Source organism: Paenibacillus sp. (assembly GCF_031177825.1).
Taxonomy (GTDB): Bacteria; Bacillota; Bacilli; order Paenibacillales; family YIM-B00363; genus Paenibacillus_AE.
Genome location: NZ_JAPSKE010000029.1, coordinates 1 through 54096 on the forward strand (window position 1 = coordinate 1; position 54096 = coordinate 54096).

The 54096-nt window shown below is 61.3% G+C and carries 40 protein-coding genes and 1 pseudogene; 31 read left to right on the forward strand and 10 right to left on the reverse strand.

Annotation, left to right across the window (positions count from 1 at the left end; genetic code table 11):
* The 4 genes from RIN49_RS23660 to RIN49_RS23675 form a co-directional block, all read left to right on the forward strand.
* On the forward strand, positions 1–2785 hold a 2785-nt coding region (locus RIN49_RS23660; protein ID WP_309122618.1), incomplete at its 5' end, for a YyaL domain-containing protein.
* An 85-nt stretch (positions 2786–2870) separates the two neighbouring features.
* Complete coding sequence (locus RIN49_RS23665) at positions 2871–4709, forward strand: glycoside hydrolase family 97 protein (protein ID WP_309122619.1); 1839 nt, start codon at positions 2871–2873, stop codon at positions 4707–4709.
* 43 nt (positions 4710–4752) lie between these two features.
* The gene (locus RIN49_RS23670; RefSeq protein ID WP_309122620.1) at positions 4753–5598 is read left to right on the forward strand and encodes a hypothetical protein; all 846 of its coding nucleotides are present in this window, start codon (positions 4753–4755) and stop codon (positions 5596–5598) included.
* Entirely contained in the window at positions 5582–7390 is a 1809-nt protein-coding gene (locus tag RIN49_RS23675) for an FAD-dependent oxidoreductase (protein WP_309122621.1), read from the forward strand. Before RIN49_RS23670 ends, RIN49_RS23675 begins: the two co-directional genes overlap by 17 nt.
* Positions 7391–7446: 56 nt before the next feature.
* Here the strand turns inward: RIN49_RS23675 and RIN49_RS23680 are convergent, their stop codons facing one another.
* Complete coding sequence (locus tag RIN49_RS23680; RefSeq protein WP_309122622.1) at positions 7447–8940, reverse strand: DHA2 family efflux MFS transporter permease subunit; 1494 nt, start codon at positions 8938–8940, stop codon at positions 7447–7449.
* Positions 8941–9223: 283 nt separating this feature from the next.
* On the opposite strand from RIN49_RS23680, the gene RIN49_RS23685 reads away from it, so the two are divergent.
* From RIN49_RS23685 to RIN49_RS23705, 5 genes are all read left to right on the forward strand, one after another.
* Positions 9224–9901, forward strand: a complete 678-nt coding sequence (locus tag RIN49_RS23685) for a response regulator (protein WP_309122623.1) — start codon at positions 9224–9226, stop codon at positions 9899–9901.
* 289 nt (positions 9902–10190) lie between these two features.
* Positions 10191–13823: a glycoside hydrolase family 9 protein gene (locus RIN49_RS23690; RefSeq protein WP_309122624.1), complete on the forward strand. Its 3633-nt coding sequence runs from the start codon at positions 10191–10193 to the stop codon at positions 13821–13823.
* 119 nt (positions 13824–13942) lie between these two features.
* Entirely contained in the window at positions 13943–15151 is a 1209-nt protein-coding gene (locus RIN49_RS23695) for a multidrug effflux MFS transporter (protein WP_309122665.1), read from the forward strand.
* A gap of 144 nt (positions 15152–15295) precedes the next feature.
* Positions 15296–17617 (forward strand): right-handed parallel beta-helix repeat-containing protein, encoded by a 2322-nt coding sequence (locus tag RIN49_RS23700; protein ID WP_309122625.1) that lies wholly within the window; start codon positions 15296–15298, stop codon positions 17615–17617.
* A gap of 149 nt (positions 17618–17766) precedes the next feature.
* Positions 17767–19659, forward strand: coding sequence for a DUF2961 domain-containing protein (locus RIN49_RS23705; protein ID WP_309122626.1), 1893 nt, complete (start codon positions 17767–17769; stop codon positions 19657–19659).
* Positions 19660–19690: 31 nt separating this feature from the next.
* Here RIN49_RS23705 and RIN49_RS23710 read toward each other — a convergent pair whose 3' ends face one another.
* Complete coding sequence (locus tag RIN49_RS23710) at positions 19691–20887, reverse strand: threonine synthase (protein ID WP_309122627.1); 1197 nt, start codon at positions 20885–20887, stop codon at positions 19691–19693.
* 174 nt (positions 20888–21061) lie between these two features.
* Here RIN49_RS23710 and panD point away from each other — a divergent pair, with 174 nt between their 5' ends.
* From panD to RIN49_RS23730, 4 genes are all read left to right on the forward strand, one after another.
* Complete coding sequence (gene panD / locus RIN49_RS23715; RefSeq protein WP_309122628.1) at positions 21062–21472, forward strand: aspartate 1-decarboxylase; 411 nt, start codon at positions 21062–21064, stop codon at positions 21470–21472.
* Entirely contained in the window at positions 21456–22211 is a 756-nt protein-coding gene (locus RIN49_RS23720; protein WP_309122629.1) for a YheC/YheD family protein, read from the forward strand. The genes panD and RIN49_RS23720 overlap by 17 nt, the downstream gene beginning before the upstream one ends.
* An 82-nt stretch (positions 22212–22293) precedes the next feature.
* Complete coding sequence (locus RIN49_RS23725; RefSeq protein WP_309122630.1) at positions 22294–23361, forward strand: GNAT family N-acetyltransferase; 1068 nt, start codon at positions 22294–22296, stop codon at positions 23359–23361.
* On the forward strand, positions 23358–24254 hold the full coding sequence (locus RIN49_RS23730) for a Gfo/Idh/MocA family protein (protein ID WP_309122631.1): 897 nt from the start codon (positions 23358–23360) through the stop codon (positions 24252–24254). Before RIN49_RS23725 ends, RIN49_RS23730 begins: the two co-directional genes overlap by 4 nt.
* A gap of 111 nt (positions 24255–24365) precedes the next feature.
* Here RIN49_RS23730 and RIN49_RS23735 read toward each other — a convergent pair whose 3' ends face one another.
* From RIN49_RS23735 to RIN49_RS23760, 6 genes are all read right to left on the reverse strand, one after another.
* Positions 24366–25010 (reverse strand): transposase, encoded by a 645-nt coding sequence (locus RIN49_RS23735; RefSeq protein WP_309122632.1) that lies wholly within the window; start codon positions 25008–25010, stop codon positions 24366–24368.
* A gap of 214 nt (positions 25011–25224) precedes the next feature.
* Positions 25225–25680, reverse strand: coding sequence for a ferritin-like domain-containing protein (locus tag RIN49_RS23740; protein WP_309122633.1), 456 nt, complete (start codon positions 25678–25680; stop codon positions 25225–25227).
* A 66-nt stretch (positions 25681–25746) separates the two neighbouring features.
* Positions 25747–26310: an RNA polymerase sigma factor gene (locus RIN49_RS23745; protein WP_309122634.1), complete on the reverse strand. Its 564-nt coding sequence runs from the start codon at positions 26308–26310 to the stop codon at positions 25747–25749.
* Positions 26311–26339: 29 nt separating this feature from the next.
* Positions 26340–27512 carry an ABC transporter permease gene (locus RIN49_RS23750; protein WP_309122635.1) on the reverse strand — a complete coding sequence of 391 codons (1173 nt, stop codon included), beginning with the start codon at positions 27510–27512 and terminating at the stop codon, positions 26340–26342.
* The gene (locus tag RIN49_RS23755) at positions 27490–28209 is read right to left on the reverse strand and encodes an ABC transporter ATP-binding protein (RefSeq protein WP_309122636.1); all 720 of its coding nucleotides are present in this window, start codon (positions 28207–28209) and stop codon (positions 27490–27492) included. Before RIN49_RS23755 ends, RIN49_RS23750 begins: the two co-directional genes overlap by 23 nt.
* Complete coding sequence (locus RIN49_RS23760) at positions 28209–29579, reverse strand: efflux RND transporter periplasmic adaptor subunit (RefSeq protein WP_309122637.1); 1371 nt, start codon at positions 29577–29579, stop codon at positions 28209–28211. Before RIN49_RS23760 ends, RIN49_RS23755 begins: the two co-directional genes overlap by 1 nt.
* A 167-nt stretch (positions 29580–29746) precedes the next feature.
* Here RIN49_RS23760 and RIN49_RS23765 point away from each other — a divergent pair, with 167 nt between their 5' ends.
* The 12 genes from RIN49_RS23765 (at position 29747) to RIN49_RS23820 (ending at position 45390) form a co-directional block, all read left to right on the forward strand.
* A complete protein-coding gene (locus RIN49_RS23765) occupies positions 29747–30406 on the forward strand; it encodes a response regulator transcription factor (protein ID WP_309122638.1) in 660 nt (219 codons plus the stop codon).
* Positions 30399–31532, forward strand: coding sequence for a sensor histidine kinase (locus RIN49_RS23770; RefSeq protein WP_309122639.1), 1134 nt, complete (start codon positions 30399–30401; stop codon positions 31530–31532). Before RIN49_RS23765 ends, RIN49_RS23770 begins: the two co-directional genes overlap by 8 nt.
* 97 nt (positions 31533–31629) lie before the next feature.
* Positions 31630–32568, forward strand: coding sequence for an ABC transporter ATP-binding protein (locus tag RIN49_RS23775; protein ID WP_309122640.1), 939 nt, complete (start codon positions 31630–31632; stop codon positions 32566–32568).
* 22 nt (positions 32569–32590) lie between these two features.
* Positions 32591–33691 (forward strand): ABC transporter permease, encoded by a 1101-nt coding sequence (locus RIN49_RS23780; protein ID WP_309122641.1) that lies wholly within the window; start codon positions 32591–32593, stop codon positions 33689–33691.
* Entirely contained in the window at positions 33691–34848 is a 1158-nt protein-coding gene (locus tag RIN49_RS23785; RefSeq protein ID WP_309122642.1) for an ABC transporter permease, read from the forward strand. The genes RIN49_RS23780 and RIN49_RS23785 overlap by 1 nt, the downstream gene beginning before the upstream one ends.
* Positions 34849–34924: 76 nt before the next feature.
* Positions 34925–35119, forward strand: coding sequence for a hypothetical protein (locus RIN49_RS23790; protein WP_138197577.1), 195 nt, complete (start codon positions 34925–34927; stop codon positions 35117–35119).
* A gap of 230 nt (positions 35120–35349) precedes the next feature.
* The gene (locus RIN49_RS23795; RefSeq protein WP_309122643.1) at positions 35350–36930 is read left to right on the forward strand and encodes a response regulator transcription factor; all 1581 of its coding nucleotides are present in this window, start codon (positions 35350–35352) and stop codon (positions 36928–36930) included.
* A 13-nt stretch (positions 36931–36943) separates the two neighbouring features.
* Entirely contained in the window at positions 36944–38719 is a 1776-nt protein-coding gene (locus RIN49_RS23800) for a sensor histidine kinase (RefSeq protein WP_309122644.1), read from the forward strand.
* A 111-nt stretch (positions 38720–38830) separates the two neighbouring features.
* Positions 38831–40546 (forward strand): type 2 periplasmic-binding domain-containing protein, encoded by a 1716-nt coding sequence (locus tag RIN49_RS23805; protein WP_309122645.1) that lies wholly within the window; start codon positions 38831–38833, stop codon positions 40544–40546.
* A gap of 100 nt (positions 40547–40646) precedes the next feature.
* Positions 40647–41618, forward strand: a complete 972-nt coding sequence (locus tag RIN49_RS23810) for an ABC transporter permease (protein WP_309122646.1) — start codon at positions 40647–40649, stop codon at positions 41616–41618.
* Between the two features lie 15 nt (positions 41619–41633).
* Positions 41634–42557, forward strand: a complete 924-nt coding sequence (locus tag RIN49_RS23815; RefSeq protein ID WP_309122647.1) for a carbohydrate ABC transporter permease — start codon at positions 41634–41636, stop codon at positions 42555–42557.
* Between the two features lie 163 nt (positions 42558–42720).
* Positions 42721–45390, forward strand: coding sequence for a family 78 glycoside hydrolase catalytic domain (locus RIN49_RS23820; RefSeq protein WP_309122648.1), 2670 nt, complete (start codon positions 42721–42723; stop codon positions 45388–45390).
* 55 nt (positions 45391–45445) lie between these two features.
* Here RIN49_RS23820 and RIN49_RS23825 read toward each other — a convergent pair whose 3' ends face one another.
* The gene (locus tag RIN49_RS23825; protein WP_309122649.1) at positions 45446–46294 is read right to left on the reverse strand and encodes a hypothetical protein; all 849 of its coding nucleotides are present in this window, start codon (positions 46292–46294) and stop codon (positions 45446–45448) included.
* Positions 46295–46498: 204 nt separating this feature from the next.
* Here RIN49_RS23825 and RIN49_RS23830 point away from each other — a divergent pair, with 204 nt between their 5' ends.
* The 6 genes and pseudogenes from RIN49_RS23830 to RIN49_RS28940 all read left to right on the forward strand — a co-directional run bounded on the left by RIN49_RS23830 (position 46499) and on the right by RIN49_RS28940 (position 53113).
* A complete protein-coding gene (locus RIN49_RS23830; RefSeq protein WP_309122650.1) occupies positions 46499–47464 on the forward strand; it encodes an ABC transporter permease in 966 nt (321 codons plus the stop codon).
* 12 nt (positions 47465–47476) lie between these two features.
* Positions 47477–48355, forward strand: a complete 879-nt coding sequence (locus RIN49_RS23835) for a carbohydrate ABC transporter permease (RefSeq protein ID WP_309122651.1) — start codon at positions 47477–47479, stop codon at positions 48353–48355.
* Between the two features lie 137 nt (positions 48356–48492).
* Positions 48493–50100, forward strand: coding sequence for a type 2 periplasmic-binding domain-containing protein (locus RIN49_RS23840; RefSeq protein WP_309122652.1), 1608 nt, complete (start codon positions 48493–48495; stop codon positions 50098–50100).
* A 114-nt stretch (positions 50101–50214) separates the two neighbouring features.
* A complete protein-coding gene (locus tag RIN49_RS23845) occupies positions 50215–51519 on the forward strand; it encodes a response regulator (protein WP_483874282.1) in 1305 nt (434 codons plus the stop codon).
* Positions 51413–52321 (forward strand): annotated as a pseudogene (locus tag RIN49_RS28935) (cache domain-containing protein); the annotation flags it as partial. The gene RIN49_RS23845 and the pseudogene RIN49_RS28935, both read left to right, overlap by 107 nt.
* A gap of 15 nt (positions 52322–52336) precedes the next feature.
* Positions 52337–53113 carry a sensor histidine kinase gene (locus tag RIN49_RS28940; RefSeq protein ID WP_483874283.1) on the forward strand — a complete coding sequence of 259 codons (777 nt, stop codon included), beginning with the start codon at positions 52337–52339 and terminating at the stop codon, positions 53111–53113.
* A 509-nt stretch (positions 53114–53622) separates the two neighbouring features.
* Here RIN49_RS28940 and RIN49_RS23855 read toward each other — a convergent pair.
* Positions 53623–54096, reverse strand: a 474-nt coding sequence (locus RIN49_RS23855) for a copper amine oxidase N-terminal domain-containing protein (RefSeq protein ID WP_309122654.1), incomplete at its 5' end; no start/stop codon positions are given.

The window sequence follows — 54096 nt, forward strand, 5'->3', positions numbered from 1 at the left end:
CTACCACGGCAAGCGGCTGCCGGAGGAGCCGGTGCTGAATACGGAGCAGACGTCGTCGAACGCGGCGAGCTCCGTGACGTTGTCCGGCAAGCCCGACATCGCGGGCGGCCTCGAGGTGACGTACGCGATCGTCGCGGATCCTTCGTCCATTCCGAATCGATGGGCGTACGCGGAGTCGTCGGCGTTCGGTCTCGGCATTATGGGACGCGACCGAGGCGTATTGCCTTCGTTGTTCGCGCCGCTGATCGGCATGCCGGGCTCGCAGATGGAGCCGGGCGATGCGTATACGTTCACGTACCGTCCGGTGACGCGGCTCGCGGGCTGGTACGACACGTACCGGCATGTGACGCAATCCATCATGGGCCTTACGGATTATCGCAAAAACATCGAGTCGTCCTTGACGGATACGATCTTCAACGTGCAGGACTTGATGCTGAACGATAACTTCGGCGGCTGGGACGTCGAAATGAAAGCTCACTATAACATGGAAGGGCAGAACGTCGGCACGACCGCCAGTCCGCTCGCCGCGATGCAGGCGTACCTGCTGTCGGAAGACGACGAGCTGTACGAACGCCGGGTCGTCCCGACGCTCGCGTCGATGTTGACGCGGAAAAATCAGCATTTCTCTTCGAAGGGCAACACGACCGCGCATCCTGCGATCACGTTCCCGAACCCGCTGCCGATCGGCTCGCCGACGGCCGGCTACGGCACGAGCGTGTTCGGCGGATTGTTCGACATGACGCAGGGGCTGTCCCCGGCGTTCCGGGAGGTCGGCGTCGACAACGGCGTCAAGCAGACCGCGGGCAACGCGCCTTCCTGGTCCGATCATGTCTGGATGTATCGGTATACGGGCGATCCGACGTACTTGGAGCAGGCGAAGGCGGCGGCCGATCAATACCTGGAGTCAGTCGTGTACGCGGCGCCGAGTGCGCTGCCCGACTTCGGCAGCTTCATCTACATCAGCTATTATCCGAACCTGAACGCGCTGCTTGACTTGTACGAAATCAGCGGCGAACAGCGGTATTTGGACGGAGCGGCGGCGGCGGCCCGCATGCTGATGACGACGCTGCGCACGTTCCCCGTACCGGAAGGGGAGACGACCATCAGCGCGGACGCGATCCGGGAGAGAGGCTTCCTGGACGGCGCGCACTTCTGGTGGAAGGGCGAGTACTCGGACCGCCTAGGTCATCCGGAGCGATTGGCGGACTTGCAGGACATGACGGTCCCGGCGTGGATGCCTTCGCCCGTCGGCCTCGGCGTCGAGCAAGCGAGCACGTTCATGGGCACCGATTCCGGCTTCATCACGATGTCGAACTGGGCGCCCGACCTGATGCGCCTCGCGAAGCTGACCGGCGACGAGACGTTCGAGACGTACGCCCGCAACGCGGTGCTCGGCCGCGGCGCGAACTATCCGGGGTATTATCAAAACCAATACATGATGCATCAGAAGACGGCGGACTTCCCGTACGTGGGACCGGACCTCACGAGCATTTATTATCATCATATCCCGGTGTACTACGGGCTGCTGACGGACTACTTGTTCGCGCAGGCTTGGAGCTGGTCCGACGGACGGATCGACTTCCCGTTCCTGCGCCAGCAAGGGTATGCCTACTTCAATAACCGGAAGTTCGGGGGCGAACCCGGGACGTTCTTCGGCGAGACGGACATGTGGCCGTGGCTGAAGCGCGGATTGGTCGCGACGGACAGCATCCAAGTCGATTGGCTGGCGGCCCGGAAGGACGGCAAGCTCGGCCTCGCGCTGATGAACGAGGACGCGGCGCCGATCGCGACGACGGTGACGTTCGGCGAGGAGCTGGGCGGCGCGCTGCTCTCGGGCGCGGCGACGCTGTACGACGCGGCCGGCAACGCCACCGCCGCGGCGGTGTCCGGCGGTGCGGTAACGGTGACCGTTCCGGCTCGCGGCTTGGTCGCGCTCGTCATGGATCATCCGGACGTGCAGGCGCCGGCTTTCGCGGCGATCGACGATTCGACCGCGCTGTCCCGCCCGCTCGGCGAGACGGTCGCGCATGCGGCCGGCGGCGCGGACTTCGGCGCAGGCGCGGTGCTGCAGACGAATCCATCGTTCTACCACGCTTATGCGTACGTAACGGATATGCCGGAGACGACGGCTCGCGCGACACTGCATTACCGCGTCGGCGAAGGCGAATGGCAAGCGGAGGAGAAGTCGGCGTATCCGTATGAATTTACGGTGAAGGTGTCGGGCGACGCGCCGTTCGATTTCTACTTCGACGTGCACGGCAAGGACGGAACGGTGCGCACCTCGTCCCAGAAGCGGCTCAAGCCTTACGCGGCAGGGAACGATATCGCCTCGTTCCAGGCGGGCGCCGGCCAAATCGGGAACGCATTCGTCGCGCAGGAAGTCCGCACGGTCGTGTCGATCGTATACGGGACGAATACGAGCGCCTTGGCGCCGACGGTCGTCTTGTCCGAAGGGGCGACGCTGCTATCCCCGACGGGGACGGCCGACTATACCGATCCGGTCGAATACGTCGTGCGGGCGGAGAACGGCGTCACCGAAACTTGGACCGTATTCGTGGCGCCGATCGACGATGCCTCGGGGCTGCTGCGGCTGCTCGAATTTTTGCAGGATCAAGGATGGATCGACAGCCATGGCATCGCCAACTCCTTGGAGAAGCAAGCGCTGCACGAGCAGTACCGCGCGTTCAAGCAGCATGTGTCGTCTTTGGAACAGGACGGCCGACTGGCGCCGGAGGCTGCGTCGCTCCTTCTTCAGGCGGCGGATTCGTTGATGGCGGGGACGTAAGTCGTTCAGGAAGCCGGCCGGCGCAAGCCGGTCGGTTTCGTTCGGGGGAGAACGGCAGGAGAGGACACCGGAAGGAGAAGGAACTATGATCGACGGCAGCGGGTTCATCATGCGAAGCCCGAGCGGCGTCTTGACGGCAACGTTGCGTCTGACGCGCGAGAACAGACTTCGATTCCAAGTGCGGCGCGACGGCGCGAACGTCGTGGAAGAAGGCGACATCGGCATGACGGCGGACGGCGTCGATCTGGGCGACGGCATCGCCGTAGAAGACATTCGTCAAGAGACGATCTATGAAACTTACAAGGTGCTCGGCGGGCATTCGGACGCCCTGAATCGCTGCCATGCGTATCGCTTCTCGCTCCGGCACGCCGTGAGCGGGGAAGCGTACGAGCTGCAGGCGAGGGCGTACGACGACGGCTTCGCGTTTCGGTACTCGCTTTCTTCGCGGGTAGGAACGACGACGATCCGCGGGGAAGCCTCAAGCTGGACGCTTCCGGCCGGCAGCCGCGTCTGGCTGTTCGAACGGAACAACGGCTGGAAGCTGAAGAGCTATGCGGGCGAATGGATTTCCGCCGACGCGGAGGAGCTGCATACGGTGTCCGGCCAAGGTCCCGTGCAGGGCACCCCGCTCGTCGTGGAGCTTCCCGAGGGGCGCGGCTACGCGGCGATCGCGGAGGCCGCGCTGTACGACTACAGCGGCATGCGGCTCGAAGCGATCGGACGCCGCGCCGTTCGCGCGAATTTCACCGAAGGGGACGCCGGCTTCGTCGTGGAGGGCGCCGTCCTGACGCCTTGGCGCGTGTTGATGGCCGTACCGGACTTGGACGGTCTCGTGAACAGCGATTTGATTACGAATTTGAATCCGACTCCGTCCGCGACGCTGTTCCCGGATACGAGCTACATCCGGCCGGGACGCTCCGCGTGGCGTTGGTGGAGCCTCGGCACCGGGACGCCGGAGCAGGAGCGGGAGACGGTCGACCAGGCGTCGTCGCTCGGCTTCGAGTATACGACGGTCGACGAGGGCTGGGAGGCGTGGCCCGAGCCGTGGGCGGACCTGCGCCGCTTGACCGAGTACGCGAAGGGAAACCATGTCGGCGTCTTCATATGGAAACGGTCGAAGGAGATCGACGATCCGCGGGAAGGATGGCGGACGATGCGCGAGTTTTTCGACAAGGCGAAGGACGCCGGCGTCGTCGGCCTCAAGATCGACTTCATCGATAACGAGTCGAAGGCCGCGATCGATTTCGAAATCGCGGCGCTGCGGCTGGCGGCGGAACGGCGGCTGATGATCAACTTCCACGGCATCTCGAAGCCGACCGGCGAATCGCGGACGTACCCGAACGAAATTTCGCGGGAGGGCATTCGGGGGCTCGAGCTCAACAAGATGAAGGAAGGGCCGATTCCGGCCTGGCACAACGCCGCGCTGCCCTTCACCCGTTTCGTTGCGGGGCATGGGGACTACACGCCAGTCGGCTTCTCGAATCCGGGGGAGACGACGTATGCGCATCAGCTGGCGACGATGATCGCCTTCACGTCCCCCTTGCAGGTCGTCGCCGAAAACCCGGCCTTCCTGCTCGAGGAGGCGGCGGCGCAGCCGGCATTGGACGTACTGAAGTCGATCCCGGCCGTATGGGACGAGACGCGGGCGCTTCCGCCGAGCGCGATCGGCGAGCTGGCCGCGCTCGCCCGTAGGTCCGGGGAGGCGTGGTTCCTGGGCGTCCTGAACGGGAAGGCGGAGCGCGCGACGCTTCGGCTGCCGCTGTCTTTCCTGGACGACGGAGCGGCGTACGACGCGGTGGAAATCGTCGACCGCGGACCCGCTTGCATGGCACGCAAGGAAGGCATGCGCGTCGTTTCGCAGGACGCTCCGGACATCGTCTTGGAACCGAATGGGGGATATGTCGCCGTATTCCGGAAGGCGTGACTTCACGCGATAAAGGATGGAGAGCAAAAGGAGGTTCATACCCATGAAGCAGACCGAGTATGCGTTACTCGTCGCCGGCGCGACCTTCGCCGGCATCGGGGCGGCGGCGGCCGCGTCGGAAGCGAATCGGAGCGTCGTCGTCGTGGAGCGCACGGCTTTGGTCGGAAGCGAATTTATCGACGCCATGAACCCGGGACGGGGGACGGGGACGCCGGAGACGGATTTCGGTCGATCGTTCCGGGACGAAGCGGCGAATCGCAACGTCATGACCGAAGCGGGACTCCTGCACCTTCCGGCGCTGCATCCCGTCTTATGTCTTCGGATAAAGCAATATGGGGTGAATGTCCGTTTTCTTACGGAAATCGTTGAAGTCGCGAGGTGCGGCGGGCGTTACGTCGTGACGCTGTCGGACGCCGCGGGCCTGCATCGGGTGACGACGGACGAAATGTTGGATACGTCCACGCGGCGGCTTACCGAACCGGGCAACCTGTTCGTTCCGGTACATAAGCGATTGAACGCTTATTTGCATCATCCCGACATCGGCGCCGCCCCGCTGCCCGAACCGATCGACGGCGCGATGTCGATCGCTCGGGGAAGATTTCCTTCCGAGGTCATCTTGCGGGTATGCGTTCCGCCGAAGCTGGATTGGCTGCAAGCGAAGCAGTGGCTGTATCGGTATTGGGAAGCGAGACCGGAGGCTTGGGCGCCGTGGACGATCGCGGCGGTCGCCGGCGGCTTCGAATCGATCGTCCGCCGCGGGCCGCGGCGGCTGAAGGAAGGGTGGACCTGGCTGCCTTCCGAAGCGTACGATCACCCGATCGAAGCGATCGACGCCGGGTACGGCCATATGGTTTATGCGGGAGGGGTTCGCGATGAAACAGCGCTATGACGTCGTCGTCGTCGGGCTCGGCACGGCGGGCTCGATCGCGGCGATCGCCGCCGCCCGCCGAGGCCTTCGCGTGCTGGGCGTCGACCGGCACACGTGCATGGGGGGCGTCGGAACGGCCGGCGGCGTCGTCGGGTACTATCTCGGGACGCGCGGGGGGCTGTACGAAGAGATCGATCGCCGCGTCCCCGCGACGGAACGGCAGGTGTTCACGCCATCCTTCGGCGTGAACGCCGAGGGGAAGCAGTACGTGCTGGAGAGGGAGGCGGTCGAAGCCGGCGCGACGATCCGGTACGATACGACCGTAACCGCCGTGCGCCGGGAAGGAACCGCCGTTCGCGGCGTCGAGTGCTTCTCGCCGGACACCGGGCGGTACGAGGTCGCTTGTTCCGTCGTCATCGACGGCACGGGCAATGCGGACGTCTGCCGGCTGGCCGGCTGCGAGCTGCGCGGCGGCCGGGCGTTCGACGGTCAGGCGCAGCCGTTTTCCAACGTATGGTTCCGCATGAAGGACAATCGGGTCCAAGCCGCATACACCGATTCCGGTTACGTGTTCCCCGAGGATCCCGAAAGCTTGTCCCGGGCGATCGTCGATTCCGCGCTGCTGTCTACGCATCTGAAGGATCGGTTCGAGGAGGAGCCGCGGCTGATCCGCGTCGCTCCGCAGCTCGGCGTCCGGGAGAGCCGCTTCATCGCGGGCGAGGAGGACGTAACGCTGGACGATTTCCTGCATGACCGTTACACTCGACAGCCTGTGTTCATGGCCTATTCGAACCTGGATAACCACAGCAAGGACCTTGCCTTCGAGAGCGAGCTGCAGCGGGATTGGACGGTCGCCGCCAGTCTATGGGGGCTGCGGTTTTCGGTGCCGATTCCGCTCGGCGCGCTAATCCCGAGAGGGTACGACGGACTGATCGTCGCCGGGCGGTGCCTCGCCGTCGATCACGATCTGGCCGCCTGCGTCCGGATGAAGCGGGATATGCAGAAGTGCGGGGAGGCCGCCGCCTGCGCCGCGTTCCTGTCGATCGAGAAGGGCGTGCCGGTGCGGGACGTGCCGTATCCCGAGCTGGCGAAGCTGCTCCGGGAGACGGACTGCTTGCCGGAACGCCACGAAGTATACTTCGAGCAGCGGCTTGCGGAGGGCGATACGTCGAATCCGCTCATCCGTTGGATCGAGGACCCGGGCGAATTGAAGGCAGGTCTCTCCGGCGTCAAGCCCGGCGTGGCGATCTGGTCGGCGAGGCGGCTAGGAGACGCCGTCCGTCCGCGGCTGCTGGAGTGGATGCGCGACGAGGCGTCCGAGCATCTGCAGAAGCACAGCGCGATCGCGCTGGCGCTCTTGCGAGATCCGGCCGCGGCGCCGGTCCTGCGGGACATCGTGCGGGAGCGCGACCCGTTCTTCCCGTCGACGAGCGTGAAGTATAATCAATCCCGCGGATACGCCGCCGTGTACTTGCTGGGCAAGCTGGCCGACAAAGACGCGATCCCCGAACTGCGCGGCATCCTCGAGCAGCGGGAAGCGTTCGCGTGGAGCGAGCGAGACAAGGAGTTTCTGTCCGACGCCGAGGAAGTAAGATTCCAATACGTGTCCTATGCGCTGACGTCGTTGTCCCGCATCGGGGATCGGCACGCGGAGACGCGGCAGGACATTGCGGACGTGTTCCATCAAGCGAAGCCGAAGCTCGACGACTCGTTGTCGATCACCTTCAAGGGCAGCGCCGTCCTTCGCAACCCGATGGACGACAAGCTTCGCCGGCTGATCGACGAGACGCTCGAACGATGGGATAGGGCATAACGGAAAAGGCTGCCCTCAGTCATGGTTGACTTGCGGGACAGCCTCTTTTCATGCTCCTATTCCGCTTCGGCTACAAGGTTCGGCTTCCCGTCTTCGCCCGGATCTTCCGCCGGCTTGGCCCGCTTGATGAAGAATGCCATGACGAGCGCGATCGCGGAGATGACGGTGGCGACGAAGAACGCATCGTTGATGCCGCCGAGCATCGCCTGCATGCCGATCGCGAGCTTCGTCTCTTCCGTCGGCGCCTCCGCCAGACGGCTAATGGCGTCCGCGGCGTACGTTTCCTGACGGGTGGACATGATCGTTACGAGGAACGCCGTGCCGATCGCGCCGGATACCTGCTGCAGCGTGTTGTTCATGGCGGTGCCGTGAGGGTAATATCTCGCCGGCAGCTGATTCAAGCCGTTCGTGGAGACGGGCATCATCACCATCGACATGCCGAACATGCGGATGGTATGAATGATCGTCAGCTCGGTATACGTCGTCTCCATCGTCAGATCGCTTAACAGATAGGTCGTCGCCGTCATGATGATCAAGCCGATGATCGACAACGCCCGCCCGCCGAATCGGTCGAACAGCCTTCCGGTGACCGGAGACATGAGCGCCATGAGGAGCGCGCCCGGCAGCATCATCAGGCCGGCGTCGATCGGCGAGATGCCGCGGATGCTCTGCACGTAGAGCGGCAGCAGCAGCATTCCGGAAAACATGGCCATCGTCAATACCATCGAGATGGCCGCGGCCAAGGAATAAGCGGGATACCGGAAGATGCCGAAATTCAACATCGGCCGCTCCAACTTCGACTGACGCAGGATGAACCAGGTCAGCGCGGTTACCCCGGCGACGATCGTCAGGTAGACAGTCGGATGCTCCCAGCCCTTCGAGCCGGCGGAGCTGAAGCCGTACAGCAGGCCGCCGAAGCCGACGCTCGACAAGACGAGCGAGAAGAAATCGAGGCGGACGTTCGACCGCTCCTTCTTCCCCTTCAGGAGGAAGAAACCGAGCAGCAGCACGACCGCCGCGATCGGCGTGACGAAATGGAACAGCATTCTCCAATCGTAGTGTTCGACGATCCAGCCCGACAACGTCGGGCCGATCGCCGGCGCGCCCATCAAGACGAGTCCGAAGACACCCATCGCCGCGCCGCGCTTCTCCACGGGGAAGCTGACCAGCATGACGTTCATCAACACCGGCATCATGATCGCAGAACCGGAAGCCTGCACCATCCGTCCGGTCAGCAGCAGCGGGAACGCGTGCGCGTAGCCGGCCAACACCGTGCCTAGCAAAAATAAACCCATAGCCCCCAAAAACAAGTGGCGGACCGAATATTTCTGAATCAGGAACGCCGTCGTCGGGATCAAAATCCCGTTGACCAGCATGAAGCCGGTGGAGAGCCACTGTACCGTCGACGGGTCGATCGCCAGGTCGTTCATGATCGAGGGCAGGGCGATATTCAATAACGTATTGTTAAGAAAAGTAATGAATGCGCCGATCATCAATACGGCGAGCAAGCCATACGGCGGACGGGCGGGCGTCGATGCGGTCGATTCCATAATCGTCTCCTTCGGTTGTTCAGGATTTCCTAATTTTTGCAGGTGACAAGATCATATACCACCGTTCCCCGAATCGCAAGGAACCATTGGCCACCGGTCAACAATCGCGGTGGAGGACGCGTCGCCCGCGCCGCGTCATATGACTTGCGACCGCGAGTCATAACTATTGTCACATTCTCGAGAAGTCGGCAGGATTCCGGTTCGTCCCTTGCGAAATACAACTCCTATATCGGTAAGCGAAGGTCGTGCCTAGGCGCGGCCTTTTCTATTAGGAGGAGATGGTATGCACGGGAAGGGACGGATCCGCATCCTGTTGGCGGACGCGCACCCGTTATTCCGGGACGGGCTCGCCGCGGCGCTGCGCCTCCATGACGACGCGGCGGAGATCGTCGGTCAAGCGGGCTACGCCGCCGAGGCGGTGCGGAAGGCGATCGAGCTGCAGCCGGATGTCGTATTGATGGATGTGCAATTGGGCGAGACGAGCGGCATCGAAGCCGCCCGCGACATCGTGGAGGCGTGCCCTCACATTCATATCTTGATGGTAACGAACTCCGACGACGACGACGCCGTCATGGCGGCGATAAGAGCCGGCGCCAGAGGATATCTATTGAAGGGCTCGGACAAGCAGGTCCTCCTCCGGGCGATCGCGGCCGTCGCGAGCGGGGAGGCGATCTTCGGCGCGGCGATCGCGAGGAAGCTGGCGTTGTATTTCGATTCGATGAAGGCGACGAAGAAGCCTATGCTCGAGGAGGCGTTCCCGAGCCTCACGGAACGGGAGCAGGACATCTTGGAGCTGATCTGCTCGGGCCTTCCGAACGAAGAGATCGCGCGGCGCATCAACGTCTCGATCAAGACGGTGCGCAACCATGTCTCGAATGTATTGAACAAGCTGCAGGCCGAAGATCGCGCTCAGGCGATCGCGCTCGTCAAGGAGGCGGGCTTTCGGAGTTCGTTCGCGTAGCGCGCAATTTCCGGATTCGTACGAATCGTCGGTCTCCGGCCTTACTTTTGTGAAGCGGGTCACACGAACCGGGAACGGCGGGACCGATTTCCCTTCCGCGCGGACGATCTTCCCGAATGGGGGGAACGGATATTTTGCTATTCTTAGTTTCGACAAGAACGCTATGCGCGTCGGCTGCTTGTCGAGAACGGAAGAAGCGGAGGAATGCGGGCATGACGATGTAACGTCCTGAGGAAGAAGAACGGAACGAAACAAGCTATTATTTTCCGAATAGGAGTGGAGTCAGAAGATGAATATCAAGTTGCGACAGCGAGCGTTGGGGACGCTGCTGCTTTGCGCGAGCTTGCTCGCGAGCGCCGCGGCGCCGATAGGGGCCCGCGCGGCCGTTCCGGGCGTCGCCGTTCAGAAGTATATTACGGTCGATCAATTCGGCTATCGCCCGAACGACGATAAGGTGGCCGTGCTGGTCGATCCGCAGCAAGGCTTTAACGCAAGCGACGCCTACGTGCCGGGCAGCGTGCTCGAGGTGCGGCGGGCGAGCGACGACGCGGTCGTCTTTACGGGAGCGCCGACCGTATGGAACGGCGGCGCGACGCAGGCGAATTCGGGAGATCGCGGATGGTGGTTCGACTTCTCGTCGGTAACGGCCGAAGGAGACTACTACGTCTACGACGCCGAAAACAACATGAAGTCGTACGACTTCGAAATTGCGGAAGACGTATACAACGACGCGCTGAAGGCGGCCGTACGCACGTTCTACTACCAGCGGATCGGCACGCCGCATCTCGCCGAGCACGCCGGCGCCGCGTTCGCGGACGGTCCGGCGTTGATCCACCCCCGCCAAGATTCGGAGGCGCGCAACGTATTCGATCGGAACAACCCGGAGACCGAACGCGACTTGTCCGGCGGATGGATGGACGCGGGCGATTTCAACAAGTACGTGACGTTCACCGCGCAGCCGGTCAACGAGCTCTTATCCGCCTATGAGCTGAATCCCGACGCGTTCGGCGACGATTACAACATCCCGGAGTCGGGCAACGGGGTGCCGGATATTCTGGACGAAGTGAAGTGGGAACTGGATTGGCTTATGAAAATGCAAGAGGACGACGGCGGCGTGCTGCTGAAGGTCGGATTCCCGCGGGAAGGCCGCATCGGCGAATTCTCCGCGCGTCCGAGCGAAATTACGATGGTTCGCTATTACTTGCCGAAGGCTTCGTCTTCGACGATCGTCACGGCGCTCAACTTCGCTCACGCGGCGATCGTGTTCGATCAAATTCCGTCGATGCGCGTTTATGCGGCCGAGCTGCGGCAGCGCGCGATCATGGCGTGGGATTGGTACCATTCCAACCCGAAGACGGAGAACGCCGACAACTACGAGCTCGAAGCCGGCGACGCGGATATGCCGATCTCGGGCCAAGCGCAGGTCGCGGCCGTCGCATCGGCGTACTTGTACGCCTTAACGGGCGACGAGACGTATCATGATTATTTCAAGAGTCAGTACCGGATCACTCAGCCGATGATCGACGGGTACTGGGGCTTAAGCTACGGCGAACAAGCCGACGGGGTGATGTTCTACACGACGCTTCCGAACGCCGATCCGGCGGTGAAGGCGCACATTCTGGAGCGCCGCGACGTGCAGGATTTCGAGCATCGGTTCGAACCGAACAGAGATCTGTTCCGTTCCTCCGTGCCGGATTGGTCGTATCACTGGGGCAGCTTGCAGGTGCGGGCGCGGCTCGCGTCGTCGGCCTACGATTTCGTGCAATACGACATCAACCCGGCGAAGCGAGAGGAATACGACCTGCGCGCGCGGAACATCCTGCATTACTTCCACGGCGTCAACCCGTTCGGCCGCGTCTACTTGACGAACATGAGCGAGTACGGCGCGGAACACTCGATTACGCAAATTTTCCACGCGTGGTTCTTCGACGGTACGCAGTGGGACATTGCGCCTCCGGGCTTCCTGCCGGGCGGACCGAGCGAGCAGTACGAGGGAACGATGTCGCCGCCGCGCGGACAGCCGCGGCAGAAGATGTATCTGGATTGGAACGGGGTTCGTTGGGGGGAAGAAAATCATTACGACCGTTCTTGGGAGATTACGGAAAACGCGATCTACTACCAAGGCGGGTACGTGAAGATGGTCGCGAAATACGCGGCTCCGGTATTGGCTCCGAAGGCGCCTCCCGAGACGCCGACCGGCGCCGCGGCGGCGGCGATGAGCGAATCGGCCCTAGCGTTCGCATGGAGCCATTCGCCGGGCGCGACGGGCTACGAGGTGGAAGTCGACGGTTTCGTCGTCGACAACGGCCTGCAGCGCCGCTATGTCGAGAACGGGCTCGAGCCGCAAACGGCCCATACGTTCCGCGTTCGGGCGAAGAACGCGTACGGCGTCAGCGCTTGGAGCGAGCCGGCGACCGGCGTCACGGAAGCGCCGCCTACGCCGCCTGCGACGCCGGCGCGGTTGACGGCCGCGGCGGTCGGCAGCTTCCAAGCGAACATCACGTGGAGCCCTTCCGAGGGCACCAGATTCTATGAGCTTGAAGTGGACGGCGAGACGCTCAATCTCGGTCTCGCCACGAAGTATACGCACAAGAAGCTGCAAGCGGAATCGACGCATACGTACAGGGTTCGGGCGAGGAACGCCGGCGGCGTCAGCGAGTGGAGCGCTCCGGTCGTCTTGACGCTGCCGGAAGCGCCGCCGAACCATGTGATCGACGTATCGCATGACGGCGTGTTCGGGTACACGTTCGGAGAATTTTCCGATCAGCTGCGCCGATATCAGACGTTCGTCTCGGAGGGGTATCCCGTCGTAACGGGCATCGATCTGAAGCTGCGAAAGCTGTGGGGCGAGCCGGGCGACGTGACGGTCCAGCTGTACGCGACGAGCGACAATCGGCCGACCGGCGAACCGCTGGCGGAGACGATCCTCCCGAACGAGGCGGTACAGTGGAACGACTGGACGGAGGTGTCCGTGCCGATCGCGTACGAGGGATTGGTCAGCGGGGCGGAATACGCCGTCGTCCTCGGACAGACGTCGCCGGAAGAGAGCGACGGGGTGTACGAATGGTTAGCGGGTTACGACGTCGAGAGCAACTGGAATTTCGGGAAGAACACGCGCGCGGCCGGATACGTGGACGAATCTTCGATCGGCGACGGCTGGATGCGCGTACACGTCGCGACGGGTACGCAGCAGCCGCCGGCGACGCCGACGGGCCTCGCGGCGAGCGCGGCGGGCGACGCGTCGATCGCCGTCGCTTGGAACGCGGCGGCGGGGGCCACAGCGTATGAAGTGGAGGCGGACGGCGGTACGCCCGCGACCGTGACAGGCACGACGTACAGCCACGGCGGACTCGCGTCCGGAACGGCCCATACGTACCGCGTGCGCGCGGTGAACGCGGTCGGCGCCAGCGCATGGAGCGAGCCGGTGTCGGCCTCGACGTCGGAGGCGCAGCCGGCCGTCGACGTCATCGACCTGTCGCACGTCGGTAACGGCGCGTTCACGTTCGGCGAAGCGAGAGATCAGCTGCTGCGTTACCAGACGTTCGCGGCGAACGCCCATCCTTCGATCTCCAAGGTCGAAGTGAAGGTGCGCCGTTGGTTCGACGCCAGCGACATGACGGTGAGCCTGTACGCGACGCAAAACGATAAGCCGGTCGGCGAACCGCTGGCGACCGCGACCGTCGCGGCCACCGCGATTCCGGAGGCGTTCGCGATCATCGGCGCGCCGCTGACGTACACCGGATTGAAGAGCGGGATGACGTACGCCATCGTGCTCGGGCAAGTCGAGCCGTCGGATTTCACTTACGAGTGGCAGACGGCGGACGTCGGCGCCGCGCTGAAATTCGGCAAGTTCAGCGATGGCGAATGGATCGACGAATCGAGAATCGGCGACGGTTGGCTGAAGGTGTACGTAGGGCAATAAGATAGGAACGGGAACGGCTGTCCTCTCGCGAGGGCAGCCGTTTTCTTCGTTTTCTGGTATTCTATACAGTGGCATAGATAGAAACGGAGATGAGAACCACCTTGAATCAAGCGCAAAACATGGAATCGGCGAAGGCCGAAGGCGGTCGGTCGAAGGGGCGGTTGCTTACGGGCGTCGTGCTGGGGACGGCTACGGCGATCGGACCGTTTTCGATCGATATGTATTTGCCGGCGCTGCCGGATATGGCGGTAGAGTACGCAACGAACGCGGCTTGGACGCAGGTGACGCTGACGATGTTCCTGCTCGGCATGGCGATCGGTCAGATCGTCGCCGGACCGATCAGCGACGCGTGGGGGCGAAGAAGGCCGCTCTTCATCGGACTATGCATCTATATCGTCGCTTCGCTCCTATGCGCGGCAGCGCCGACGATCGAATGGCTGGCGGCGCTTAGGCTGCTGCAGGGGCTGGCGGGCGCGTCGGGGGTCGTTATCGCGCGGGCGATCGCCAGAGATCGCTTCGAAGGCGTGGAGCTGACGAAGTTTTTCGCATTGTTGACCTTGATCGGCGGCGCGGGACCGATCGTCGCGCCGATGATCGGCGGACAGCTGCTGCTGCTGACGTCATGGCACGGCGTGTTCGTGTTTTTGGCCGCGTTCGGCTTGTTCTTAGGGGTTTCCCTCTTTGCAGCGATACCGGAGAGTCTGCCGCGGGAGCGCCGCATCGCCGGGGGGATCGGGAAGTCGACGCGTTCGATGCTGGGGCTGCTCAAAAACCGAGAGTTGATCGGCTTCGCGTTGACTCAAGGCTTGGCGCAGGCCGGGTTATTTTCGTACATCTCCAGCTCATCGTTCTTGATGCAGGATCATTACGGCGTGTCGCCGCAGACGTTCAGCTTGCTGTTCGCGCTGTGCGGCTCCGCGTTCATCGTAGGTTCCCAAGGCACGGCGCGGCTGGTCGGGAAATTCTCCGAGCGCACGCTGCTGTTCGCCGGTCTGACCGTTGCGGCGGCTTCCGGACTGTATTTGTTCGCGGCGCTATGGATGGGAGCGAGCTTACCCTTCGTCGTGCCCGCGCTGTTTCTCGTCGTATGCTGCATGGGCGTTATCGGCACGACGTGCACGTCGCTTGCGCTGCAGAAGCATAAGCAAGCCGCAGGCAGCGCGGCCGGCCTGCTCGGCTTGATCGGCATGTCGGCCGGCGCCTTGATTTCGCCGCTGACGGGCCTCGGCGGAGGCGTAACGGTATTGCCGATCGGCGCGGTCATCGCGGCCTGCTTCTGCGGAGCGCTGCTTAGTTATTTCCTCTTAGTTCGCCGCTCGGACGCCTAAATGAAGTCCCCCGCTGCCGGATCGGCGTCGGGGGACTTTTTTAAGGGAAAAACACAATCCCATATAAAGGAATCACAATGCTGGGCTTGGCCGTTCTCCTACAATAGAATAGGAACTCATTTTCCGATTCTAAGGAGGGCATTCATGAAACGCATCCTTCGCATCGCAGCAGCCGCCGCGCTGGCGCTGCCGACCGGCATGTCATGGCACGACGCCCGCGCCGCGGAGCAGGTAACCGCCTACCCCGCCGTCGCCGTCCTGGCGAACGCCGTCGCGGAGCAGGCGAATCCCGACGCGCATTTGCCGAAGGCGCACAGCGGAGGCGGGGACGGGGCATACAACATTAAGACGAACGATACGGCCGCGCGCACCGGCTACTTTAAGTTCCGGGTCGATGCCGAGCAGGTCCCGGACGACGCGAACCGCGTCTACTTCAGCCTGAAGGGCAAGTCGAACGCTTCGCAGGGCTCGCTCGCGTTCTCGAACAAGACCGGGACGTTCGCCAACGATCGCGGGGAAACCGTGCCGCGCGCGCCGACGCTGCTGCCGCAGAAGGTCGAAGCGGTCGACTTCGTCGTCGATCCGTACGACATTCCGCCGTCGAACGTCACGTCCAGCGCGGACGACGGCAACATCGCCCCGAACGCGGTGGACAACAACCGGTATACTCGCTGGTCCGCGCAAAACACCGCCGAGCAAAACCAGTACATTACATTCGACCTCGGCGAGCCGAAGCCGGTCGGATACGTCGGGATAGCGTTCTACAACGGCGATTCCAGGCAGTCGTTCTTTACGCTGCAAGCGTCGAACGACGGCGCGGTCTGGATCGACGTCGCTTCGAACGCCGCGAGCTCCGGGGCTTCGCAGCAGGTCGAAGCGTTCGATCTTCACGCGTACGAGCTGACGACGCGGTATCTCCGGTATGTGGGGCACGGCAACAACTCCGATAACGCGAACTCGCGGGGCTGGAACAGCATTACGGAGTTCCAAGCGTATCCGCCGCATCCGGACGGGACGACGCCGGTCGTCGACGCGCCGTATGTCGAGCCGGAGCTGCCGCCGACGGAGCCGTACACGCAGCCGGGGTTGACGAATCCGGACGGCACGCCGTACGCGGTGCATACGCCGAACCCGGTGACGGGCGCGACGCACGACGTGGTCGCGGATTTCGGCGCCGATCCCGCGGACAACGAGAACGACGATACGCCGGCCATTCTCGCGGCGATCGCGGCGGCCGACAGCGGCGACGAGGTGTATTTCCCGAACGGAACGTACAACCTGATCAGCACGATGCCGGGCGACGCCCAGACGAACTTCCAGCTGAAGAACGGCGTCAACCTTCGCGGCGAATCGGAAGCGGGGACCGTGCTGAAGTCGGATTTGAACGAGCCGGGCAACAGCCGGGCGATCAAGGCGTTCAATAAGAACAACATTTATATCTCGGATTTGACGATTACCGCGCGGTACGACGGCCGATACACGACGGATCCGACCTCGCAAAACCCCGGCATCGGCGGGTTCGGCAACGGCATCTACATCGATCAATCAGGCGATCAAGGCTCTTACAATATTACGATCGAGCGGGTGACGATCGAGCATTTCCAACGCATGGGCATCCGCATCGCGAAGAGTCACGACGTCACGGTGCGTCACAGCACGTTCCGGAAGGCGACCGACGTCGGCGGAGGCGGCGCCGGGTACGGCATCGCGGTGCAGGGCACGCCGAAGGTCGATACGCTCGGCCTCCCGACCGATACGCGCCATGTGTTGATCGAACACAACCGGTTCGAAGGCCCGTATCTCCGCCACGGCGTCGTGGTCCAGTATTATGCGCACAACAATCTTGTCGCGAACAATACGTTCCTGAGCACGCAGCTTGACGCGATCGACCTGCACGGCGAGGACGAATATTTGAACGAGGTCGCGTTCAATCATGTGGAGAACGTCCCGCGCGGAGGCATCGGGGTCGGGAACACGGGCGGCACGCCGCCGCTCAGCAATCATGACGCCTCCGGGCCGGGCAACTACATTCACCGCAACAGCGTCGTGAATACGCGCGACGGGATCTTGGTTTATATGGGCTCGCCGGGGACGCGGATCGAAGAAAACCTCATTACGGGCACGAAGGATTACGTAAACGCCGCCGGGATCAAAATTTTGAACGGCCCCGGCACGATCGTTAAAGACAATGTGATCGTCGGCAACGAGGCGCCCGGCTTCTGGGGCATTCTGCTGGCGCACGACCCCGGCGACGTGAACGCGGGAACCGGCGCGGGCGCCGGCGACCCGGTCGACGCGACGGTGACCGGGAACGTCGTTCGCCGCAATGCGAACGGGCTGAAGATCGAAGCGGGCCAGCGGATTACGGTGTTGGGAAACGAGATCAAGCAAAATCGAGGGACGAACGTCCAGGTCGACGTTCCGCTCGCGGAGCACGACTTGAAGCTGAAGAAGGAGAAGAAATAGAAAACGATACCGGCGCCCTTGCTTTTGAGGGGCGCTTTCTTTATTTACCCCGTCCAAACAATAATGTATAATAATAAACGATATCATACAATTATCATTTAATGTATTAGAGATCCATGAATCTATTCGTCCTATCGGAGGTTGTCGCCTTGTCTAACAGAATTAGAGGAATTGCGAATATGGAGCGGTTCGACTTGCTGCCGGTGCTGCGCGACGGCGTGCAAGTGCGTTACGAAGGCAGCATCGACAAGCAAGGACGTAACGCGGATTGGGACTGGTGGCTGTATCGGGAGCGCGAAGAGTGGGTCATCTTCGACGTCGACGGGCCGGGCTGCATTTACAACTTCGTGCAGCACCGGTATCCGGAAAGCCGCGAGCCGACGTTCCGGTTTTATTTCGACGGCGAGGAGGCGCCTCGTTTCGAAATCAAGCCTTCGGAGTTCGGAAGCAAGGTTCCGTTCGTCTCGCCGCTCGCGGACGCTTATCTCGGACCTGAGGACAACGGCCGGGGGCCGATCCGCGTCGTGCGCAGCTTCGTGCCGATGCCGTTCGCGAAGTCGTGCAGGGTGACGACGGACCTCCAATTGAAGGGGCCGAACAAGGGCGATGGCGGCTGGGGCCACATCGCGTACCATGCTTACGATACGGCCGACGAAATCCGCACGTTCACGGGGACGGAATCGTACGACCGCTTGCTGGAGATATGGAGGAACGTCGGCTCGGACCCGAAGCCGCCGGCGCCGTCCGACGCGCACGCGGCGGAGCGTCTCGAGCTGCGCCCCGGCGAATCGGCGACCGTGCTCGAGGAGCGGGGGCCGGGCAGCGTGGTGGCGATCGTCGCGGAGCTTGCGGACGGCAAGCGGGATGATCTAATGAATGTATGGATACGGGCGATCTGGGACGATCATGCGGAGGCGGACGTGGAATGCCCGATCGGTGTCTTCTTCGCGAACGAGCTCGGGATTCACCCCGTCGGCGTGCTGTCGCACGGGCGTCGGCCGGACGGGACGTTCTACCATTACTTCCCGATGCCGTATTGGCGAAGCGCCCGCATCGAACTCATCAACAAAGGCGAGCAGCCCGTAACGTTCGCCCGTTGGGAGACGCGCACGACGACGGCGAGGAATGCGCTGTACGAAGAAGGCCGAGCGGGTTACTTCCGATCGACGCCTTATTATCGCGCCAAGGCGACGCATGGGGCGGACAGCATCATCGGGCGGATTGCCGGACGCGGTCATCTCGTGGCGGGGCATGTGACCGGGGTGACGCGGAAGCCGGGGCTGATCAGCTGCGAAGGCGACGTGCGCGTCCACATCGACGGCATCGCGACGCCGCAGGTGGAGAGCGACGGTTCGGAGAGCTGGGTATGCTACGGTTGGGGATTTCCGACGCCGCCGGAGATGAATCCGTCCAGCGCGTACGACGGTCTTCCAGACAATCCGTGGTCGATGGTCCGGCTGTGCAGCGGAGATTGGTATCCGTTCCGGTCCGAGCTCGTCTTCGGCATCGAAGCCGGCGAATTCAACAACCAATACATTCGTCATTCAGGCGCGCTGTTTTATTACGGCGTCGACGAGCCGGGCTTGACTCTCACCGACGAACTCGATGTCGGCAATCCGGCGTCCGAGGGAATACATTCGTATCGAACGTCGGGGAGCCGGGGGTATTATACGTTGGAATCGTATTACGAAGGCGACGACGATCATCGGTCGATCCGCGATACGGGCCACGAGACCGAAGGCTGGAGCGAGTTCGTGGCGACCGTTCATCCGGACAACGCCGGCGTCAGACTCCGCAGAAGATCCGACCAGGCGACCGGGCGGCAGAAGGCGAACGTTTATGTCGACGGCGCGCTCGTGACGGAGCGCAGCTGGTACGCGGCGGATCGCAATCCGTACAAGCGGTGGCTGGAGGACGAGTTCGACATTCCGGCCGCTTACACGTCGGGGAAGGGCGAGATTACGGTTCGTCTGGAGTACGTGCAAGCCGGCGAGACGCGGGCGTGGAACGAATTTTACTACTGGATTTATTCTTTGAAATAAGCCCGACGGAACAACAGCCATGACGGCTTCGTCATGGCTGTAGCTTTTTCCATTCCTCGTACGTTCGGACTTCGGGCAACGCGCGCCCGCCCGTCGGCCAGTATTTCATCGCATGCGACGTGTTGAACAACACGACTTCTTCGTCGGGACCGATCCAGCCGCGGTCGAGCAGAACGGCGAGGCCCGCCCACGTGGCGGCGCCTTCCGGAGAAGACGACACACCGAATTTGCCCATGGCGGCTTGTGCGGCGCGAATGTCGTCCGCGCTTACCTCGACGGCCGTTCCGCCCGTCTCTTGCAAGATCCGCACGAGCAATTGCCCGTCCGGCGGGTTCGGCACGCGCATTCCGGTCGGCGTAGATTCGACGGCCCCTTCCGAGCCGCTCCGTCCCGACATCGCCCGCACGATCGGGGCGCATCCGGACTCTTGCACGGCGACGATCCGCGGCAGCTTCCCGTCGATCCACCCCAACTCCCGCAATTGCCGGAAGGCGCTCCACATCCCGATAATGCCGGAGCCGCCCCCGGTCGGATAAACGATCACGTCGGGCAGCTTCCAGCCCAACTGTTCGGCGAGCTCGAGTCCCATCGTCTTCTTGCCTTCCGCCCTGCCCGGCTCCCGAAGCGTGCCGACGTGATGCCAGCCCTGCTCCGCCTTCCCGTCCAGAATAATATTCCCGGCATCGTGAATGAACCCATCGACCAGCGTCGTATGCGCGCCGTAATGCACGCATTCCTCCGCGATCATCCAAGGGCAATCCTTCGGCAGGAACGCATAAGCTTCCATTCCCGCGCGAGCGGCGTACGCGGCGAGGGCGGAAGCCGCGTTGCCGTTGGAGTTGACGGCGACCTTACGGACGCCGTATTCGCGGGCGACCGACAGCGCCGCGGACATCCCTCTCGCCTTGAAGCTGCCGGTCGGGTTTTGCTCCTCGCGCTTCACCCACAGCTTCCCGAGCGGCAGCGTCCGTTCCGCCGCGTTCAGACGAAGGAGCGGCGTCCAGCCTTCGCCGAGCGACACGATACACTCCGGGTTCGATACCGGCAACAACTCCGCGTACCTCCACATCGAAGCGGGCCGCGCGCGCAGGGCGGCCTTCGTCATGTCGCGGGCCGCTCGTTCCAGATCGTACTCCACTAATAACGTACCGCCGCACGCGCATTTCGTCTCCCGCAGCCCGAACGGGGTTTGCGCCGAGCAGACGCAACATCGAAACCAGAAATTCATGTCATCCTCCCATTCTTCTTCCCGTCGTACGGTAGATTATGAGAATCCGCGGCGATGGGGCAGGGTGTCTGACGATATGGGGAAACAATTTGCCGTTCCGCCCAAGTCCGTCTCCGCGCCGAATCATAGGTTGATGTATGTGGGGAAGCGACGAGTGTCGGAAGGGAGCTAACGATGTTACGGTTAATGTGTAAGGGGAAAATTCATCGGGCGACAGTGACGGAAGCGAACCTCGATTACGTCGGCAGCATTACGATCGATGCCGCATTGATGAAGGCGGCGAAAATTACGCCGTACGAGATGGTTCAAGTGACGAGCTTGCGCAACGCCACCCGCTGGAAGACGTACGCGCTTCCGGGAGGAGAATGTACGGGGAAAATTTGCTTGAACGGACCGCCCGCCCATCTGTTTCAGCCCGGCGATATGGTCATTATTTTAAGCTTGGGATTGTTCGACGAGAGAGAAGTAGAGCGGCTCGTGCCGCGGGTCGTCTTCGTGGATCGCAACAATCGCATCACCGCATGCGTCGAGCACCCGTTGTACGACGAATCGGGGGAAGTGAACTGGGATGCGTTACAGCCGTAGCAAATACTGGAAGCATAGGGCGATGATGAAGTCCGCCGCGCTGGCGCCGAGTTTGCCGGAGACGCGCAGATGTAGCCGCGACGCGTTCCGGTCCATGCTGGAACGGCACCGCCATGTCATCGTGAAGCCGGTCGGCGGCTGGGGCGGGGATGGGGTCGTGTCCGTCTCGACCGAGGGAGACGGACGGTATGAGGTTCGCAGCGGCAAGTCTCGGAGAACGTTCGAAGGGACGGATTCCGCCTATACGTATCTACGAAGACTGTCCAAGGGGAGAAGCCACATCGTGCAGCAAAGAATCCCGCTGGCGACCGTGAACGGCAAGCCGTTCGACCTTCGCGTGATGGTCCAGCGGAAGAAAGGTTCGCCGTGGGTCGTAACCGGCAAGCTGGCGAAGGTCGCGGGCCCCGGCTTCCTCATCACGAACGTCCGGCGCAGCGGCGGGAGGGTGATTTCGTACGCCGCCGCGTTCCGGCGTTCCAACCTTCGGGGCGCGTCCATGACCGAGACGGAGCGGCGCATCGACGCCTTGGCAGTGGCCGCCGCGGAACAACTGGAACGATATTACCCGGTTCGCGTCTGCGGACTGGACGTCGGCTTGGACGATAAGGGCGGGGTGTGGATTATCGAAGCGAATTTCACCCCGTATAACGGTCTGTTCCTGAAGCTTAAAGATCGTTCGATGTACCGGCGAATAATGGCCTACGCGAAGCAGGACAACCGGAAGGGAACGAAGAAGTAATATATTGGGAAAACGCTGCGCCGTTGTCCGGACGGCGCTTTCCCTTGTACATAAAATATTTAATAAGGAGACGATGAACGCCATGCATATTCGCATGTTGAAGGGCAGGGAGCTTTCGGACGCGGCAGCCCTCTCCGACCGGATCTTTCGGGAACCGGGCCAATCTTCGATGGCCGACGCCTTCCCTTACATTTTCTCGAACGCGATCCGGAGCGTATCGTACGGTGCGTTCGACGGGGACAAGCTCGTCTCCTTCTTCGGTCTCGTCCCGTGGATCGTCCGCGTCGGCGAAGCGCGGGTTCAGGCGTTCTCGATCGGCTCCGTCTGCACGGATCCGGCGTATCAGGGACAAGGCCACGCCTCTAGCATTCTAGACGAAGTCATCGCGTTCGCGGATCGCTCGGGCGCGTCGCTGCTCTTCGTGTCGGGCTCTCGTTCCTTGTATACGCGGGCGCATTGTTACCCGTTCGGACGCGTTCGGCGCTACACGGTATCGGCGGATACCGCGTCCCGATTGGCCGCGTCGGGAGCGGGTGCCGCGTCGATCGACGTACGCGAAGCCGATCCGTCCGACCTATTCGCCCTGCACGCGGCAGCCGCCGCGATGCCCGTCCGCTACGAAGCCGACGTCAATGGCATAGGTACGCTCCTGAAGGCGGAGGCGTTCGCCAGCGTCATCAAGGCGAAGCAGCGCGTATTCGTCGCCGAAGCCGCGGACGGAATCCAAGCCTTCGCGGTCGTCGCTTTCCGCGCGGAGCGTGCCACGGTGTTGGAATGGGCCGGCCCGGCGGGGTCGGTCGCGCCGCTGCTCGGGGCTTGCGCGTCCCAACCGGAGACGACCGCGCTTGAAGTACCGGTGCAGGCGCACGAAACCGCGCTGCGCGAGGCGCTGGACGCGGCAGGGGCGGCCGCGACCGACGAGAACAACCAGGGGACCGTGCGGATTCTGAACGCAGACCGGTTGTTTCTTCAGCTGGAGCCATGGCTTAGAGGTAAGTCGTTGGAGCGGGAGTCGCTGTCTCCCGAGCAGCTCGTCGCCGCTTGCTTCGGACGCGTCGACGCGTCCGATTCCGAATCGGCGGCGCACGCGGCGCCGCGTGCGTGGGAGCCGGTTCCGCTACCCTATACGGGAGGTTTGTACTTCATATGAAACTTGGCATGATCGGATTGGATACGTCGCATTGTACGGCGTTCGCGGAGCTGCTTCATGACGCGAACCATGCGTATTACGTGCCCGGCGCCACGGTCGCCGTCGCGTTCCCGGGCGGTTCGCCGGACATCGAATTAAGCCGGACGCGCGTCGGCGGATTTACCGAACGGCTCGCCGGCGAATTCGGCGTGAAGATCGTCGACTCGCCGGTCCGCGTGGCCGAGGAGGCCGACGCGATTCTTATCGAGGCGATGGATGGGCGCGCCCATCTCTCGCTCTTCCGAGAGATCGCCCATTACGGCAAGCCGGTGTTCATCGACAAGCCGCTCGCCGTTCGCTCGGAAGATGCCCTGGCGATCCGCGATCTGGCGGCTGCGCACGGCGTGCCGCTCATGAGCGGCTCCTCGCTGCGGTTTTCCGGTGCGGTCCAGGAAGCGCTGGACGGCGTCGGCGGACGGGAGAAAGTCATCGGCGCGGACTGCTTCGGACCGATGGCGATCGAACCTTCCCAGCCGGGGTGGTTTTGGTACGGCATCCACACGGTCGAGATGCTCTACGCGGCGATGGGGCCCGGCTGCGTGCGGGTGACGGCGTCCGTCAGCGCCGATCACGACGTCGCCGTCGGGGAGTGGCGCGACGGCCGAATCGGCATCGCCCGCGGCAACCGAAGCGGCAATTACGGCTTCGGCGCGGCAATACACGGGATAGAAGCGACCCGGTACGCCGACGTCAGCGCGTACGCCAAGCCGTTCTATGCCAGTCTCGTCGAACGCATCGTCGAGTTTTGCCGGACCGGCGAGCCCGCCGTGCCGATCGACGAGACGGTGGAAATCATCCGGTTCATGGAAGCGGCGAACGAAAGCAGGGAAACCGGGAAACCGGTGGTCCTATAAAGGTTCAGGAGCGTTCGGGAGCGGCAATCCCGACGCTCCTTTTTCTTTGCCGGGGAGGGGGAATTGGGTTTCTCAGCGCCTTTCCAACCTGATTTCGTCTGCTCAGGGAAATTAGGCAGCTTGCACGGAAAAATAGGTCTGGGCGTCTTTAAAACACAGTCCGTACCAGCTGTAGCGTAACGATGTGCCGCTCGCGCCGGCGTTCCAACGGAAGCAGAACTCGTCGAGGTAGCTCTGGAGGTACTTCGTGCCGACGCCGTTGAACAGCCGGTTCATCCAGCTGCGAGCTTCCAGAATGCAGTCCCGCAGCGGGCTACGGTGCATTCGGTCGGAATTCAGCCGATGGGGCAGGGAAGATGAAATATACTTAGGCGCCAAAAAAAGATGCCCGGTATGTACAGTTCCCTGCAGCTTGAAGGCGTCTTCGACTTCTCCGATCGCTTGCCGGAATTTGCGCAGCATAAGCCACGCGGTTTTATGCTTAACGTCAATGAGGGCGGCAAGCCGCTTCGCGTTCACGCCGTTCGTAGAGGCGAGCAGTTCGATGGCCGCGGCCCACTTGGCGAGCGGCGTGCGCGTCTTGGCCATGACGGTGCCGGCCGTCACGGACGTCTGATGGCCGCACAGGCGGCATTCATAGAGCGGGAGGTGCCGCGTCGAGATCGTATAATACGCCCCGTACCCGCAGCTCGGGCAGGAAAATCCGTTCGGCCACCGCCGCCGAAAAAACAACGCCACCTGTTCCGCTTGATCCATGAACTGCGCCTCCTTTTCTCTATTATACAGAACATACATTCGCATATCAACAGAGAAATTCGAGCTCATCCTCCTGACTAGAGGAATCACCTTAGAAAGTGCCGAGGAGGGGGAAGGGGAAGAGGCCGCCCCGGCAGGCGCGAGAGAAGAGAAGGGTTCCCGGAAAAGGAAAAGCCCCCTCCAGGGGGAGGGGGCCGCGAGTCGAAGCGGGAGGTTACCGCGACGGGGCGGGTTCCCGTTTTCCAAGGCGTTCTTGAATTTGCTCTACATGGCGGTGGTCTTCGTCCAAGATTTCGTCGATCAGCTTCGCGCTCGCCGCGTCGAGTTCGCCTTCCACGATATCGTGCGAGACGTGAATGCCGTATTTATGCTCGCCTTTATAGGCCTGCGACAAAATCTCCTCGGTCGTCCGGGGCTCCCGCCGCAGCTGCGACATCCATTCCTCGACCCGGCCCGCGATGCTGACGTCGTTCGCGGCTTGCCCGCCTAAATCCTGAATCCGCTTCGCCACTCGCGCCGCTTGATCTTTCGTAGAAGCTTGCAGATGCTGCAGGAAATCTTTCAACGCCTCGTCGCTCGCTTGATGGATCAGGTGCTCGTATTGTCGAATTCCCATATAACGTCCTTGCAAAAATTCATTCAGATGCTTGATCGTCTTCGCTTTGTCCATCGTCGCGCTCCTCCGTCGTAGTTACCATATTTTAACCCAAAGTCCGCAATCTACTCCGGGAGGGCTTCACATCGACATGCGGCGCGGCTCTTCGCGAAGGACGGCGCGCACCCAGCGTTCTATCGAAGCCGGGTTTCCGCCCTCGGCGGGGGGGTGAGGGCGGAATCGCTGTTCGCGGATGCCTCGCTTCGTCCGGTACAGCGCGGACTTGACGGCGGAGACGGTCGTCCGCTGCCGCTCCGCGATCTCGGCCATGGAATAGCCGAAGTATTCGGCGAGCAGCCAAATCTCCATCTGCTGCGCCGACAATCGTTCCGCCATCCACTCGATGATTCCGCGGATTTCGATATAGTCCGCATCGAACGCGGCCTCCGGCTGCGATTCCATCCGTCCGCTCCGGACTTGCGTTCTCCGATATCGGTCGATCCACGACAGCTTGGCCGCGCGCAGCAGGAACATCTTCGTGATTTCGTACCGGTCGTGATCTTTGAAATAGACGAACGACTTCAACAGCGCTTCTTGCATCAAGTCCTCCGCGTCCCACTTCGACTTGGCTAAGTAGTGGCAGTAACCGCGAAGATCCTGAAGATGCGGCGAGACGAGCGCTTCGAAGCGGGACGCGGTCTGCATGCGACATGCCTCCTTCGACGAACGGCCCATCAGCTGAAGCGCAGCGCGTCGATCGGCTTCAGGCCGGCCGCTTTGTTCGCCGGAAACAGCCCGAAGGCGACGCCGATAACGACGGAGAAGCCGAAGGCGAGCGCGATGTTTTCGTAGGATAATACCGCATCCATATTGAGCGCCGACGAGACGGCGATCCCGACGCCTAAGCCGACGCCGACGCCGAGGAGGCCCCCCAGGCCGCTGAGCGTGATCGCTTCGATGAGGAATTGCATCAGAATGTCGCGCTTCTTGGCGCCGATCGCCTTGCGGATCCCGATCTCCCGCGTACGCTCCGTCACGGACACCAGCATGATGTTCATGATGCCGATGCCGCCGACGAGAAGCGAGATGCCGGCGATGCCGCCTAAGGCGAGCGACAGCGTATCCGTCACCGAAGATACCGTGTCCAAGACGTCCTGCTGATTGAAGACGCGATAGCTGTCCGCGTTGTTCCGGAACATGCCGGCGAGCTCCGCTTCGAGCAGCGCGGCGGTCCGGTCGACGGCGTCGGCGGACTCGACTTGAATGTACACGTTCCGAACGCCTTTGCTTTGGAACACGCGCTCCGCCGTCGTGAGCGGCACGACGACGAGCTCGTCGTTCGACCCTTGGGAGGAGTCGCCTTTCTCCGCGAGCACGCCGACGACTTTAAATCGCGTGCCGTTAATCTGGACGTACTCGCCGATCGGGTCGGCGAAGCCGAACAAGTCGGCGGCCGTCGTCGAACCGAGCACCGCGATTTTCTGATAGAAGTCCAGATCGATCTGAGAGACGAACCTTCCTGCGGACACCTCGTAGTCGCGGACGTCGGCGTATTGCGCGTTCGTGCCGACGACGCTGACGGAGACGCTGTCCGTGCCGTACCTCACCGTACCGTTGTTCGCGTTGTACGGCGCTGCGTATTCGACGCCTTCGAGCTCGCCGAGGCTCGTCGCTTGGTCGTAGGCGAGCGTCGACGTGCTGCCGCGCCCGAGGATATTGACGGTCAGCAGGTTCGTCCCGAGCCCTTGCACCTGCTCGGTCACCTGCTTCGTGGCGCCTTGTCCGATCGCGACGAGGGCGATCACCGCGGCGACGCCGATGATGATGCCGAGCATCGTCAGGAGCGACCGCATCTTGTTGCCCAAGATGCTCTTGAACGCCATCTTAAAGCCCTGGCTGAAGTTCATGTTCCGCCGCGTCCTCCTCTCCGATCCGCCCGTCCGAAATGCGGACGACGCGGCCCGCCTGACGCGCGATATCCAAGTCGTGCGTAATGAGGATGATGGTGTGCCCGGCGCGGTTCAGCTCGCGGATGAGCGACATGACCTCGCGGCCGGTCTTCGTATCCAAGGCGCCGGTCGGCTCGTCGGCCAGAAGCACCGGCGGCGAGCCGACGAGCGCCCGGGCGATCGCGACGCGCTGCTGCTGCCCGCCGGACAGCTCGAGCGGCGTATGATGCATGCGTTCCTCGAGCCCTACCTTGCGGAGCGCCTCGACCGACAGCTCTCTTCGCCGAGCGGAGGGGAGTCCGCCGTAAATGAGAGGCAATTCGACGTTTTCCAGGGCGCTGAGTTTCGGGAGTAAATTGAATCCTTGGAAAATGAACCCGATCTTCCGATTCCGAATTTCCGCCAATCGGTTGTCCTTCAGTGCGCTTACTTCCTCGCCGTCCAGCCAATACTCCCCTCCGGTGGGAGCGTCCAAGCAGCCGAGCACGTTCATGAGCGTCGACTTGCCGGAGCCGGAAGGCCCGATGATGGCGACGAAATCGCCCCGGTCGATCGTAAGCGATACGTCGTCGAGCGCTTTGACGATTTCGCCGCCCATGCGGTATTGCTTCGACAAGCGCTCGATGCGGATAAGGGCGGGCGTCGGGGCGGCCATCAGTTCCGTCCTCCCCCGGCCCCGCCGCCGAAGCCGCCGGGCGCTCCGCCGCCGCCGCCGAAGCTCCCGGGCACGGCGCCTCCGCCGAAGCCGCCGAAGCCGCCGAAGCCGAAACCGGCGGACGCGGCGCCCGGAGCGGTCGAGGAGGCGGCCGTCGTCGTCGGGACGATGACCTCGTCGCCCTCCGCCAAGCCGGAGACGATCTCGATGCTGTCCTCGTTATGAATGCCGACCTCGACGAAGACGCGGCTTTGCCCGGCCGCCGCGCCGCCGCCGAAGCCTCCGGCTTGCCCCCGCCCCGTCGGCGCGCCGTCGCCCGAAGGCCGCTGCGGCGCCGCTTGGCCTTCCGCCTGCCTTTGCTGCGCCGGGGGGGACTGGCGCTGCTCCGTCGATCCTTCGGCGCCCGCTCCGGTCGGCGCTTCCGCTCCCGTCGCGGCAGCGGCCGGCGCGGCGTCTTCGGCGGACGGGACCGACACGAAGTATTGGCCGCGGAACGACTGCACCGCATCGATCGGCAGAAACAGCGCGTCCGCCTTCTTCGCCGTCACGATGCTCGCTTCGGCGGACATGCCCGCCTTGAGACCGTCGATGTCCGTCAGCAAGACGGTCACGTCGAAGCTTGCGACTCCGTTATTGGCAGTGCCTTCCTCGGCGATGTCGGCGACTTGCCCGGCGTATACCGCGTTCGGGAGGGCGTCGACCAACACGGTCGCTTCCTGGCCGAGCGCCACTTCGGCGATATCGAGCTCGTCGACGCCGACGACCATCTTCATGACGGCGAAGTCGACGACTTCGCCGAGCTCGGCGTCTTCCCGCAGCGCGTCGCCCGGCTCGACGTCGAAGCCGGACAGCTTGCCGTCGATCGGCGCCGTGATCGGGTCGATCGCATCCTCGTCTTGAAGCGAGGCGATCTCGGCTTCCAACGATCGAATCGTCAACTCCTGCTTCTTGATGTTGATGCCGATCGTTTGCTGCGCCGTATCCCCGCTTTCGGCCGCCTCCTTGAATTGAAGCTGCAGCTGTTCCAGCTCCAATCGCTGACGCTCGAGCTCGATCCGCTTGCTCTCGAGCTGATCCGCCGCGTCCTCTTGTTCGAACGTCAACAGGACGTCGCCTTTCTTCACCGTGTCGCCGTCTTGAAAGAACACCTCCTCGACCGTCCCCGCCGCGCTCGAGACGATCGTCTTCCGTTCCGCGGGCTCGATGCTTCCGGTGCCGCCGATCGAGGACACGAGCTCCCCTTTGCGAACCGTCGTCGTGACCGCCGCGGACGCCGTCGGCGCCGGCTCCTCGTTCCAGTACAGCCACCCGGCGGCCGATCCGCCGACCAAGGCGACGCCGAGTCCCGCGATCCACCATTTCTTTTTCATTCGAATCGATTCACCCTTCCCAGACCATAGGCTTGCCAACTGTCACAAATTATGGAGGCGGAACCTGAAACGAAGATGAAACCCAACTGAACGTTCGCTGAAAGTTTTAAGACTCGAATTGCTTCCGTCGCAGTCTTATAATGGAAGCAAATGAGAGGGTGGACCGGATGAAGATTAAGGTGCTTATAGCGGACGATAACGCGTTCGTCCGGGAAGGAATGAAAATTATTCTGTCGACCTTCGACGACATCGAGGTGTCGGCGACGGTGCAGGACGGCGCGGAAGCCTCGGATTACTGCGAACGGCACGAGGTGGACGTGGCGCTGCTCGACGTCCGGATGCCGAATATGAACGGCGTAGAAGCGACGAAGCGGATCGCCGAGCGAACGAAGACGAAGCCGCTCATCCTGACGACGTTCGACGACGACCGATTTATCGTCGAGGCGATCAAGAACGGAGCGAAGGGGTATTTGCTCAAGAACAACGACCCGGAGCGCATCCGAGACGCGATCAAAACGGTGCATTACGGGCACAACGTGCTTCAGGACGAAGCGCTGGAAAAGCTGAAGTCCGGTTTAGCCGCGGAGGAGGAGCGCGGCGCGGCTCGACGCGCCGACATCGACCTCGCGCCGTTCACGGAGCGGGAACTGGACATTATGACGTTCATCGCCAAAGGAGCGACGAACAAGGAAATTTCGAAGAAGCTGTTTCTGTCCGAGGGCACCGTCGCGAACCATATCACCTCGATTCTCGGCAAGACGGGATTGACCCACCGCACGCAAATCGCGATCTATTACTTGACGGGGGAAGTGCACCCTAGTGAATAACGAGAAAGACCCGAGGACGTATTGGCCGCTGCTTGGGAAGGGCTTGTTCTTGCTGTCGGCGATCGGGGTCGCGTCCGTCGAGGAAGGCGCCGTCTCGGCGCCGTTCGTCTTGTTCGTGCTCTTGTACGCATGCGCCGCGATCGCATCGAGCCTGCCGCGAGCGGCTAGCTGGCGAACGGGGTTGTCCGCGGCGCCGATCGCGGTCGTCTTGGCCGCCGCCGTCGTCGCTCACCCGGCGCTGCTCCTGCTGCTCCCGATCCAACTGTGCGAGCTCGCGGCGAACGCGACGCACAATCGTTGGGCCGCGGCGCTGCTTCTGCTCGCGCCGCTCCCTTACGTCCCCGAGCGGCTTTGGTTCGCATACGGGCTCGCCGCCGCGTTCAGCCTCCTGTTCGTCGCGATGCTGGACGAGCTCGAGACCCGGTCGCGAACGGACCGGATCGAGGCGGAACGGTTCCGCCGCGAGTTGGAGCGGGTACGGACGCGATTGGACGAGCAGCAAGACTACGTTCGGCAGTTCGAGTATACGTACGCGTTGGAGGAGCGCAACCGGTTGTCGCAGCAAATCCATGATTCGATCGGCCATTCCATCGCGGGCGCGTTAATCCAGATGGAGGCGGCCAAGCGGTTGCTCGACGCGGACCGGGAGAAGTCGGCAGAGCTGTTGGGGAACGCGATCCGCATCTCGAAGGAAGGCATCGACGACATTCGCCGCGTGCTTAAGGGGGCGAAGCCGCCCGCGGAGCAGCTCGGCATTCAACGGATGAAATTGTTCATCGACGAATTCGCCGCCGCGCATCCGATCAAGACGGCGTTCACGTATGAAGGCGACGTGGATTTGATTCCGCCGGTGTACTGGAAGATCATCCGCGAGAACGTGAAGGAAGCGCTGACCAACGCGATGAAATACGCCGGCGCGGCATCCGTCTCCGTCCATGTGCAGGTGCTGAACACGATGGTCAAGGCGGTCGTCTCGGACGACGGCAAGGGCGCGCCCCGCGTAGTGAAGGGACTCGGGTTGATCGGCATGGAAGAGCGGGCGGCCTCGGCGAACGGAACGGTCGTCGCGGACGGGTCGAGGGGCTTTACGGTAACGACGCTGCTGCCGTTCTCCGAAAGAACATGAACTTTCTCATACGCAAGGGATGAACTTGTGCACTGCCGCGGTTCATCCCTTTTTGATTATGATTGAGGTATACAGAAGAAGCAGGGAGGGCGACGGATTGAACGTACTGGACATGAAACGGCTGACCAAGAAGTTCGGCGATTTTATCGCGGTGGACGGCATCACCCTGTCGGTCCGCGAAGGGGAAATCTTCGGCTTCCTCGGGGCGAACGGCGCGGGGAAGAGCACGACGATTCACATGATCGCATCGCTGCTGTCGATCTCTTCGGGGGAAATCGAATTGCTCGGCAAGAGTATCGCGAAGCATCCTCGATTCGCCAAGTCGAACATCGGGATCGTGCCTCAAGATTTGGCGATTTACGAGGAGATGACGGCATTGGAGAACGTGCGGTTTTTCGCCGGGCTCTACGGGCTGGGCGGCTCGGAATTGAAGCGGCGCGCAGAGGAAGCGCTGGCGTTCGTCGGACTCGCGGACAAGGCGAAGAGCTACCCGAAGCACTTTTCGGGCGGGATGAAGCGGCGTCTGAACATCGCCTGCGCCATCGCCCATAAGCCGAAGCTGATCATTATGGACGAACCGACGGTCGGCATCGACCCGCAATCGAGGAATTATATCTTGAACTCCGTGCGGCAGCTGAACGAGACGGGGTGCACGATATTATACACGAGTCATTACATGGAAGAGGTCGAGGAAATTTGTACGCGGATCGCGATTATCGACCACGGCAAAATCATCGCCGACGGAACGAAGGAGCAGCTGAAAGCGATCGTGACCGACCGGAAGGAGATCGACATCGAGGTGCGCGGCGCGGGAGGCCTCGATCTCGCCGAGCTGAGGCGCGTTCCCGGCGTCCTGTCGGCGGAGCTCGAGGAGAACGTCTTGCGCGTCGCCTCCGCCGCCGAGGTTCGGAATTTAAACCGCATTCTCGAGCGGCTTATGACGGACGGCGTCGACATTCGCGCGGTGAAAGCGCGGGAACCGAGCTTGGAGCAGGTGTTCTTGACATTGACGGGCAGAAGCCTGCGGGACGATTGATTTCGGACCCGAGGAGATGGGGGTGGAAAGCTTGAACGCGTTACGAATCGCAGGCAAAGAAATCATAACCAATATCCGGGACGTGAAAATGCTCATCTTCATGCTGGCGACGCCCGTGCTGCTCATTTTGATTCTCGGCTCGCTGCTGTCGAGCGCCTTCCAAGGCGGCGGCGCGGAGGTCGGCGAGATTCGCGTATGGGTTCGGGACGACGCGGCCGACGGCGAACTGACGGAAGCTTGGAACGCGTTCGCGAAGGAAGCGGCAGGCTCCGGCATCGCGTTCGAAGCGGCCGCGCCGGGGACGGACGTCGAGGGCGACATCCGGTCCGGGCGTTACGCCGGTCTCGTGACGCTGACCGACACCGGCATCGAGTACGCCGGGAACGAACGAGGCGCGGCCGCGAACGGTATCGTCGCGGGGCTGCTGACGTCGTTCGCGGACGCTCGGAACGTCGCCGCGGCGATCGGCGCTCCGCCGTCCGCAGGAGGCTTCGTGCGAAGCGCCGCCGCGGAGACGCAAGCGAAGCCCGGAGCGCTGGATTATTACGCCGTCGCCGTGACGACGATGATTATTTTGTACGGCGCGCTCACGGCCGGCGGGCTGATCGAGGAGGAGCGGAAGCGGAACACGGCGCTCCGGCTTGCGGCGGCGCCCGTCTCCAAAGCGGCCGTCTTCGCGGGGAAGGTCGGGGGCTCCGTCGCGATGAATGCGGTCTTCATCGCGATCGTCGTCCTGATCAGCAAGTGGATGTTCGGCGCCGAATGGGGGGACGATCTCGGCGTCGTGTTCCTCGTGCTGCTGTCCCAGATCGTCTTCGCGATCAGCTTGGGCCTCGGCGTCAGCTATGTGTTCAAGGGAAGCGCCGCCGGCGCGGTGACGTTGACGATCGTGCAGCTGGAGTGCTTCTTCGGCGGGGCGTATACCCCGACGAGCGCCATGACGGGATGGATGGGGACGATTTCGAATGTTTCCCCGCTCGCGCGGACGAACGAGGCCATACTCCAGATTATCTACGCGGACCGCTTGGCGGCGGCGCTTCCCGCGGTACTATGGAACGTCGGCATGGCCGCGCTGCTGTTAACGGTCGCCGCGTGGACGATGCGCAAGCGGGAGGGACTATAATGAAGGATACGATGCGGTTCTTCCGGAAGGCGCTGCTGACGTCGTTCCGCGAAGGGAAACCATGGATTTTCGCCGTTGCGATTCCGGTCGTCGGCCTCCTTCTCTCGTCCGTCATCTACGGCGGAACGGGATCGGCCGACGCGACCGTCGGCATCGTGAATCGGGACGTCGGCCAACGGCTCGCGACGGACGCTGTCGCGTATATCGAGGCGCTCGAGGGCGTCGGGACCCGCGAGTTCGCCGCTTCGGAGGCGGCCGAAGCCGGCGCTCTGCTGCACGAGGGCGAAATGGAGGCGGTGCTGACGTTCCCCGAGGGGTTCGCGGCGGGTCTCGTCGGCGGCGCCCCGCCGCCGGCCGACATGGAGTCGAGCCCGGACAGCTTGGCCGCGAAGCGCGTCGCCGAATTCCTTGACGCGTACATCGGGCAGGTCGCTTCCCTCGGGCGAGCGGCGCAAGGAGACGAGGCGTCGTTCCGCGCTTTATACGACGAGTTCCGCAAGGCCGAGTTCGGCGTAACGACTCGGACGGTCGAAGACGTCTCCGCGTCCCGCGCCATGGCGAGGCAATCCGTAGGGTATTTGCTCTTCCTCATGTTGTTTTCCGCCGTTCATCAGTCGAGCGCCTTCCTGCGGGAGAATGAACACCGTACGTACTTCCGCATCCTGGCGTCGCCGGCGTCTCCGGCGGCGTACGTCGTCGCGAACGCGGCCGTGAACCTCCTCGTGTTGACGGTTCAGATCGCGGTGATGCTGTTCGTAATGGGGACGTTCTTCCGGATGGACCCGGGCGTCCCGTTCTGGCAGCTGTTTCTGTTGCTGCAGCTGTTCGCGCTGACGGCGATCGGGGCGTCGCTCGCGATCGTCTCGATCGCCGGCAGTTCGCTCAAAGTCGGCGCTATGCAAAACGCGATTTTCCTCCCGACGAGCCTTATAGCGGGCTGCATGTTCCCGACCGACGCGATGCCGGAGGCGCTCAAGCGAATTGCGGATTTCCTGCCGCAGCATTGGCTGCTGGAGACGTTGGACGCGATGCAGCGCGGAAGCCCGCTCGGCGCCTTGACCCTCAACTTCTCGATCCTGCTCGCCTTCGCCGCCGCGTTGACGCTCGTCGCCGTCTATCGCTTCGGTCGGAACGATACGATGCGGAGTTTTTATTAAGATGCAAGATGCATACGCGCGCCGATCCTGTGCACTCTATATGGGGGAAAATGTGGATCGAGACAGGAGGGGTACGGTGAAGCATCAATTGACGAAGCTCGTGTCCGACAAAACCGGATTGTCGGAGGCGTTGTCGAACGAGGCGGTCGAGACGATCGTCGGGTATTTCCGAACGCGGCTGCCGGCCGAAATCGCGAACCAAATCGATAATTTGGCCCAAGGCGAGGATCCGGACAACTTGCGGGACGTCGACGAAGATTCGGTCATGTAATTTTGCGGTTTCCAGAAAGCTCCTTCGCGCTCTCCTTCGAGGCGAAGGAGTTTTTTTTCGTATGAACTTAGAAAAGTAAACATCGTACCGAGAAAAGTATACGAGTTGAACGCCGAGCGGCCGTTCCGGGCCGGAAGGGTCGATTTATCGCTTTCCTTCTTCCAAAATGAAGCTACAATAGAAGAACGTGAAAACGATTTTATGGGCGGCGGAACGGAGGTTCGAAAGCGATGCATACGGTCATCTTAGTAGACGACGAAGTGTTCGTTCGAATCGGTCTAAGAAATTTAATAGATTGGAATAGTCTTGGGTACGACATTATCGACGAGGCGGATAACGGCGAAGACGCGCTCGAGCTGATCGAGCGCAAGAAGCCGGATCTGGTCGTCACCGATATCCGCATGCCGGCGGTGGACGGATTGGAGTTGATCGGGCGGGCGCGGAGCGCCCAATCGAACGCGTGCTTCATCATCATCAGCGGGTATAACGACTTCGGTTACGCCCAGAAGGCGGTCCGGTACGGGGTGCACGACTTTATCCTGAAGCCGATCGACGAGCGGGAGCTGACCGACGCGTTGACGCAGCTGCACCGCAAGATCGCCGAGAACAAGCTGTTCGACTTAAGGAACGGCGACTTGCGGAAGGAGCGCATCGTCGATGCGTTGATCCGCGGCGACTTCGAGGACGAACAGCTCGAGGAATGGGCGAAGGAGCTGAAGGTCGACCGCGCGAAGGAGATTCATTATGCGTTCCTTGAAGTGAACGACGTTCATCCTTGGAACGCGCCGGAGCCGCCTTCCGCGGAGCAGTGGAGAGAGATCATCCGCCGGCGCATCGTCGAAGCGGGCTTCGCGGAGGCCGAGGACGACGCGTTCTTGAAGGAGCATCATGGCAGATTCGGATTGTTGATCGCTTGCGGCGAGGCGTCCGGGCCGCGCGGCGACGCGGCGGCGTACGCCGCCAAGCTGCGGCAGGCCGTATCCGACGCCGTCGGGGCGGTCGTTTACCTCTACTTGGGCAGGCCCGTCTCGCGCCTCGCCGAGCTGCGGGACTCGTATCTTTCCGCCAAGGATGCGCTGCAGCTGAAGTTCGCTCGACCGGACAGCCAAGTCATCTATTGTCCCGATCCCGGGGAGGGTTCCGCGAATTACGTCGTCGCGGACGACGCGTTCCGCCGTCAGCTCATGGAGAGCATCGAGGAGAAAGACGCGGCGCGGATCGCGGAGCAGGTCGAAGCGACGTTCCGCGAATTCAAGGAGCGCCGCTTCGCGCCGGAAGCGGTGAAGTCGGCGATCCGCCAAGTGGTGGCCGGCGTGCTGACGCTGATCCGGAGCATGGAGGGAGACGATCGGGCGCTGACCACGCTCGAGCCGATCGTCGGCTGGCAGGATTTGAATGTGTCGCCCGGCGAGCTGAAGCGGCTGTTCCTGAATTTCGTCCTGGAGAGCGCGGAGGAAATCGCAAGGCTCCGGAAGGACTGCGTCAAGGGCGGCATTCAGAAGATCAAAACCTATATCGAAGCCCATTACAACGAGAACATCAGCTTAAAGAGCATCGCTTCGATTTTCTTCATGAATCCGGTGTATTTGGGTCAGCTGTTCAAGAAGACGTACGGCGTTCATTTCAATGAATTTCTGCTGCAAATTCGAATCGGCGAAGCGAAGAAGCTGCTGCGCCAGACCGACCTTCGGGTGTACGAGATCGCGGAGAAGGTGGGCTTCGGCAGCGCGGACTACTTCGTCACCCGATTCGAGAAGCTCGAGCGGATGACGCCGACGGAATATCGAAACAAGCTGCTCGAAAAAAAATAACATAGGCGAAGGAATGGGACATGTGAAGCTGACCTTCGATAACGTCCGGCTCCGCGACAAAATGCTTATCGTCTACATCTTGTCCGTCTTCGTGCCGATCGTGTTTACGAACATCGTCTTTTACCACGTGACGATCGACAACGTTCGGGAACAGCGAATGCAGGACATCTCCCGCGCGATCGAACAAATCCGGCAGGAATTCCGCGCCGAAATCGAGGATGCGGTCAGCATCTCGGGCGTGTTTTATACGGATTTACTCCTGAACGAAATCCTGGAAGCGGATTACGCGAGCCCGATCGAATACATCGAGGCGTACGATTCATATTTACGCAGAGTCTTGAACAGCTACGCGCCCGTATACCATTCCGTGCAAGCGATTACGGTGTACGTCGATAATCCCACGATGCTTCACTCCGGGGGGATCGGCTACATCTCGGAGGAGGTCCGAAACGCGGCGTGGTATCGCGTCGTCACCGAGGCGAAATATTCCGCGCCGGTGTTTATGCGCACCGAAACGGGCGGCGTGAAGGATACGTTCAGCATCGTTCGCAAGATGAATTTCGTCGACGGACAGAACAAACGCGAGAAAATATTGAAAATCGACCTTCGGACGTCGGCGTTGCGGCAAATCTTCTCGAATCTCAATTTGCAGGGAAATCTGTACCTCGTGAACGAGAACGGCGCGATCGAATATACGACGGACCGAACGATCGATTGGATGAGAGAAAAGCGAAATTTCAACGAACTTCCGCTGCCCGAAGGCACGTTGACGCTGGAGTCGGGCACGGAAACCGAGTACGCCGCTTATTTGAACGGCTGGCGCGTCGTCGGCACGATTTCCGAAGACGAAGTGCTTAAGGAAGTGCGCAAATCCCGGGAATTTATCATCTTGCTCGCCAGCATCAATATGGTCATTCCGACCCTGATCATCGTATGGTTTACGAAATCGCTCAGCGATCGGCTGGCCCGCATCTTAAAGCATATGAAAAAAGTGAAAAACCAGCAGTACGATACGATCGACCGGGCGGATTCGCGAGACGAGATCGGGCAGCTGACGAGCGAATTCAATCGCATGACGCTGCAGGTCAAGAGTTTGATTCAAGACGTATACCTCGCGGATTTGCAGAAGAAGGAGCACGAGCTGCAGACTCGGTACGCCCAGCTGAACGCGCTCCAAAGCCAGATCAACCCGCATTTCCTGTTCAACTCGCTCGAGACGATTCGCATGCGCAGTCTGCTCAAGCAGGAAACCGAAACGGCAAAAATTATCCAGAATATGGCGAAAATATTCCGCAATTCGCTCGCTTGGCGCAAAGACACCGTCACCATACGGGAAGAGATGGAATTCATCAATTGCTTCCTCGAAATCCAGAAATACCGCTTCGGCGATAAATTGAATTACCGCCTGCAAGTCGACGAATCGGCTTACGACTGCCAAGTGCCGAAGATGGCGTTCCTGCCGTTCGTGGAAAACGCCAGCATTCACGGCGTAGAGCCGCTGAAGGGCTGCGGGCGGATCGAGCTCGAGATCGGCCGGACGGCCGATACGCTCTTATTTACGTTACAGGATAACGGCGTCGGGATGGACGAAGAGAAGATCCGACGCCTCCATGGATACTTGGAGGGAGAGGAAGAGATGGGCGACCGGATCGGCGTCCAAAACGTCATCTATCGCTTAAAGCTGTATTACGGCGGCAGGTTTCTGCTTCGGTTCGAAAGCGAGCCGGGCCGCGGTACCGTCGTACGCATGGAAATACCGCTGCAGGACGTTGCGCCCCCTTCGACGTAATGTGTGGTTTTCTAAGTACGAACTTTAGATTGTCAGGTTACCGAAAAACCGGCTGTTTTCTATACTGAGAATGAAAGTGCTTACAACAAAATGAAAGGGGTTTACAAACAGATGGCAAAGAAACACTGGCTGTCGGGCTTAGCGATCGTTATGTCGGCCTCCCTCGTCGCGGGCTGCGCGGGCTCCGGCTCGGGCACGAATAACGAAGCGGCCGGTTCGACGAACAATGAGTCGACCGGCGGGACGAAAACCGAAGAGCAAGCCGAGAAGCCGCTGGAGAAAGCTACGTTCACCTACTTCGTAGGGGCGTCGGGCAAGAAAGATAGAAACACGAACGAAACGACGATCGGTAAACTCCTGGAAGATCAGACGGGCGTCAACTTCAAAATGGAATATCTCGTAGGCGATTTGAACACGAAGATCGGGACGATGATCGCCTCCAACGAATATCCGGACGTGCTCGTTCCCGATGCGGCGATCGATAAAGTAATCGACGCGGGCGGCTTTATCGATCTGACGCCCTATATCGAAAAATACGAGAACCTCAAGTTCGTCTTCGGACCTTACTTGAACCAGATGAAAGCGGCGGACGGCAACATTTACATCCTCCCGTTCTCCACGGTCGTCGGCGAATATATGCCTGACCCGAACATCAACCAAGGCGCATGGTGGGTGCAGCGCCGCGTACTGAAAGAAGCGGGCTATCCGCAAATCAAGACGATGGACGAATATTTCAAGCTGATCGAAGATTTCGTCGCGAAGCATCCGGAAGAAAATCTGACCGGCTTCCTCTCCTTGACGCACGACTGGAGATTCTTCGCCACCTCCAACCAGCCGATGCATCTGGCGGGGTACCCGAACGACGGCAACGTGCTCGTCGACATGAACACCTTCGAGGCGAAGACGTACGCGGCGAACGAGGATACGAAGCGTTGGGCGCAGAAGATGAACGAGATCAACGCGAAGGGCCTCTTCGACAAGTCTTCGTTCGTAGACAACTACGATCAATACATCGCGAAGCTGGCATCGCATAAAGTCGTCGGCTTCTTCGACTACGGCTGGCAGGTCAACAACGCGCAGCTGAACCTCAAGGACGCGGCGAAGAAAGACCCGACGCAGGACGATTTCGTCTACTTCCCGCTTCCGGTGACGTTCGACGGCGGCAAGGATCAGTACCTCGATCCGCCGGGCTTCGTGAAAAACCGCGGCGTCGGCGTGACGGTCAGCGCCAAGGATCCGGATCGCATCATGCAGTTTTTCGACACGCTGCTCGCGGAAGAAAACCAGATCATGAGAAGCTGGGGCATCAAGGGCGAGACGTACGAAGTCGACGCGAACGGCCGCTTCTACCGCACGGAGGAGCAAATCTTGAAGATCGACGAAGCGTTCCGCGAACAGTTCGGGTTCAAGTACTTCGATTGGGATTGGCCGCAATACAACACGAGCTCCACGCTCTCGGACGGCAACGCGTTGTCGCCGGGCTTGCAGCCGGAAGTGTTCCAGATGGGGCTGACGGCGGAAGACAAGACGATTCTCGAGAAGTACGGCGTGAAGACGTATTCCGAACTGTTCGCCGCTCCGGACGAGCGCCCATGGTTCCCGGCCTGGGGCATTCCGAAAGAGCAAGGATCGCCGCAGCAAATTTGGGAGACGAAAAAAGACGAGCTGACGAAGAAGTACATTCCGAAGCTGATTTTGGCGGAACCGGGCGACTTCGAAGCGGTATGGCAGGAATACCTGGGCGAATTCGGAAAGCTCGATACGGCCGGTTACGAGAAGTGGTACACGGAGCAGATCAAGGCCGTGGTCGACTCCGTAAAAAAATAGGCAGGAAAGAAGCGGAAGGCCGGCTTGCATGCCTCGCGCATAAAAGCCGGCCTTTCGTAATATCCGCCCCCGATTCGGTTCTGATAAGGAGAGAGAGGATATGGAGACGAATACACCATCGCTGCGTACCGCCAAGGCGACCCCGAAGAATCCGACGGGAATCCGGTTGTTTTTCAAGAGACTGTTTCAACAAAGAGCCCTAGTTCTCATGTCCGTCCCGTTTCTGATTTGGTTGTTCATCTTTAAGTACGTGCCCATATGGGGTTGGAGCATCGCGTTCCAAGACTTTAAACCGGCCAAGGACTTTCTGGACCAAACCTGGGTCGGCCTAGAGCATTTTCGGTTTTTGTTCCAGGAAGAAGCGTTCTACCGCGTGCTTCGCAATACGCTCGCCATGAGCGCGATCAATTTGGTCTTGGGCTTCGCCACGGCCATTACCCTGGCCATTCTATTGAACGAATTGCGGCAAATCGTGTTCAAGCGGGTCGTGCAAACGATTAGTTATTTGCCATACTTTATTTCTTGGGTCGTCGCGGCCAGCATCATCTCCACCGCATTGTCCGCGGACGGCGGCATCGTCAACGAGCTGCTCCTCCGGCTCGGCGTCATGAAAGAACCGGTCTTGTGGCTGGGCGTCGGGGAATACTTCTGGGGACTTCTCGGCGCGTCCGAGGTGTGGAAGAACGTCGGTTGGAATACAATCGTTTATTTGGCGGCCATGACGATGATCGATCCGGCGCAGTACGAGGCGGCGGAGATCGACGGAGCGGGGCGGTTCCAGCGCATCTGGAACATCACGCTTCCGGGGCTGAAGCCCGTGATCGTCATTCTGCTCATTATGAACGTTGGCAATATATTGGAGACGGGATTCGAACCGCAATATTTGCTCGGCAACGGCATGAACGTGGATTATTCCGAAAACCTGGACATCTTCGTCCTGCGGTACGGCATCTCGATGGGCAATTTCTCGCTTGCGATCGCCGCCGGCATGTTCAAGACCGTCGTCAGCTTCATCCTGTTGTTTTCGGCGAATACGATCGCCAAGCGGCTCGGCGAAGCCAGACTGTTCTAGAGGAGGGGATGGAACATGGAGAAACCCAAAAAGCTTTACGGCCGGTATCGTTCTCCGGGCGACCGCATTTTCGACTTCTGCAACGTCGTCTTCATGATCTTGCTCATGATCGTTACCTTATATCCTTTCGTCAACTCGATGGCGGTCTCGCTCAACGACGCCAAGGATTCGATCAAAGGCGGGATCTACCTGTGGCCGAGGGCGTTTACTTGGGATAATTACGAGTACGTGTTCCGCGAAGCGACCATTTTCCATGCGACCTTGATTTCGATCCTGCGCACGGTCATCGGCACGATCGTCACGGTGTTCTGTTCGGCGATGGTCGCCTACACGATCAGTAGACCGGAGTTCGTGCTCCGCAAGCTCGTGACGGTCGCGTTCGTCCTGACGATGTACTTCAACGGCGGACTGATCCCGAATTTCCTGCTCATCCGCGAGCTCGGCATGCTGAACAGCTTCTGGGTGTACGTCATTCCCGGCATCATCGGGGTGTTCAACCTGATCATTATTCGTTCCTTCATCGAAGGGCTGCCCGAGGGGATCTTGGAATCGGCCCGGATCGACGGCTCCGGCGAATTTACGACGTTCATGAAAATCGTGCTGCCGCTATCCGTCCCCGTCCTCGCGACCGTCGCGTTGTTTACGGGCGTGTGGCAGTGGAACTCTTGGTTCGACGTCTTCTTATACAACTCTTCGACGGTCGAGCTGAGTACGCTGCAATACGAGTTGATGAAAATTTTGCAAAATTCGAACGCCTCCGTGTCCTCGAGCGGGAGCGACGCCTTCGCCAGAGGGATGAACGCGGACGCCAACGTCGTGACGCCGACGTCGGTCCGCGCGACGATGACGATCGTCGCCAGCTTGCCGATCATGCTGGTGTATCCGTTCCTGCAGAAGTATTTCGTTCAAGGGATGACGTTGGGCGGCGTGAAGGGCTGATCTTGAATATCGCATCGACGCGCGCCTCTAGTAGGTGCGCGTTTTCTATTGTTGATTCGTTAATAAACAACAGCATATAATCAAAAACGATTGACTTCAATACTGTCGGGCTCGATAATAAAAGAGAATCGGGAGGATTACGCAGCGGAGGAGAATGGAAATCGTGGAATGGAACGTTGGGCAAGGGGAAGCCCGTTGGATCGAGAAGCCGGCGATCGATCATCGGAGCTGGAGTCGATATACGGTGGAAGCGGATGTCGCGGTCGAAGCCGGGGGCGCCGCGGTGCTGTTCGGCGCGAAGGACGACACCGCCTATTACGGCTGCGGCTTGGATCTATGCGGCCCTGGGGCCGCGGTGACGATCTATGCGGTCGAAGGCGGCGGCCGGGCCGAGCTGGGACGCGCGACGCTCCCGGGAGAGGAGGCGTCCGCCGTCTCGCGCGCGTCGCTTCGCATCGAGCTCGGAACGGGCGAGGTTCGCGTCTTCGCGAACGGCCGACTCGCGCTCGAAGCCGCGACGCCCGCGTTCGGTTCCGGCACGATCGGTTTCGCGACGGGCGCGGGGCAGCGAGCCGTGTTCCGCGACCTTCGCGTGCTGGCGGAGGACGGACGCGCGATGTATGTCAATCGCTTCTACGATCCGACGGTCGTGCATTTCAGCGCGGGCCGCATCGAGGGAGCGAGCGGCCTGCTGCTCGAAGGGGACGCGGTCGCGCTGCTCGAGACGCCGGCGGCGACCGATAGTCCGCTGTTCCGGAAGGCTTTCGAGCTTCCCGCCGGCGTCCCGGTGGCGAGCGCCGTCGCGCGCGTCTATGCCGTCGGCTGGTACGAGTTGCGCGTCAACGGCCGGAAAGCCGACAATCGCGTGCTGACGCCGGCCAATACGCCGTACGAGCGCCGGATGCTGTACGACGAATACGACGTGACGGACGCGCTGCGGACCGGCGGCAACGCGCTCGGCCTCTGGCTCGGCAACGGCTACAACGCCAACTATTCCCGCTGGGGCTGGAAGTGGAGGCGGAACAAGGCCGTCGTTCTGCAGCTGGACGTCGAGCTGGCCGACGGCGGCAAGCGGCGAATCGTCACGGACGAGACGTGGCGGACGACGGACAGTCCGCTGCTCGAGAACGACATCTACGACGGCGAGACGTACGACGGCCGGCTCGACCGGCCGGGCTGGGATACTTACGCTTACGCGGACGACGATTGGCTTCCCGCCGCGCCGGCCGTCCCGCCGGAAGGGACGCTCGAGCCGAATCCGCAGCCGCCGGTGCGCGCGTTCGCGGCGCTCGAGCCGGTCCGCGTCCTGCGCCCGAGGGAAGGCGTCGCCGTCTACGACTTCGGCCAGAACGTCGCCGGATGGGCGAGGGCGACGGTCGAAGGAGCGGTTGGGAGCCGCCTGACGCTCCGCTACAGCGAGCTGATCGACGCGGACGGCAACCTCGATCCGTGGACGAACCGGAACGCGAAGGCGACGGACGCGTACATCTTGAACGGCGAGGGGATCGAGACGTACGAGCCGCGGTTTACATACCACGGGTTCCGGTACGTGGAAGCGTCCGGCGACGCCCGGCCGATCGCGGTTCGCGCGGTTCCGATCCGCACGGACGTCCGGGAGACCGGGCGATTCGCCTGCTCCGACGCGCTCGTGAACCGGATCCAGAGCAATCTCCGTTGGTCGTTCCTCAACAACCTGGTCACGATCCCGACGGATTGCTGCCAGCGCGACGAACGGACGCCTTGTCTGATGGATTCGGCGGTCGTCGAGGAAGCGGCCATCCAAAACTTCGATATGCGGCACTATTATCGCAAGTGGCTCGGGGACATCGAAGACAGCGTCACCAACCCCGATTGGAGCGGGGACAAGGTGACGCTTCCTTGGCACTTGTACCGGTATTACGGAGACAAGGAGACGCTGGCGAGACAGTACCCGTCCATGCGCGGCTATGTCGACCATCTCGCGCGGCGGTGGCCGGAAGGCATCGTGACGGAAGGCTTCGGGGACTGGTGCGCGCCGAACGAGGACGGCTGGGAGTCGTATTTCCGCGAAGTGGAGATCGTCAATACGTCGCTTTACTACAGCCAGACGTCGATCGTCTCCGAAGCGGCCGCCGTCTTGGGGTTGCCGGACGAAGCGCGGCGGTACGCGGAGCTTGCGGATACGATCAAGCGCGCGTTCAACGAGGCGTTCTACAAGGGCGACGGCCGGTACGGCAACGGTACGCAAACCGCGTTGCTGATGCCGCTCGCCCTCGGCCTGACGCCGGAAGAGGCGATCGCGCCGACCGTCCGCCGACTGGCGGAGGCGATCGCCGCGAAGGACAACCGCCTGGACACGGGCATCTACGGCACCCGGTACTTGCTGGACGTGCTCGCCGACCACGGATACGTCGATTTGGCGTACGAGGTGCTCACGCAGGAGAGCTATCCGAGCTTCGGGTTCCAGATCGCTTCGGGAGCGACGACGCTGTGGGAGCAATGGAGCGAGAAAGGCGGCATGCATTCGCACGATCACGCGATGTTCGGAGGCATCGGCGTATCGTACTACACCCGTCTGGCCGGCATTCGCCCGCTTACCCCAGGGTACGATACGATTCTCATTCATCCTTGCATTCCTAGCGCGCTGGACTGGGCGGAAGCGAGCGTTGACACGCCGAAGGGTCGCATCTCCTCGGCGTGGAGGAAGGAAGAGGGGCGGCTCCGGCTCGAAGTCGACATCCCCGAGGGGACGACCGCCTGGATCGTCTTGCCAAGCGGCGCGACGAAGCGTCCCGAACACGAACGAGAGCGGGTCCCGGCGGGACCGGGGAAGCACACGTTCGAAATCGAATAGAATCGGACACTACGAAGAAGTCCGCGAGGTTCGAGCCCTCGCGGACTTCTTTTTCTTATTCTCGAAAAGAGGAAAACCTCAATCGCTTCATGGTACGGAGCGCGACGTTCATCGACCACAGCACCGCTACCATGCAGGGGATATAAATCAGCCAATACTGCCATAGAGGCAAGTAGACGCGAAGTATATCGAACCGTATCATCGCGGCGTTCGCGGCGAAGATGAGCAGCAGCGCGACCGCGTACCCTCCAAGGCTTCGAGTTCGGTAGACGACCGCCGCCAGCAGCGTCGCCTTCGCGAACCCGCACACCGCCGACATAAAAATATCGTCGTGATAGGGATCCTCGAATACGCCCGCGTGAAGCGCTCGAACGCCGGAGACACCCAGCGCGAACAGGAACGTCCCGATGGCGGACCACGCGAACATATGGAGCGTAAGGAAGACGTACGGGAATGCGCCTTGGCGCACCTTCTCGAGCCACAGGCGGGCAAGCCAGAAGAAAAAGATCAGCGCCGCGATCGTATACGGAATTTTCCACCAATGAAGCTTGTAAACTTCCAACCATCGGAACAGCCATTCGATCCCGCCGAAGCCGAGCGCCGACAAGATCCACCACCGCGCGCCGAGCCGGTAGACGGCGACGTACGCGGCGGCGACCGGCACCGCGATCAAATTCGAAACGACGGCGCCGAACGCATTGTCGTAATACGGTTTGCTCACGAGATGGGGGGAGTAGCGATAGCTTCCATAAAGCACGAAAGTAAAAAATTCCAAAAAGTAGATCATGCCCGAGAAGGCGAGCACTAGGACGAGCGGCCAAAACGCATGCTTTCGGACGAGCAGGACCGCAAGAGCGGCGACGCTGACGGCGCTTAGGGCGAGGTAAGGGATGTAATTCGGCATAGGATCCTCTCTGCTATGAATCTAATGATGACGTATCTCTATGTTCCCCATCGGAAGCGTAGAGCAAACCCGCCGGGCGGCATACCTAAAAAAAACACAAACGCGCAGCGTTGCATTCCATTGTGACCGCTTCCACGGTTCGCGTACGATAGAAACATCACGAACCGAATCTATCGACACGAACGACCCATGAGGAGGGGAGCCATGAATCCACACGCACCTACGACGCCGAACGCCTCGCGTGCCAAGCCGCCGAAACCGAAGCTTCGCGCGACAGTAAGCTTTATGTTGAAATACAAGGCGTTGTACTTGCTGGCCGTGCCGGGCGTCGTCTATTTTCTCGTCTTTAAGTACGTGCCGCTGCTCGGCTCCGTCATCGCGTTCCAGAATTACAATTTGTTCAAGGGGTTCACGGGGAGCCCTTGGGCGGGATTGACGCATTTCCAGAAAATGTTCGCGCATTACGACTTCCTCCGTATTCTGAAAAACACGATTTATCTCGGGCTGCTCGACATCGCGATCGCCTTCCCGGCGCCGATCGTTCTGGCGCTGCTGCTGAACGAAGTGCGCAGGCTCGCCTTCAAGCGGACGGTACAGACGATCATCTACGCGCCTCACTTCTTGTCGTGGGTCATTATCAGCGGCATCTTCGTCGGCATCCTGTCGCCGTCCTCCGGCTTCGTGAACACGATGTTGGGCTGGTTCGGCATCGAGCCGATTTATTTCCTCGTCGAGAACGCCTGGATCCGGCCGGTGCTCGTCGGCTCGGGCGTGTGGAGGGACGTCGGGTACGGAACGATCATCTACTTGGCGGCGTTGACGTCCATTAACCCGGAGCTGTACGAGGCGGCCGAGATGGACGGCGCGAACCGGTGGAAGCAGACGCTGGCGATCACGCTTCCGTCGCTGCTGCCCGTCATTACCGTGCTGTTCCTGCTGAAGATCGGCGACTTCCTCGACTTCGGCTTCGAACGCGTCTTCGTGTTCCAGAACTCGCTCAATCTCGAGAGCAGCGAAATTTTGGACACGTTCATCTACAAGGCGGGGCTGCAGCAGATGCAGTACAGCTACGCGACGGCGATCGGGCTGTTCAAGTCGATCGTCGGACTGACGCTGCTCGTCATCGCCAATACGCTAAGCCGCAAGGCGACCGGCGAATCGCTGTATTAAGGAGGGGACCCCATGAACGCACGAATGACCGCCGGCTATCGGACGTTTACGATATTCAACTATATCTTCTTGACCGTCGCGACGTTGAGCATGTTTTTACCGCTCCTGAACGTCATCGCGCAGTCGTTCAGCAGTCCGTTCGCGATCGATCGCGGGGATGTGCTGTTTTGGCCGGTCGAGTTCACGACGATTTATTATCAATACGTGTTCCAGGACGCCTCGATCTGGCGCGCCTTCGGCATCTCGGTATTCATTACCGTCGTCGGCACGTTCATCAACCTGGCCGCGACGTCGTCGCTCGCCTATCCGCTCTCCCGCGACGAATTCGTCGGCCGGAAGCAGCTGCTGCTGCTGATCGTCTTTACGATGATATTCACCGCGCCGCTCATTCCGGAATTCATCTTGATCCGCGAGCTGAGATTGTCGAACACGCTCTGGGCGCTTATGATTCCGACGGCGATCAGCGCGTTCAACTTGATCGTGATGCGATCGTTCTTCATGCAAATTCCGAAGGAGCTCATCGACTCCGGCCGCATCGACGGCGCCGGCGAGCTGCGCATGGCTTGGAGCATCGTGCTGCCGTTGTCGAAGCCGGTGATGGCGACGGTGGGCATTTTCTACTCGGTCATGAACTGGAACACGTATAAGAATGCGTTGTACTATATTAACGACAGGGCTTTGTACCCGCTGCAGATCAAGCTGCGCGAGATGCTCATCACCGACGACATCGTCGACACGGGGAACGATCTGTTCTCGAACCTCGCGACCGCGTCGCCGCAAGGGGTGCAGATGACGGTCATCATCGTCGCGACGGTGCCGATCGTCATGATCTACCCGTTCCTGCAGCGGTACTTCGTGAAGGGCATGATGGTCGGCTCGATCAAATCGTAGGCGCAGGCGATCGGGCGAGCGGACGCGCGGGTCACCTAAAAAAACGACAAGTCGATGCAATATCATTCCATTGTTAGAAAATTCATGCGAATCCATAATGAGGGCGTAGCGACATTAATCGAGAAGAGGGGATTCACTTGAAGAAAAGGTCATTCATCTTTCTTGTAAGCGTTCTTATGATTAGTCTCCTAGCCGCCTGCACGCAGAGCCCGGCGGCGACGCCTTCGACGGATGCGCCGTCGGCGTCGGGCGGAGCGGCTGCGGAGAAGCCGGCGGAGCCCGAAGCGCCGAAGGAGCCGACGAAGTTCTCGATCGGGATGCGGACGTTGAACGTGAAATACGTGGAAAACCACGCGAACATAAACGACGATCCGTACGTGAAGGCGCTGGAGCAATTCACGAACACGGACCTGGACATTCGTCTCATCCCGCACGCCGAATACGAGACGAAGATGGTGCAGATGTTCGCGACGAACGACTTGACGGACGTCATCCAGGCGAGCGGCGGCATCGGCGGCAAGGAGCTGGCGGGTTCGGTCGAGGCCGGCGTGTTCGTCGATCTGAAGCCGTACCTCGAGGAACACGGCAAGGCGCTGCTCGAGACGATTCCCGAAGCCGCTTGGGAACGGGTGACGGACGCCGAAGGGCACATCTACGGCATCCCGGAGTATCTCGGCAATCCGTCCCGCCGGGCGACGTGGATCCGGATGGATTTGCTCGAGAAAACCGGGCTGCCGGTGCCGAAGACGGTCGACGAATATCTCGAGGTGCTGCGCGCGTTCAAAAAGTTAGGGGTGGAAGAACCGTTCGCGGGACGGGCGGAGTTCAAATACGCGGATACGTTCTTCGGGGCGTACGACGTATTCGGTTACGGCAACGAGCTGGAGCTCGTCGACGGGAAGATGCAGCCGAAGTTCTTGGACGTCGAGAACATGCAGGCCGCTATCGGGGTGTATAAGACGATGTACGACGAAGGGCTGATGAGCAAGGAATTCGCGACGGTCAATCCGAACACGTTCAAGGCGAACATTACGTCCGGCAAGGCGGGCATGTGGAGCATGAACGCCAACGAGCTCCCGATCTGGGGCGAACAGCTCGTGAACAATGTGCCGGAGGCGAAGGTGGCGCTCATTCCGTCGCCGATCGGCCCGGACGGCAAGGGCGGGTACTCGCTGTACAGCCCGGTGACGCGCTCCTTCCTGATCACGAAGCAAGCGGAAGACAAAGTCGTGGACATCATTAAATTTTTCGAATGGCAGACGACGGAGGAAGCGAAGCTGTTTTTCAGCTACGGTCTCGAGGGCACGGACTACACGATGAACGGCAGCGTACCGGTGTATAAAGCGCCGGAGACGAACGAAGAGCTCGACAAGCAGCGTTACTTGAACTACTGGCTGTGGATGGTCCAGGACACGACGTACAACGAGCTCGTGCTCAGCCAGACGGAGGAAGGCAGGGAGTTGATCGAAATCTACGACACGATGCTGGCGAACGAAGGCCGCGACGGCTACGAGTTCAACGATCCGTTGGAAGCATGGGTGAACAATCCGGACATTAACCCATTCTCCGACCGGTACCCGCCGCTGATCAACGAGCACATTATGAAAATGGTGTTCGGCCAAGAGCCGATCGAAAATTGGCCGAAGGTCATCGAGGAGTGGCGCTCGAAGGGCGGGGACGCCTTGATCGAGGAAGCGACCAAGAAATATAACGACGGCGCGGTCGTTTATGCGCCGCAGCGTTAATTCGAATCAGACTCCCCGCGCGGTTGCGCGGGGAGCATCTTTCTTTTAAGATGAAATTCATAAGAGCTTTGTAAGCGGTTGCAACCAAACCCGCTCGGCGGAGGGAGGCGCTCTATGTACAACGTGTTGGTCGTGGACGACGAGCCGATGATTCGCAAAGGGCTGACGAAAATCTTAGAGAGCGGCGGCTTCGGGCTCGCGGACATTCGGTCGGCGGAGAACGGAGTCGAAGCGCTGGAACGGATTCGGACGTTTCCGCCCGATTTTCTGTTCACCGACATCCGGATGGCGAAGATGGACGGCTTGGAATTGTGCGGCGTCGTGTCCCGCGAATATCCGCAGATCCAGATCGTGATCGTGACGGGCTATGACGACTTCGCGTACGCTCGGCAAGGGATCGCGTGCGGCGTGAAGGAATACTTGCTTAAGCCCATCACGAAGAAGAGCATACAGGAGGTCGTCGTTCGGCTGCTCGACGCGGAGCGGAAACGCGAGCGCTCGCTTCCGTCTCTCGCGAAGTCGACGGAATGGATCGATGCGATGGAGGAAGCCGTCTGGTCGTTGTCGGAGGACGACGTCGCCCGCGGCATCGAGTCGCTGTTCGGCGAGCTTCGGGGCAAGGGGCTGTCGACGCATCAGCAGGCGACGATCGTCGCGGATCTGTGCGAGCTGCTCGCGCGGAAGCTGAACGCTCGCGACGTCTATCCGCTCGCGACGTCGTTCCGGAAGGAGAACGCCGCCGGAAGCGAGGATGCGCGGGCGCGCCTCGTCGAGTTCGCCGCTTCCGCCATGGACGCGCTGCGAACGAAGCGCAAGGGCAAAGCGAAGGATCCGATCGAAGAAGCGAAGAAGTACATCGAGCTTCACCTGTCCCGCGACTTCTCCTTGGAAGAGGTCGCCGACATGCTCGGACTGAACGCTTCGTATTTCAGTCAATTGTTCAAGCAGTCGACCGGGGAGACGTTCGCTTCGTACCGCATCCGCCGCCGCATGGAGCGGGCGAAGCGGCTGCTCGCCGAGCCGCGGCATCGGATCACGGATATCTCGTACGAGGTCGGCTACGCGGACCACCCCCACTTCACGAAGACGTTCAAGAAGATGACCGGCGATACGCCGAAACAATATAGGGAGAAGCTGGGAATCGATCATGAGGAAGAGCTTATTCGGCCAAATCTATCTGTATTTCACCGTCGTCATCCTCCTTTCGATCTTAGGCGTCGGCATCGTGTCGTACATGCAGTCGTCGCGCGCCCTGGACGATCAGGTCGAGCGGTACATCGGCCAATTGATCCGGCACTCGACGTCGCAGACCGAGTCTTATTTGCGGCGCTACGAGCTGGCGAGCGATTCGCTGCTGTCCGAGGACGCGGTGAAGCAATTCATGGAGATGGATCCCGAGGACAGCTATCGATTCTATGAATTGACCCAGACGATCCAGAAAAATTTGTTCCGCAAGACGTTCATCGCGTACCCGAGCGTTCACTCGATCACGGTCATCGGCGACCACGGCAAGGCGGTGATCGACGACAACCAAAACTGGGCGACCTACACGAATTTCGACCCCGAGCAGACGCTCGCGTACGTGAACGCCAAGGTGCCGCCGGACGGGAAGATCGCCATATTCCGCAACGACGACGAGAAGGGCCGTGGCGCGACGATCACGATCGCCCGCCGGATCGGGGGGTTCGTCTCCTATCAGCCGAAGGGCATCCTCGCCATGGAAATTAAGACCGAGCAGCTCGCGCCGCTGTGGGACATGGCGGATCTCGGACCGTCCGCGACGTTCTTCATCGCCGACGAGAGCGGACGCATCATTTACGAGCCGTCGTCGTCGACGTTGACCGACGCGGACATGGTCGCCGTCGCGTCCCGTTTGACGGGGGGGACCGAGCGGTCGGAGGTGATTCCGATCGGCGGGGAGCCGACGCTGTTCGTCGCCAGAGAGTCCGCTTACCTGAAATGGAAGATGATCGTCTCCCTCCCCGTCGACGAGCTGCGCCGGCCGGTCGATTCGATTCGAACGACGACGTGGTCCGTCGGCCTTGCGACGCTGCTCATCGCCTTGCTGCTCGCATACCGATTCGGACGGACGATCACCCGGCCGATCCGCTCCGTCATGGAAGGGATGCGCGAGACGGAAAAGGGGAATTGGAGCCGCCTCGAAGACCAGGGCCGGGACGACGAGCTCGGAGGTCTCATCCATCGCTACAACCTGATGGTCAGCCGCTTGTCGGAGATGATCGACCTCGTCTACGACGCGGAGCTGAAGCAGCAGAAGTCGGAGCTCGAGCTGCAGCGCAGCCGTTTCGAACGGCAGCAGGCCGAATTCCAAGCGCTGCAGCTGCAGATCAATCCGCACTTCCTGTACAACACTTTGGAGACGATCAACTGCTACGCCATCGTGCAGGATTCGGATGAAATTTCGGAAATCGTCGAAGCGATGGCCTTCATGCTCCGGTACTCGGTACAGACGCATCTGGAGGAAATCACGCTCGTCAACGAACTGAACCATGTGCGCAACTACATGGTCATCATGCGGCATCGACTCGGCAACGGCTTCGAGCTGGACGTCGCCGTTCCTCCGTCGCTGCTGCTGCGGCACATGGTGAGGCTCACGATGCAGCCGCTCGTCGAGAACGCGCTGCAGCACGCGTTCCGGGACGGGATGGAGCCGCATCATACCATCCGCATCGACGCGGAAGAAACCGCGGAAGAATTCCGCGTCTATGTCGAAGACAACGGCGTCGGCATGTCTCCGGGGAAGCTCGCCGCGATGCGGGCGAAGCTGGCGGACGACGGAGCGGAAGCCGAAGCGGCGGCGACGGCCGCGCTCGACCGTCCCGACGGCGGCGGCCCGGCCGCGGCCCGCACGATTTTGCGCCGCGGCGGCATCGGCATCGTCAACGTGCACCGCCGCATCCGCATGGTGTACGGCGAAGGCTACGGACTCGCCATCGACAGCGAAGAGGGGCGCGGCACTCGCTTCACGATGCGCATGCCAAGAAGGGGGTGACGGCTGTGGCCGGCCCCCTTTTTCACGTACAATCGGTATCCTTTGCTTGCAGAGACGAACCTCGTGTGAGCGTGCAAATCGGGGAGGAGTGCCTCCATTTTCGGGGCGGTGCGCCCTGAATATTGCGGGGAAGCGCCCGATTCATTGCTGCATCCGGAGATGAACCTCGCAAGAGCGAGCAATTTGGGGAGGGGCTCCTCAATTGTTGGGGCGGTATGCCCTGAAAATTGCGGAGGAACGCCCCGATCGTTGTAGCCCGAGAGCGATCCCCTCCGCCGCAGCCGCCAACTTAGAATTCTACCGATAACGTTCACCTGACCCTCTCCTCGGCGCTTTTCTAACCTGATTTCCCTTACTCAGGGTCACTGAACAGAGGAAATCACCTGAGAAAGAGGTCGGCAGGCAGGTACGGCCGGGCCGCTCGGTAGGACCTGTAGCAATAAGGGACTACGCAGCGGCTCGGCAAACTTCCTGAGGGAAGGCAATCACCTTAGAAAGGCGACGATCCCTTACATCGAATTCGTCGGCGCGGTGGTGATTTCGACCGTGCGCGTGTCGTCGTTCCAGACGACCTCGACGCCAAGCAACCCGCCGACGTCGCGCAGCGGGACGTAGACGGCGGCGTTCATGAGCAGCGGCGCGTAGGAGAGCGCCTGCTGCTTGCCGCCGACGAGCGCGAACGGGGCGCCCTCGCGAAGCGTGAAGGCGCGGTCGGCGTAGGCGACGTTCACGCCGGACGTCGCTTCGTCGTACTCGACCGCGGCGCCGACCGCTTCGAACAGCGCTCGCAGCGGCACGAACATCCGGTTGTCGATCATGATCGGGCTCGGCTCGAAGCGCTGCTCTTCTCCGTCAATCCGAAGCGCTGCTTCCGCTTTCCGTTGAATCGGCGTAAGGAACTGACCGGGCTTGCGCTGCAACTCCTTCGGCAGGTCGAAGGCGTAGAGCGTGTCCTCGGTCTGCGCGAGCAGCAGGTTGCTGAC

Bases quoted from the DNA above. Each gene is read 5' to 3' on its own strand.
- RIN49_RS23665 (WP_309122619.1), top strand. From the start codon at position 2,871: ATGATCGACGGCAGCGGGTTCATCATGCGAAGCCCGAGCGGCGTCTTG.
- RIN49_RS23670 (WP_309122620.1), top strand. From the start codon at position 4,753: ATGAAGCAGACCGAGTATGCGTTACTCGTCGCCGGCGCGACCTTCGCC.
- RIN49_RS23675 (WP_309122621.1), top strand. From the start codon at position 5,582: ATGAAACAGCGCTATGACGTCGTCGTCGTCGGGCTCGGCACGGCGGGC.
- RIN49_RS23680 (WP_309122622.1), bottom strand. From the start codon at position 8,940: ATGGAATCGACCGCATCGACGCCCGCCCGTCCGCCGTATGGCTTGCTC.
- RIN49_RS23685 (WP_309122623.1), top strand. From the start codon at position 9,224: ATGCACGGGAAGGGACGGATCCGCATCCTGTTGGCGGACGCGCACCCG.
- RIN49_RS23690 (WP_309122624.1), top strand. From the start codon at position 10,191: ATGAATATCAAGTTGCGACAGCGAGCGTTGGGGACGCTGCTGCTTTGC.
- RIN49_RS23695 (WP_309122665.1), top strand. From the start codon at position 13,943: ATGGAATCGGCGAAGGCCGAAGGCGGTCGGTCGAAGGGGCGGTTGCTT.
- RIN49_RS23700 (WP_309122625.1), top strand. From the start codon at position 15,296: ATGAAACGCATCCTTCGCATCGCAGCAGCCGCCGCGCTGGCGCTGCCG.
- RIN49_RS23710 (WP_309122627.1), bottom strand. From the start codon at position 20,887: ATGAATTTCTGGTTTCGATGTTGCGTCTGCTCGGCGCAAACCCCGTTC.
- panD (WP_309122628.1), top strand. From the start codon at position 21,062: ATGTTACGGTTAATGTGTAAGGGGAAAATTCATCGGGCGACAGTGACG.
- RIN49_RS23720 (WP_309122629.1), top strand. From the start codon at position 21,456: ATGCGTTACAGCCGTAGCAAATACTGGAAGCATAGGGCGATGATGAAG.
- RIN49_RS23725 (WP_309122630.1), top strand. From the start codon at position 22,294: ATGCATATTCGCATGTTGAAGGGCAGGGAGCTTTCGGACGCGGCAGCC.
- RIN49_RS23730 (WP_309122631.1), top strand. From the start codon at position 23,358: ATGAAACTTGGCATGATCGGATTGGATACGTCGCATTGTACGGCGTTC.
- RIN49_RS23735 (WP_309122632.1), bottom strand. From the start codon at position 25,010: ATGGATCAAGCGGAACAGGTGGCGTTGTTTTTTCGGCGGCGGTGGCCG.
- RIN49_RS23740 (WP_309122633.1), bottom strand. From the start codon at position 25,680: ATGGACAAAGCGAAGACGATCAAGCATCTGAATGAATTTTTGCAAGGA.
- RIN49_RS23745 (WP_309122634.1), bottom strand. From the start codon at position 26,310: ATGCAGACCGCGTCCCGCTTCGAAGCGCTCGTCTCGCCGCATCTTCAG.
- RIN49_RS23750 (WP_309122635.1), bottom strand. From the start codon at position 27,512: ATGAACTTCAGCCAGGGCTTTAAGATGGCGTTCAAGAGCATCTTGGGC.
- RIN49_RS23755 (WP_309122636.1), bottom strand. From the start codon at position 28,209: ATGGCCGCCCCGACGCCCGCCCTTATCCGCATCGAGCGCTTGTCGAAG.
- RIN49_RS23760 (WP_309122637.1), bottom strand. From the start codon at position 29,579: ATGAAAAAGAAATGGTGGATCGCGGGACTCGGCGTCGCCTTGGTCGGC.
- RIN49_RS23765 (WP_309122638.1), top strand. From the start codon at position 29,747: ATGAAGATTAAGGTGCTTATAGCGGACGATAACGCGTTCGTCCGGGAA.
- RIN49_RS23785 (WP_309122642.1), top strand. From the start codon at position 33,691: ATGAAGGATACGATGCGGTTCTTCCGGAAGGCGCTGCTGACGTCGTTC.
- RIN49_RS23795 (WP_309122643.1), top strand. From the start codon at position 35,350: ATGCATACGGTCATCTTAGTAGACGACGAAGTGTTCGTTCGAATCGGT.
- RIN49_RS23800 (WP_309122644.1), top strand. From the start codon at position 36,944: ATGGGACATGTGAAGCTGACCTTCGATAACGTCCGGCTCCGCGACAAA.
- RIN49_RS23805 (WP_309122645.1), top strand. From the start codon at position 38,831: ATGGCAAAGAAACACTGGCTGTCGGGCTTAGCGATCGTTATGTCGGCC.
- RIN49_RS23810 (WP_309122646.1), top strand. From the start codon at position 40,647: ATGGAGACGAATACACCATCGCTGCGTACCGCCAAGGCGACCCCGAAG.
- RIN49_RS23815 (WP_309122647.1), top strand. From the start codon at position 41,634: ATGGAGAAACCCAAAAAGCTTTACGGCCGGTATCGTTCTCCGGGCGAC.
- RIN49_RS23825 (WP_309122649.1), bottom strand. From the start codon at position 46,294: ATGCCGAATTACATCCCTTACCTCGCCCTAAGCGCCGTCAGCGTCGCC.
- RIN49_RS23830 (WP_309122650.1), top strand. From the start codon at position 46,499: ATGAATCCACACGCACCTACGACGCCGAACGCCTCGCGTGCCAAGCCG.
- RIN49_RS23835 (WP_309122651.1), top strand. From the start codon at position 47,477: ATGAACGCACGAATGACCGCCGGCTATCGGACGTTTACGATATTCAAC.
- RIN49_RS23845 (WP_483874282.1), top strand. From the start codon at position 50,215: ATGTACAACGTGTTGGTCGTGGACGACGAGCCGATGATTCGCAAAGGG.
- RIN49_RS28940 (WP_483874283.1), top strand. From the start codon at position 52,337: ATGATCGACCTCGTCTACGACGCGGAGCTGAAGCAGCAGAAGTCGGAG.